The organism is Desulfatitalea tepidiphila (assembly GCF_001293685.1).
Classification (GTDB): Bacteria; Desulfobacterota; Desulfobacteria; order Desulfobacterales; family Desulfosarcinaceae; genus Desulfatitalea; species Desulfatitalea tepidiphila.
Map to the genome: position 1 here is coordinate 1 of NZ_BCAG01000003.1, position 57671 is coordinate 57671.

Here is a 57671-nt window from a genome sequence, read left to right on the forward strand (position 1 = left end):
TTCACATCCATATCGACGCCGCGCCCTTCGACGGCAGACACCTGGGTAACCTGGCCAAGATCATTTACAAGCAGGAGCCGCTAATCCTCCACGCCCTCGACATCAGCCGCGACCGGCTCAATCGCTACACCCGGCCGGTCAGCGATGAACTGATCCAGCGTATCGAACAGCATCGCCCGCGCACCAAGGACCAGCTCAACCGAATCTGGTACGGCTACCACAACCGCCAGCCCCAGCACTACGACAACAGCCGCTATCACGGGGTCAACCTGCACAACGTCTGGTACCGGGGCACGGTGGAGTTCCGCTGGTTCGAGGCGACCCTCCATGCGGGACGGATCAAGGCCTACCTGCAATTCTGCCTCGCCGTCGCCGCCAAGGCGCTCAACGGTAGGGCAGCCTCCAGCCGCAAGCGGGATTTCGATCCCCAAAGCGCCAAGTACGACTTCCGGGTCTTCCTGCTCCACCTCGGCCTGATCGGCGACGAGTTCAAGACCGCCCGCAAGCATCTGATGGCCAACATGCCCGGCGACGCAGCCTTCAAGAACGGACGCCCCAAACCGCAGGACGTCCTTCCGGACGAAACAACCACTCTCACCAACGAGGCCGGGCAAGTTCCCGGCCTCACTGTTTAAGGAGGTGCCCCATGAAGATTCTGATCCGCTCCACCACGCTGGACGGCGAACCGACCCCAGGCAGCGGGGAAACCCTGCAAGCCGCCGACTGCCTCGGAGTTGTCGAGCTGATGCGCGGCCAGACGCCGTTTACCGCCAGCCGAGCGCCCCGGGACTACATGACCGAAGTGCTTTCCGGCATCGAAGGCGGGCCGCCCCAGCCATTGCCGGAGGAAGTAGCCGCTGCGGCCGCCGAGTTTCTCACCCGTCTGGCGCGGCACGGCCTGATCGAGTTCCTGCCCGACGACAAGGCCAGCGATCCCTGGCCGGAACGCTTCCTCGAAGCCCTGGAGAAGGTGCGGCTCTCCGGGCGCACCAACATGCTCGATCACCCCGAGGTGACCCGGCTGACCGCCGAGATGGGCTACCCGGAGGTGGCCGAGTGGCTGGCTGACCACCGGCGGGAATACGCAGCCTTCGTCCTCGAAGGGACGAGACCGCTCGGCAAGAACTTCGGCGGCAAGGAGGACCCGGCTCCATGTGCGGACAAGTAGGCATCATCTTCGGCCGCAAGCGCAGACGGCCCGACGAGCGGGATTACCTGCGCGAGCTCTTCATCCGCATGCTGCTGCACAGCGAGGAGCGCGGCCCGCACGCCTCCGGTCTGGCCTGGCTCAAGACTGACGGCAGCCACCGGATCTTCAAACGGCCGATGCGGGCGCACGAGCTGGTCTACGAGAAGCCGTTCCAGGAGCTGCTCGGGCAGGTCGACAACGAGACCACCATCCTCATGGGCCACACCCGCTGGCGCACCCGGGGCAACGAGTTCAACAACCGCAACAACCATCCCATTCGGGCCGGGATCGTCATCGGCACCCACAACGGCACCATCTATAACGCCGATTATCTGTTCCGCCGTCTCGGGCTGCCGCGCTACGCCGAGGTGGACAGTGAGCTGATCTTCCGCCTGGCCGACCGCTTCGCGCCCGAAGGCCCCATCGACCAGGAGGGCTTGAAGAAGGCGCTCGCCCTTTGTCGCGGCCAGATGAGCGCCGTGCTGGCCTCGCGCCTCGACCCCGGCACCATCACCGTGCTCAAGGGCAACAAGCCGCTCTGCCTGCGCATCCACCGCCAGCACCGGGTGGTGCTCTACGCCTCGGACGACGCCTTTATCGACTTTGCCGTGGACAACGAGAAGGGATGGCGCGAGCTGGAGGTGCCGCCCATGACCATGCTCACCATCCGCCACGAGGATGTGCGGGCCATCGAAAACAGCGAATTCCGCTTCATCCCCCAGGAGCGCAAAGGGACATTGCCCGAAGGAGTGAATGCATGAACATTGGAGACACCGTAAAGCTGAACACAAACCCGGAAGACAGTCCCGAGACCATCCTCCGGCTCTTCGTCTACGGCACCCTGAAACGGGGCTACTGGAACCATCAACGCTTCTGCGCCCAGGCCCGCAGCATCGAACCGGCCGTGGTTTGGGGCAGGCTCTACCACCTCCACGCCGGTTTTCCGGCCCTCGAGGTGCCGGAAGGGCTGATCCTGGCCCGAGGCAGCGCCGATCCACTGGCCGACGCCAGCAGACGGCAGGAGATCGGCACACCGCGTTTCGGCCGCCCGACCGGAGACTGGGATCTGATCCATGGGGAGCTGGTGACCTTCACCGACCCGCAGTGCGACCTGCCGCCCATCGACCGACTGGAAGGCTTTCGGCCCGGCGGGCACAGCATGTACCAGCGGGTAATGGTGGCGGTACTGTGCGGACGCACCTTGATTCCTGCCTGGACCTACTGGATGCCGCGTGTTGAAAACGGCACCCGGCTTGACTCCGGCGTCTGGCATCGAGCGTGATAGAAAATAATCGGCTCAAATCGGTAAAGATCGTTTGACATAGCACATAGAGTCTTTGTATATTGATGGAGTTTTTTAACCTGGGAGAGGTGCGTCCAGTCTCTCCCGTTTCGCCTCTGGCGGACGTGGCAAACAACCAAAGCGCCCGTGGAGCAAGAGAATGAACGAGATGGAAGACCGCTGGTTATCAATAACCGAGATTTGCAAGTACCTCGGGGTCAGCAATGACACCGTTTACAAGTGGATCGACAAGCATGGTATGCCCGCCCACCGCATGGGTCGACTTTGGAAGTTCAAGAAGGACGAGGTCGACGAGTGGGTCAAGGCTGGCGGCGCGGCGGAACCTTCAGATGCTGGGAAGAGCCGCAACTCATAATCATAAGGATCGTTAAGTATGGCAAGATCTGATAGTAACAAAAACGGCGGTAACCTCGGTTTCGAGGCCGAAATGTTCAAAGCCGCTGACAAGCTGCGCGGCAATATGGAGCCATCCGACTACAAGCATGTCGCACTCGGGCTCATCTTTCTGAAATACATTTCGGACGCCTTCGAAGCCAAGCACAAGACCCTGCTGGCCGAAGACCCGCAGGCGGCTGAGGACAAGGACGAATACCTTGCCGACAACGTGTTTTGGGTCCCCAAGGACGCTCGCTGGTCGCATCTGCAGGCCAACGCTAAGCTGGCCACCATCGGAACCTTGATCGACGATGCGATGCGCGCCATCGAGAAGGACAATGAGTCTCTCAAGGGCGTACTACCCAAGGACTACGCCCGGCCTTCGCTCAACAAGGTGATGCTCGGCGAGTTAATCGACCTGATTTCTGGCATTGCCCTCAATGAAGAAGGGCACGCCTCCCGCGACATCCTTGGGCGTGTTTACGAGTATTTCCTTGGCCAGTTCGCGGGCGCTGAAGGCAAGCGCGGTGGCGAGTTTTACACGCCACGATCAGTTGTACGCGTCTTGGTTGAGATGCTGGAGCCCTATCAGGGCCGTATCTATGACCCTTGCTGTGGCTCGGGCGGGATGTTCGTTCAGTCCGACAAATTCGTTCAGGAGCACGGCGGCCGCATCGGCGACATCGCCATCTACGGGCAGGAGTCGAACTACGTTACGTGGCGGCTGGCCAAGATGAACCTGGCCGTGCGCGGCATCGATTCCGACATTCGGTGGAATAACGAAGGCAGCTTCCACAAGGACGAGCTGCGAGACCTCAAAGCCGATTACATCCTTGCCAATCCCCCTTTCAACATTTCTGACTGGGGTGGCGAACGTCTGAGGGAAGATGTCCGCTGGAAGTATGGAGTCCCCCCAACGGGGAACGCTAACTATGCTTGGCTGCAGCACATTGTTCACCACCTTGCTCCCAATGGCACTGCAGCAGTTGTGCTCGCGAATGGCTCGCTGACATCAAACCAAACTACCGAAGGACAGATCCGTCAAGCTATGGTTCAAGGAGATGTGGTGGCTTGCGTTTTGACCCTTCCAGTTCAGCTTTTTTACTCAACACAAATTTCAGCGAGCATCTGGGTGCTCGCCCGAAACAAGAATTTCCCGGGAGGAACAAACCGTCGCGGGGAAGTCCTCTTCATAGACACGCGTGCGCTTGGAAGCTTAGTTGATCGCACAAGGCGGGAGTTCTCGGATGCCGAGATTTCCAAGATTGCAGACGCCTTTAAGCGCTGGAAAGGTGTTGCCAATGGCGAGCCGTACTCCGACGTTCCCGGTTTTTGCCGTTCTGTAGATATTAAGACGCTTGAAGCGCATCGTTGGGCTCTAGTTCCTGGACGCTACGTCGGCTTTGATCGGAGCGAATTATCAACGACTGCCATTGGGAAATTGAAGGATGATTTTGTCGAGCTGAAAGCAGCATTGACCAAATTACCAAGCGAAGTCGAACAATCAATTACGATTTTTGAGGAGCTTTTCCATGGCTGAAGCATTCTTGGATCATCCATCGGGATGGGAGGTTATCACGCTCGAGCCAAAGAAGGGTTCAGGCTACATTGAAAGAGTTGAAAGTGGAGGGACTCCGAGCACCACGGTTGACGAGTATTGGGATGGGGATATCCCATGGCTGACCCCAAAGGAAATAACAAGAGGAAACGAGGCACTATATGTGTCAGCCACCGAGAGAAACATTACTGAACTCGGGGTGCAATCGAGCGCGGCTAAGTTGATGCCCGTGGGAACGGTGATGCTTAGTAAGCGCGCCCCTGTAGGGGCAGTGGCAATATCAACAGTACCCATGTGCACAAATCAGGGTTTTCTGAACTTTGTTTGCGGCGAAAAGCTCCTACCCACTTATCTTGCCTATTGGTTGGTGGCAAACAAAAGATACTTAGACGCAGTGGCAAACGGATCTACTTATCCGGAGCTGTACAAAGGAGACCTATTTGAATTTGAAATGGCCGTTCCGTCTGTTGAAAAGCAAAAAAAGATTCTCCGGACCATTTCGTCAGCAAAACAGCTTGCACTTTGCTTAGATGCAACGTCTCACTCTGCAATTGAAGTGGCAGATGTTCTCAAATTGCAGAATCTCCGGGATCGCATTGATCATTTTTATGGGGCACTCCTGCCAATCATACTGTCAGGCAGATTGATCGGGGAGCAGCCATGACATTGTGCCGAATAAACGCCTGTCGTAAAATTGAAGGTCATCGTGGACAACACGATATCTATCCTTCTGCTCCCTGGGCTTTCCTGACGTCAAAGGATAAGGACAAACTTAGCAAGGCAGGCTTCGCAACACCACGCGGAGGAGCGAAAGGAGCGTATCAAAATCATGTTCTTCGGAGCAACAAGGTAATCGTTCCATTCGAGCGCCTTGGACAAGCTCCCCTGGCGAGCTATCAGGATGGTTACGTTATTCGATTATTCCCTGACCAATATTTTGACGGCCCTAGTCAGGTAAAGCCAGCGTTCGGCCAACCCAACGCACCCCAAGTTGGAATTGATGCATTCGTTCTATATCGTACACACGATCAACTATCTAATTTTCCACCTTTGCCTGGCTGGAATGTCAGATCACTGTCACTGAATGGAGTGCCAGTCACAGAACGTGTTGCTGGTGCCATAGACGCAGGAGAATATGTTCTGAGAATAGCGGCTCATGGAAACAATGCCGCCCGATCAGAAGGCCCTCCACAAGGTATCTTCGCGCCTGAGTATGCCACGGCGAACACGAACTACCTTGCTAAGTGCGTTCTAGCTTGGTTGACAGCTCATACCGTCGACAGCCCTTACGTGGCAGCACAAGCGCAGCACCTTGAGGAAGTGCTTCAGGATGCCGGGCTATTTCAGCCGCGAGAATGGGAGGCAATGGGGTTGCTCAGAAGTGGGCATACGACTTGTCCGCTTTGCATGAAGCACATTCGATACTCGGAACTACACGACCAAGTTTCGTTCGCTGATGAGGCTTCACTTCTAAACGCATCTGAACAGGTTGTGAACGCAACAAGATCTACAGTTGTGAACCTCTTTCACATGGTTCCACTAACTTACTCCGATATTGAGCACATTCCGCAAAACGTTGCCTGGGGACATGCAGTCTGCAATACAAAATTGGGGCAGCGTAAATGTTACCCTTTGTTCGAGCTCATGAATGATGGGTCGAAGGTTGGGATCGTTGATGGTGAAGGTGTTATTTCTACGTTCGGATGGATTTCAAGAAACTTAGAAATAATTAGGTCGCCTGCGGGTGCAGTTTGGATTCGAATCGTTGAGGATCACTTTAGTCCGGAAGACCAAGCTGCCCTTCTTGACTTTTTTGAAGAGTACAGGGGGCACTGAGTATGGCGTTTTTGTCGGAGTCTGCCGTAGAACAAGCGTTACTAGACCAATTACGCGCTTTGAACTACAGCATCGAGCGTGAGGAGGACATCGGCCCTGATGGCCATCGCCCGGAACGCGAGAGTCACGATGAGGTCGTACTAAAGAAACGATTCGTGGATGCCGTCGCACATCTCAATCCAGGACTGCCACTGGAGGCGAGGCAGGATGCCATCCGCAAGCTGATGCAGTTCGAGTTGCCGTCACTGCTCGAAGAAAACCGCCGCATCCACAAGCTGATGACCGAAGGTGTGGACGTCGAATATTACTCCGCCGACGGCACGTTGACTGCTGGCAAGGTTTCTCTCATCGACTTTGACCGGCCAGAGCAGAATGATTGGCTGGCTGTGAGCCAGTTCGTGGTGATCAACGGCCAGAACAACCGGCGTCCCGATGTGGTCGTCTTTGTTAACGGGTTGCCGCTCGGTGTAATTGAGCTGAAGGCACCGGGAAGCGGCAATGCGACCTTGGTCGGGGCTTTCAACCAGTTGCAGACCTACAAGAAGCAGATCCCGGCGCTGTTTAATACAAACGCCCTGCTGGTGACTTCAGACGGAATTACCGCTCGGGTCGGCTCGCTGTCCGCCGATCTGGAACGCTTTATGCCTTGGCGCACGACCGACGGCACTGACGTTGCCCCGAAGGGTGCGCCGGAACTATCGACGCTGATCGAAGGTGTTTTTGAACAGCGCCGTCTTCTCGATCTGCTCTGCGATTTCACAGTGTTTGGTGAGACTGGATCGGGCTTGGCGAAGATCATCGCAGGCTACCACCAGTTTCACGCAGTTCAGCACGCGGTCAACAGCACTGTAACCGCTTCTGCACCCGAAGGCAATCAGCGGGTCGGTGTGATTTGGCACACGCAAGGCTCTGGCAAAAGTTTGCTGATGGCGTTTTACGCCGGACAACTGGTTAAACATCCAGCAATGGCCAACCCGACGTTGGTGGTGCTCACCGACCGGAACGACCTTGACGACCAGTTGTTCTCTACGTTTTCAATGTGCCGCGACCTGATCCGGCAGACGCCGGTGCAGGCCGAGAGCCGAGAAGATCTTCAGAAGGTCTTGAGCCGGGCATCGGGTGGTGTGATTTTCACAACCTTGCAGAAGTTTGGCGAGATCGCCGAGCCGCTCACCAAACGGCGCAACGTGGTGGTCATCGCAGATGAAGCGCACCGCAGCCAGTATGGTTTTAAGGCCAAGGTGGACGCAAAGACTGGTGAAATCTCTTACGGATTTGCCAAGTACATGCGGGATGCACTACCGAACGCTTCGTTCATTGGTTTTACAGGTACGCCGATTGAAGCCGATGACGTGAACACCCCCGCCGTCTTCGGAAACTACATTGATGTCTACGACATTAGTCGCGCCGTCGAGGATGGCGCAACCGTGCCAATCTACTACGAGTCGAGGCTCGCACGAATTGAGCTCGACGAGGACGAAAAGCCCAAGATCGACGCCGAAGTCAACGAACTCATGGAGGACGATCCGGAAGTCGAGCAGGAGCGTTTCAAGAAGAAGTGGTCGACGGTCGAAGCCCTGGTCGGCAGCGATAAGCGCCTTGCATTGGTGGCCGAGGACTTGGTCACCCACTTTGAAGACCGCGTGGCGGCTCTGGATGGCAAGGCAATGGTGGTGTGCATGAGCCGTCGTATCTGCGTAAAGCTGTACGACGAGATCGTGAAGCTGCGCCCAGATTGGCACAGCACGGACGACAACGCTGGTGCAGTCAAAATTGTGATGACGGGGGCGGCAAGCGACCCGCAGGATTGGCAGCAGCACATCGGCAACAAGGCACGGCGTGATTTGCTGGGCAAGCGAGCTCGGAACCCTAAAGACCCGCTCAAACTGGTGATCGTTCGGGATATGTGGCTCACCGGATTTGACGCGCCGTGCATGCACACGATGTACGTGGACAAGCCGATGCAAGGGCATGGTCTGATGCAGGCGATTGCCCGCGTAAATCGGGTGTTTCGCGACAAGCCTGCCGGGTTGATCGTGGACTACATTGGCATCGCGCAGAACCTCAAGTCTGCCCTGCAGCAATATTCAAAGAATGACCAGGAAAACACCGGCGTCGACGAAGCGCAGGCCATCGCGGTGATGATGGAGAAGTACGAGATCGTGCGTGATATGTACCACGGCTTCGACTACGCATCCGCGATGGGCGGGACGCCACAAGAGCGCTTGGCTATGATGGCCGGAGCTATCGAATGGATTCTCGATCTGCAGCAGAAGTTGGCGGCGAAAGAGAAGACCAAGGAAGGTAAGAAGGACGCCCATCGCCGCTACCAGGATGCGGTGCTGGCTCTGTCCAAAGCGTTCTCCCTCGCATCAGCATCCGACGAGGCCCGAGAAATCCGCGAAGAGGTGGGGTTCTTCCAAGCGATTCGCGCAGCGCTAGTGAAGAGCAGCACGGGGTCGGGAGTGACCCGGCAAGAGCGCGAGCTGGCTATCCAGCAGATAGTCAGCCGTGCGGTGGTTTCGACCGAGATCGTGGACATCCTCGCTGCCGCAGGCATCAAGAGCCCGGACATCTCCATCCTATCCGATGAGTTTCTGGCGGAAGTCCAACAGATGGAGCGAAAGAACCTCGCGCTGGAGGCGTTACGCAAACTGATCAACGACGGCATCCGCTCTCGCAGCAAAGCCAACGTCGTGCAAACCAAAGCATTCTCGGAGCGGCTGGAGGATGCGGTAGCGCGTTACCACGCCAACGCCATCACCACTGCCGAGGTCCTGCAGGAGCTGATCCAACTAGCTAAGGACATACGCGCTGCTCGTCAGCGAGGCGAAGAGTCCGGATTGTCCGACGAGGAGATAGCCTTCTACGACGCGCTGGCTGAGAACGAAAGCGCCGTGCAAATGATGGGTGACGACAAGCTGAAACTCATCGCCCATGAGTTGCTGGTGAGCCTGCGGGAGAACGTATCTGTGGATTGGGCACGTCGTGATTCGGCCCGCGCCCGGATGCGCGTGCTTGTGAAGCGCATCCTACGCAAGTATGGCTACCCGCCTGACTTGCAGGACGTCGCTGTACAGACCGTCTTGCAGCAGGCTGAGGCGCTGTCTTCTGAATGGACTGTACCAAAATCAAGAACTGGTGGTGCACGTGTTTAACGTCATTATCAAGAAGATTCATACAAATAGATCGTTTGCCAGCAAATCATTAGGCTGCGTAATCTTCAGGAATGGCTTTAAAACGACTGGCCAACACGTAATCAGGGCGATCCATGGACGTTAAAACGGCCGCAATTCAGGTTTTGCAACAGGCCGGAACGGCGCTGCACGCCAAGGATATCGCCGAGCAGATCATGGCTGCCGGTCTCTGGCAGTCCGGAGGTAAGACCCCAGACGCCACTGTCAGCGCCCGGCTCTACTCCGACATCAAGAGCAATGGGGACAAGTCGCCCTTTGTAAAAGTCGGCCCTCAGACCTTCGCACTTCGAGATTCCACTGAAATATCGAGCGGCGCTGCGCCGGTTCCTGCGGCCGTCGAAGAAGCCCCAAAACATCATCCGAACGCGGGTTTCTCCTTCACTGATTGCGCTCAGAAGGTGCTCGAAGAGTTCGGCGGCAAGAAGCCGATGCATTACAAGGAAATAACCGAGAAGGCCCTGCAAAAAGGCTGGCTGGTGACAGGCGGCAAAACGCCCGAGGCCACCATGTACGCCCAGGTGATCACCGAGATCAAGCGCCAGCAGAAACGCGGTGAGCGGCCCCGCTTCGTTCAGCACGGTCGTGGCTATGTGGGCCTGAGCCAATGGATGGGGCGTGGACTCGCATTCCAAATCGAGCAGCACAACCACCAGGTCCGCAAGGTCCTGCGCGAGCGCTTGCTGGCCATGAAGCCCGGTGAGTTCGAGGAGTTCATCTCTCAGTTACTGGCGGAGATGGGTTTCGAGATGGTCGAGGTGACCAAACTCAGCGGCGACGGCGGCATCGATGTCCGGGGCACCTTGGTGGTCGGTGCCGTGGTCCGCATCAAGATGGCCGTCCAGGTCAAGAAATGGAAGCTCAAGAATAATATCCAAGCTCCGGTTGTGCAGCAGGTGCGCGGCAGCCTCGGAGCACACGAGCAAGGGCTGATCATTACCACCAGCGACTTCAGTGCCGGAGCCATCAAGGAAGCGGCCCAGCCCGACAAGACTCCCATCGCCCTGATGAACGGGGAACAGCTTGTAATGCTGCTGATGGAACACGGCATCGGCGTCCATCGTTCGACGCCGGATCTGTTCGAGATCGATGAGGAGTTTGCTATGGGAGGGGATGTGAAATGAGCACGATTGACAGAGGAACGGTGGGGAACAGAATGGCCATTGAACGGATAAGCAAAATCAAAAGCCATCTGATCTTCCGTAATGGATGCACTTTAAATAAGATCAAGGCCGATATCTACGCCCTGGAGCAGGAGACCGAAGGCTTTCTGGAACAGATTGTCGGGGAGGCTGAGTGATGAAGCTGGCCCCTTATCCAGAATACAAGGATTCCGGGCAGCCGTTTTTAGGAGATATTTCGGCTCACTGGAATCTGTTCCGGAATGGCCGCCTGTTCTCTGGGAACGGGGCAAAGCGGAGGTCAAAAAATGTCGAAGCTTAATAAAGGACGGTTGCTGGCCATCGCCATAGGGGTGCTTGTTATCGGGGCCGCACTCTTTGCTTGGCAATCCTTGCAGAAAAAGGGTCTTCCCGACGGCTTCACCAGCGGCAACGGCCGCGTTGAAGCGGTGGAGATTGACATAGCCGCCAAGACGGCGGGGCGGCTCAAGGATATCCTGGTGGACGAAGGCGATTTCATCACGGCCGGACAAGTTCTGGCGAAGATGGACACCGCCGTATTGGAAGCTCAGCTGAGAGAAGGGCTGGCCCGCTTGCGCCAGGCTGAGAACTCGGTGCGGATCGCCAACAGCCAGGTCGTGCAGCGCCAAAGCGAGAAAACGGCAGCGCAGGCAGTGGTCTCGCAACGCGTGGCCGAGGCCGAGGTGGCACGGATACGGCTTGAGCGGTCGCGATCGCTGGTCGCCGACAAAGCCGTTTCCCAGCAGAAATTCGACGACGATCGAGCCGCTTTTCTCAGCGCCGAAGCTATGTTGCGCGCTGCCGAGGCTGATGTCGCAAGGGCGGCCGCGGCCATTGCCACGGCCAGATCGCAGGTGCTTGGCGCGCAAGCCGATGTGGAGGCGACCCGGGCGATGCTTGAGCGAATCCAGGCTGACCTTGATGACAGCGTGCTGAAGGCGCCGCAGAAGGGACGGGTGCAATACCGGGTGGCCCAGCCCGGCGAGGTGCTGGCCTCCGGTGGCACTGTCCTGAACATGATCGACCTCACCGATGTCTACATGACCTTCTTCCTGCCGACGAAGGCGGCCGGACGGATCGCACTGGGTACCGAAGCGCGTCTTGTGCTCGATGCCGCCCCGCAATACGTCATCCCGGCCGAGATCTCGTTCGTCGCCGACGAGGCCCAGTTCACCCCGAAAACGGTGGAAACAACGGAAGAACGCCTGAAGCTGATGTTCCGGGTCAAGGCGCGGATCGCCCCGGATCTGCTCAGAGAGCACCTCCTCCAGGTCAAGACCGGCCTGCCGGGCATGGCCTATGTGCGGCTCGACCCACGGGTGGATTGGCCGCCTGAACTGCAGACGAGGCTGCCGCAATGAGCCGGGACATACATGCACAGATCGAGGATGGCGTGAGTGCTGCCGCACCGGTTGCCCGCCTGCGGGATGTGTCCCTGCGCTACGGCAAGGTGCGTGCGCTCGACGAGGTCAGCTTCGATTTCCCTGCGGCCTGCATGGCCGGGCTGATCGGCCCGGACGGGGTCGGCAAGTCGAGCCTGCTGGCGCTGATCGCGGGCGCCCGCGCGGTCCAGACGGGGCAGGTTGAGGTGCTCGGCGGCGATATGGCCGATGCGCGCCATCGGCGCGCACTCGGCCCGCGTATCGCCTATATGCCCCAGGGTCTGGGAGGAAACCTCTATCCGACGCTCTCGGTGGCCGAAAACCTCGACTTCTTCGGACGGCTGTTCGGGCAGGATCGTAGCGAACGGACGCGCCGCATCGAGGCCCTGACCAAGGCCACCGGGCTCAGGCCGTTTCTCGCTCGCCCGGCGGGCAAGCTCTCCGGCGGCATGAAACAGAAACTCGGCCTCTGCTGTGCACTGATCCACGATCCGGATCTGCTCATCCTCGACGAGCCGACCACCGGCGTCGATCCCCTCTCGCGCCGCCAGTTCTGGGAGTTGATCGCCGGCATCCGTCGTTCCCGGCCCGGCATGAGCGTGCTGGTGGCCACGGCCTATATGGAGGAGGCGGCCCGCTTCGACTGGCTGGCGGCGATGGACGGTGGGCGGGTGCTGGCCAGCGACACGCCCGAAGGCCTGCTGCAAAGCACGGGGGCGGCTTCGCTGGAGGCGGCCTTCATCCGGCTGCTGCCGGAAGACAAGCGCCGGGATTATCGGGCGGTCGAGATTCCGCCGCGGCCGGAAGACGATGGCGATACCGCGATCGAGGCCCGGGATCTGACCATGCGCTTCGGCGAGTTCACCGCGGTCGATCATGTGAACCTGCGTGTCCCACGGGGTGAGATCTTCGGTTTTCTCGGCTCCAACGGCTGCGGCAAGACCACGACGATGAAGATGCTGACCGGTCTCCTGCCGCCGAGCGAAGGCCGGGCCTGGCTGTTCGGACACGAGGTGGACCCGCACGACCTCGCGACCCGCCGCCGCGTCGGCTACATGTCGCAGTTCTTCTCACTCTATACCGAACTGACGGTGCGACAGAACCTGACGCTGCATGCCCGGCTGTTCCACGTGCCCGCTGCCGAGATTTCAGGGCGCGTGGACGAAATGGTTGAACGCTTCGATCTGACCACAGTGATTGACAGCTTGCCGGGCCGGCTGCCCCTCGGCCACCGCCAGCGCCTGTCGCTGGCAGTCGCCATGATCCATAAGCCCGAAATGCTGATTCTCGACGAGCCCACCTCAGGTGTCGACCCGGTGGCGCGCGACACCTTCTGGCGCATGCTGGTCGAGCTCTCGCGCCGCGACGGGGTGACCATCTTTATCTCCACCCACTTCATGAACGAGGCCGAACGCTGCGACCGCATTTCGCTGATGCATGCAGGTCGGGTACTGGTGACTGACGCGCCTGCCACCCTGGCAAGCAAACATGGCGAGAACAGCCTGGAAGAGGCTTTTATCACCTATCTGAAGGATGCCGAAGCGCAGAGCGCTGGCGAGGCACGCCAACCGGACGCAAGCACTTCGCTCGATTCAGTCGAGGCCTCGCCAAGTCATGTCGAACCACAGGGCTGGCGGCGCCGATTCGACCCCCGGCGCATGATCAGCTATGCCCGGCGCGAAGGGCTGGAGCTGCGCCGTGATCCCATCCGGTTGACGTTGGCCCTGCTCGGCAGCGTCATCCTGATGTTCGTGATGGGCTATGGGATCAGCCTCGATGTGGAGAATCTCACCTTCGCGGTGCTGGATCGCGACCAGACCACCGTCAGCCGCGATTATACGCTCAACCTCGCCGGCTCCCGGTACTTCATCGAGCGGGCTCCGATTACCGGTTATGCTGATCTCGACCGGCGAATGCGCGAAGGCGACATCAGTCTGGCGATCGAGATCCCGCCGGGCTTCGCGCGCGACATCGCACGGGGCCGGCGGGTCGAGATCGGCGCCTGGATCGACGGCGCCATGCCGACACGGGGAGAGACCATCCGCGGCTATGTGCAGGGGATTCATGCCCATTGGCTGGCGACCAAGGCGCGCGAGGCTGGGCACGGCGAGGCTTTGGCGGGGCTCGTGAATATCGAGACCCGGTTCCGCTACAACCCGGATGTCAAGAGCCTGGTGGCGATGGTGCCGGCGGTGATCCCGCTGCTGCTCATGCTGATCCCCTCCATGCTCGCGGCGCTCAGCGTGGTGCGCGAGAAGGAGCTCGGCTCGATCACCAACTTCTACGTCACGCCCACCACGCGGCTCGAGTTCCTGCTCGGCAAGCAGTTACCCTATATAGTGCTGTCCTTCCTGAGCTTTCTGTTGCTCACCCTGCTCGCTGTGACCGTCTTCGGCGTGCCGCTGAAGGGCAGCTTCCTGACCCTGGCGGCGGGTGCGTTGCTCTATGTCGGCGCCGCCACGGCCGTGGGGCTGCTGATTTCCACCTTCATGCGCAGCCAGATCGCGGCGATCTTCGGCACGGCGGTACTCACCATCCTGCCGGCGGTCAACTTCTCCGGCATGATCGATCCAGTCTCATCGCTGGAAGGAGCGGGCCGGCTGATCGGCCAGATCTACCCGACCGCCCATTTCCTTACCATTGCACGCGGCACCTTCTCGAAGGCGCTCGACTTCTCCGATCTGCAGGCGGCCTTCGTCCCGCTGGCGCTGGCCGTGCCGATCCTGATCGCGCTCGCCGCCGCGCTGCTCAAGAAGCAGGAGCGATAGTCCATGCGCCCGGCCAACATCCTTCATCTCGGAATCAAGGAGTTGCGCAGCCTGATGCGCGACCCGATCATGCTGGTGCTGATCGTCTATGCCTTCACCATTTCGGTCTACACGGCGGCAACGGCCATGCCGGAGACCCTCAACAAGGCGCCGATCGCGGTCGTCAACGAGGATCGCTCACCGCTGTCGTGGCGCATCGTCAGCGCCTTTTACCCGCCTTATTTCGTGACCCCCGAAATCATCGACCACGCGGAGATGGATGCCCGCATGGATGCCGGCCTGGCCACCTTCGCCCTGGATATTCCGCTGAACTTCCAGCGCGATCTGCTCGCCGGGCGCCAACCCACGATTCAGCTCAATGTGGACGCCACACGGATGAGCCAGGCGTTCACCGGCAGTGGATATATCCAGACCATCGTGAGCGACGAGGTGCGCGCTTTCGTGCAGCGTTATCGCGAGGTGCCAGCTCTGCCGGTCGATTTGGTGCTGCGCGCGCGCTTCAATCCCCAGCTCAACAAGTCATGGTTTGGCGCCGTCATGCAGGTCATCAACAACGTGACCATGCTCTCCATCGTGCTAACCGGCGCGGCGCTGATCCGCGAGCGCGAGCACGGCACGGTCGAGCATTTGCTGGTCATGCCGGTCACGCCATTCGAGATCATGACGAGCAAGGTGTGGGCGATGGGGCTGATCGTCCTTGCCGCCACTGCCACGGCACTCACCGTCGTCGTGCAGGGCTGGCTTTCCGTACCGATCCAGGGCTCGCTCGCGCTGTTCCTGGCCGGCACGGCGCTGCATCTGTTCGCGACCACCTCGATGGGCATTTTCCTCGGCACCGTCGCCCGCTCCATGCCGCAGTTCGCCTTGTTGCTGTTGCTGGTGCTGCTTCCGCTACAAATGCTCTCCGGCGCTTCGACGCCGCGCGAGAGCATGCCGGAGGCCGTCCAGTACATCATGCTCGCCGCGCCCAACACGCATTTTGTGATGTTGGCTCAGTCGATCCTGTACCGGGGCGCTGGCCTCACGGCGGTCTGGCCGCAGTTCGTCAGCCTGGCCCTGATCGGAACGGCATTGTTTGGTTTCGCGCTTGCGCGATTTCGGAAAACCATCGAGACCATGGGATGAGCAGAATGACGGCAGCCCCGATGCTCACCATAAATCCCGGAGTGATCCACCCGGGAAGGAGAATCGCCGCCATCCTGATCGGCATGCTTTTGCTCGCGCCCACGGCGGCCTTCGCCGCCGAGAAGGCGGAGAAGGGCATCCTCAGCCTGGTCCTGGAAAACGACCTGTTCTACAATACCGACCGGAATTACACCAACGGGGTGCGTGTATCCTGGTTGTCTGCCGAAGACAAAACTCCGGAGTGGGTGTTGCGCCTGGCCGACAAGTTCCCTTTGTTCCCTGTCGGCAAAGCCGTGCGGGCGAGCTACGCGGTCGGCCAGAACATGTATACTCCGGAGGACATCACTTTGCGGGACCCCCCGCTCGATGACCGCCCTTATGGCGGCTGGCTCTATGGTTCCGTTGGCTTAATCGCCGAAACCGGGCAACGTCTTGATCAACTCGAATTGACCGTGGGCATGGTAGGCCCCGCCTCGCTTGCTGAACAGACCCAGAAGCGCGTTCATTCATTCGTGAACGCGGATGAACCGCGAGGCTGGGACACCCAACTCAAGAACGAGCCAGGGTTCATCCTGGCCTATAGCCGCAGTTGGCGTAGTTTGGTTGCGGAATCACTGCTGGGCATTCCCTTCGACCTGACTCCGCATGCGGGTGGCGCCCTGGGCAACATATTCACCTACGCCAATGCCGGCTTAATGCTGCGCTACGGCAAAAACCTGCCGCTCGACTATGGCCCTCCCCGAATCCAGCCCAGCGTGCCGGGCTCAGGCTTTTTTATTCCTCGGCACGGTTTCGGCTGGTATCTGTTTGCAGGCATTGAGGGCCGGGCCGTCGCCCGCAACATCTTTCTTGACGGCAACACCTTTCGCGACAGCCGCAACGTAGACAAAGAACCGCTGGTGGGAGACCTCCAGTTCGGTATCGCTATTACCTGGCGGAACCTGCGTTTGGGTTATACCCATGTGCTCAGGACACGGGAGTTCAAAGGCCAGGGCGACCGCCGCGATGATTTCGGGGCGCTCAGCCTTTCACTACAACTTTGATAGTGCGCGTTACGAGTAATGGATCAGTTGGTTACTTCGCTATCCTGCCTGGTCTTTTTGAAGCCCGACTGACGGGCACACCAAAGTAGGCGAAATGACCTTGCACAACAGATCGTAGCCATCTCCATCTGGCAGGGGCTGCGGAAGAAAGAGGATGCGCTGGGAAACGAGATGGAGCAGGAACTGGACGTTCGCGCCATGCCCATCCGCCGTGCGGTCTTCTGGTTGGTGGTGGGGCTGGCGCTTTTAATTGTCAGCTCCCGTGTACTGGTCTGGGGCGCGGTGGAGATCGCCCATGGATTCGGAGTCAGCGATCTGATCATCGGCCTGACCGTGGTCGCGGTCGGCACCTCGTTGCCGGAACTGGCTTCATCAATCATTGCAGCCAGGAAAGGCGAACACGATATCGCTCTCGGTAATATTCTCGGCTCCAACCTGTTCAACACCCTGGCGGTGGTGGGGATCGCCGGTACGATTCACCCGCTGGCCGTTGGGCCGGAAGTCTTCAACCGGGACATGCTGGTGATGGCCGCACTGACCCTGTCGCTATTCGTGATCGGCTATGGATTCCGGGGACCAGGACGTATCAACCGCATCGAGGGCGCGGTGCTGTTGGTCTGTTACGTGGGCTATACGGCCTACCTGATCAGCACGGTTTTTGGCGGGCAGGCATAGGTCAATTCGATTCCGTTTTGGGAACCGAACCGGCGTCCGAAAACTGGATTCGAAGTTGTTGCTGCTCGACGCCAGGTATCCGGTTTTACTGCAAACCCGTCACCCTCGTCCGGTGCCGGGAAATCAGGGGAGAAAATCGTTTCTCTGGTCGGGTTGTTGGGAAGTGGTTGTGTAAGATGACTTCGGCGTTTATTATCAAGGAGTTACGAGGAGCGCGGGCTTTGAGACTGTTTTGCGGTAGGTCGGCGTTCCCTCCACCATTTAGAAAAGACAAACCCGTCTCTCTGGGGTCATTCTCCGGGGTGACGGGTTTTCTTTTTGCCCTTATATTCAAGGCCTTTGGCGTATTTAACATCTTTCAAAACCATTCTCCGGTCACCCGATTTTCTCTATTTTCCAGCCCTTCATTCTCTGTTTGGCCCCTGATTCTCCGTTTTGTACGGACCAAGTCCGATTCGCGTCCGGAAAGCTATATCCTTGCCTAACAGGGACTTACGCGAAATTGATTTTTTGGTGGTTGTGTTAAGTCCGCGCCCGGTGTTGCAACCGGACTTATTTTTCGAACTCACCATGCACCAAACGAAAAGGAAGCAGAATCAATCCGGATTTCCTCTTCAATGAAAAATGCTGCAAAGATAATAGCGAAGGCTCATCTATAAATATCCTAAGATGGGCGTGTATGTGAAATAATTTTAGCTGGTTATCAACAATAGATTACATGCAGTCAACTTTTCTATTTACAACTCCAGTAACATAGGGCGAAACTTTGTATCAGTTGCAACAGACAAAAAGGTTCGGTTACGATATCGGATGATTAAATAAATCCATTTTAATCCGAATCGAGGTAAAGAATGGCATGTTTGTGTGAACAAATCGCCGGTAATGATATCGACCTATCGCCAATCTGCATCGGTCACCTGTGGGTATTCCAGAATCTCGCAGCAGAGGAAATTGAAGCGCTTAGCCGTGAAGCATTACGGAAAAAATCGGAAACAGGTCAATCGCTGTTTCTGCAGGGAGACCCGACCAACGAAATGTTTCTAATAAAAGGTGGGCGCGTCAAGCTTTCTAAAGTGCTCGAAGACGGCACCGAACTGACGCTGGATATCCGCAAGGCCGGTGATTTTGTCGGTGAAAACATGTTTTCGGAAGAAAGCCAATACCCAGTCAGTGCCTATTGTCTTGAAGATACCCTGACTTGTGGCTTCAGCCGAAACCAATTTGAAAAGTTGGTTTTGCAACACCCGAAGATCGGATTGCAGATTATTAAGAACCTGAGCGAAAGGATTACCTGGTTAACGAGACGCGTGGGTAGTCTGGCGGTCACGAATATTGAAGACCGGCTCTACCGCGTACTCATCACGGTCGCCAAAGAGCATGGGACGATTAGTCCGCAAGGAATCGTTATCCAGTTCCCTTTAACCCATGAGGATCTGAGCTTTTTAACCGGCGCACACCGTGTCAGTATAACCCGTGCCATGCAGGCGCTTAAGAAAGCGGGCAAAATCATCCATAAGGACAAGCGGCTCATCCTGCCTGCAATGAAAACAGCTTAGTCACCTCTCCCCGCCTTTTTTTTTGAATCATGTAACAGTTGCTACAGACATTTGCCCTTAGGACTCCTATGGTGCAGCTAAATTCAACCCCACCAGTAAGGAGCAACATTCATGAAACCCCAAATTATCGGAATTTCGGGAAGTCCCATAAAAAATAGCAACACGGATCGTTTGATCCGGTCAGTACTTGAAAGCAGCAATCTATCTTCCGAGTTTGTTAAACTCAGCAAGATTAACGTGCGTCCTTGCATCGCCTGCCTCGGGTGTAAAAAGGACAACATCTGCAAGGTTAAGGATGACTTTCCCGAATTGGCCGAAAAAGTTCGTCATGCCGGTGCTGTTGTTGTTGGCGGATATTCGCCCTATGGCGCGGTCGATGGGTTTACAAAGGCATTTCTGGAACGTCTGTTTTCATTGAGGCATCAAAACGGCCTCAACAAAGGTAAGCTGGCGGTTGTAGTGACCACGGGTATCGGGCGTGGTGCCCCCGGTCTGGAGGAGGCAAGCAATCAGATCGCCCATGCCTTGAATCTGGAGGGTATGAATGTGCTTGGACAGCTGAAGGTGACCGGCAATCCGGAATGCATGGTTTGCGGCTTCGGCCAGACCTGTCCGATGAGCGCACTGCCCTGGATTTTTGGTGATGACACCGAGGTAACTCCTGAAAAATTCAGTAATGTGGAAGATCAAACAGAAATCTGGGAAAAAGCCAAGGTGTTGGGGCAGGAGATCGCTCGCAAGCTTGGCGATCAGATGCGGATGTAAACCCCAAATAGTCTCTCATCCACATTGTAACCATTAGAGAGGAGGTGATTTTAATGCCAAAGTGTGGAATCTGTGGCGGTGACGCCCCCAAACAGCCGTGTATCACGGAGGATGGCAAATGTGATCTTTGCGGTCGCAAGGTCGTTCTCGAAGAGGAAAAGAAGAAAGAAAAAAAAGATTGATATCATCTGTTTTACCATTATGAGCATCAGAAAAATCCATTTCGTTGGAATTCAGGTGCTCATTTTTTTGAAACTCGGCGTGTGTGTCGGATCCTCACGGAATGATTTTTTTTGTATATTCAGAATTCGGAAAACAGCGATAAAATACAAATCAAGCATTCGTCCCATCAAATCCGAAAAGGGCGCGTTGCTCGCTCCACTCTTCCGAAAAGGACCGGGTCAATCTGGCCAGCGAAAGCCCGTCTCGTTCCTCTCCATTGATGATGGCTTCGACGATGTCTGGTGCCAATGTAGTCAATTTTAGAATACGCGTTACATAGGAGCCGTCGACCTCCAAACTACGAGCCAGTTCACTGATCGATTTGACCTGCCCGCTCTCGAGGATTTCTACCCAAGAAAAGGCCCGCGCCAGGGCCTGGACGATAGCCGCCTGAATTGGTTCTGCGGCGGCTGATGAATGCGGCTATCCATACTGTTCCGACGTACTGCAGAAGTGAGGAATGCCCGGTTCATTTCTCGCTTTTCGGTTTTTGGCCGACACCACTATATATTGTGGTGAGCCGTTTATTTAAAAATGGAGGAAAAATTATCTTTACATATGTGCCGGCTGTAAAATCGTAGAGTAATCACACGCAATTTGGACTTCCGAAAATCTGTAGGTACAATACCAGGCTCAAATTGAGACGCAATCAATTCAACAGACCGTTACCGTGAGATAATCACCGGCTTATTTGGAGGGCTAAATTTTCATGTAACATACAATTTAATTGTAAAATTCCACGAAAACACCCTAAACACCTTAACACCTGCTCAAAGATCACCAACAACCGATTGAATATATGCCATTTATTTCCAAAAATAGGTGTTTACCCCCTGCCTGAACACCTATAAACACCCTAAACACCGTATAAATCTATCCTTTCGCAGCAAGAAACCACGCCATTTCCACTCCATGATCCATCATATCTTCGTCTATCCATATATATAAATCATTGAACCACCCAATCCACCCCTGTTTATCAACCCAACCAAGGAGGCAAATCCATGATCAATCAACTGATCCTGATTGGTAATCTCGGGAAAGACCCAGAATCTTTTTTCGGGAGCGAAGGGAACCAAATCACATCATACCCTCTTGCATTCAAATCGGGACGCGAAAAAACCAGCTGGATCAAATGTGTCTGTTTCGACAACAACGCCGAGGTCGCTGAAAAATATCTCCATACGGGCGCCCGTGTATGTGTTGTTGGGTATCTTCAGCAAACAAAGTGGAAAACCAACGATGGCGAAAACCGAAGCAGTTTCGAGATGATTGTAAACAAGATTGAATTCATCAAGACAGACGGCAGGGGATTTGGCGACAACCCAGCCGATGATATCCCCATCTGAACCACAAGGAGGGCGATGAAAACAAGAACCGTTGAACTGATCATCGCAATAGGACTTGAGCTACTCGACTGGCTCAAAATCATACTCACGGAGAAACGGAGGAACCATGACGGCAAAAGAGATACAGAAAAGAAACCAGAAGGCGGAACAACTTAAAGTGCTGCAAAGCGATGACGGCCAATACTTCGTTGAAAGCAGCGAGGGCAAGATTTTATACAACGTGATCATCAGCGATGCCGGAGATAGCTGCACCTGCGGAGACTATGCCCGCAATGTGAAAAAGTCACCCGATTTTAAATGCAAACACATCCTTGCCGTATACAACGCCATTCCCCAAAAACAGGTCGAAGGGGCCACATTTCTGGAACGGCAAGCTCCAAAACTGGATGAACGCTGGATCACCAAGATCGAGGGAAAGGAATTTGTCAAATATCCGGGCCTGCTCGATCTGGGACATCAAAAGGGCATATCCAGCATCGAAGTAGAAATCGTTCAGATGCCCACCGGGGACAATGGACATTTTGCTGTGTGTCGGGCAACCGTGATGTCAAAGCTGGGTGAGACCTATTCGGACATCGGAGACGCAAATCCCTCCAATTGCTCAAGCAAGGTGTCCAAGCATCTGCTCAGGATGGCCAGCACCCGTGCCATTGCAAGAGCGCTGAGGTCCTATACCAATGTGGGGATGACCGCTTTGGAAGAGCTTGCTGACATCAATGAAGCCATCAACGAAGGGGGAAATCATGAGCATCCTAAAGCGCAATCCAGACCGGCGAAAAAGGCTCCTTCAAAGGCGCCGAAAAAGAGTGCAGCTGAAGATGAAAAACAAATCCAGGACGCAGCGCAAGTGGCTTCTGCCGTGGAAAACCAAAATCAACCGGAGCCTTCTTCAAACACTGCTTCAAAGAGTCCTGCCCGTGCTGGAATGAGTGAGGCACAACGCCGTGCCATATTCAATCTGTCCAGACGCCGGGGAATCAGCGTGGAAGAGATCGAGTGCATGGTTGAAGAATCCTATGGTGTCACGCTCGACAACCTAACGAGCAGCGATGCTTCGGCGTTCATCCGGCAACTGCAGACGGCTGCCTAACCTAAAGATAGCAGATCCTTAACGTATGCCATTTTAAAGGCGATAGGCAGATCCTAACTCGCGCCAACCGGATGCCTATCGCCTTCGTAATTTAAAAAAAGCGCAGCAACTGCGTTTTTAGGATGCCTATGAGGAGGAACTGATAATGGTTTTAAGTGAGCTCAGGCAAACGCCGCACCTATCGGCATCGAGCATCAATGAGTATGTGGAGTGCTCGTTGCTGTATAAATTCGGGCGCATCGATAAACTGCCCATGGAATTTAAATCCGATGCCCTTGAGTTTGGCACCTGCATTCATCGGGTGCTTGAAGAGTATTACAGCGCAAGAATGATCGGTGATCGGATGCTGTTAAAGGACGTTCATGAGTTTTTCGTTTTCAAATGGTTGGAGATTGCCAAGGGACGCACCGATATCAAATATGCCGATGGCAAGGATTACAACTCCTACCTGATGTACGGACGAGACCTTCTCACAGCATGGTACAACAAACTTCCCGATGACGATTTTACCATCCTGGCCATAGAAGAGGCATTCAGTTTCAATCTGCCGGGTATCGATATTCCCATCATCGGCGCAATGGATCTGGTCGAACAGGACAATTCCGGCACCATCATCATTACCGATTTCAAGACATCTGGTCGGGCCTATTCAAAGGATGAGGTGGACAGCAATCAACAACTGACCATGTATCAGATCGCCGCCAAGCAAAATGGATACGCCGATCATGAGATCCTGCTGCGCTTCGACACCTTGATAAAAACGAAAGTACCTCGTTGTGAACAGTATTGGACTACCCGTACAGAGCTTGATGAACGGCGCCTGATCAAAAAGGCCAGGCAGGTGTGGGATGGGATATCAAAGGAAGTGTTCGTGCCCAACGATACCAGCTGGAAGTGCAAAGGGTGCGCCTACAAACAGGCCTGTGACGCTTATCTGGAAGGAGAAGAGTATGACCAAGCGAGCCATCCATGACGTTCAATCGTTTTTAACGTTCATGCAGTCAGACGGGGACCGGGTCTATCAAATTGTGAATGTGGAGTTGTTGCTAAGACGCCATCCACCCGAGGCGGTCGTGTCATTTTTGCAGGAACTTCATAAAGATTACGGCAAGGCGCTATCCAAACTGATCCAGGAGGACAAGACCAGTTCCCAGATCAATGAGCTGGTGGCCAAGCGCTTCCGCATCAAGATGGCCATCAACACGATTCGCAACCTTGAAAAGGAGGATCAGGCAGCATGAGCGAATTAAATCCCAAACAACAAGAGGCTGCCCAGTTCAAAGAGGGTATCGCCGCTGTGATCGCAGTGCCTGGAAGCGGTAAGACACGCACCATGATGGAACGAATCGGGATCCTTGTCACTGAATACGGCATTGCTCCCGAGCATATCCTGGGGTTGACCTTTACCAGGAACGCCGCCGACGAAATGAGATCACGCCTGGTGCCGGTATTGGGAGAGATGTCGTCACGGGTCCGATTGTCCACCATCCATTCGTTTTGTCTGCATCTGCTCAAAGTCGAGGGCAAAGTCTTTGAAATCCTTTCTGGCAAAGAGCAGTTGGTGTTTATCAAAAACGTCATGAAAGGCCTTAAGGTAAAGGATTTGACTGTGGGCACCGTGCTGCGTGAAATCTCTTTGGCCAAAAACAACATCATCGATCCGGTAGAGTTTAAAGCGCTGTTTGAAGGCGACAAGACCATGATGCGCATTGCCGAGATCTATCAGGCATACGATGAAGCCAAGGAACACAAACTGCTGCTCGATTTTGATGACCTGCTGCTTGAAACCTACTTCCTGCTGCGGGATAACGATGAAGTACGAGCGAAATACCAGGGAAGCTTCCAGTCCATACTGGTCGATGAATTCCAGGACACCAACCCGGTGCAGTTCGAGTTGTTGCGGCTGTTGATTCGGGAAAATGGCAATCCTGACGCTTCGAGTTTCTGGGTGGCCGGCGATGATCATCAGGCGATCTATTCCTTCACTGGTGCATCCGTTGGCAATATCCTCAACTTTCAGTCCATGTTTCCAGGTTCCCGTCAGTTCATTCTCGACTTGAACTATCGTTCCACACCTCAGATCCTGCGTGCCTGTCAGAACCTGATCCGTCACAACGTCAAGCAGATCCACAAGGAATTAAAGACCGACAACGCCGATGGAGATGATGTCGTTGTCCTCGAAGCATCCAACGAAGAGACTGAAGCCATGGGCGTGGTCAATGAAATCGTGGATCTTATCGAGCGCCGCGGATATCAATACAGTGACGTTGCCGTATTGTATCGAGCAAACTTCCAGAGTCGCTATGTGGAAGAGGCCTTTTTGCAAAACAAGATCCCGTATCACATTCAAAGCGGCCGGACCTTTTATGATCGTTACGAGGTCAAGTGTTTGCTCGACTATCTGCGGGTGATCCATGCCCCTGACAGCGATGAAGCAGACGAGGCGCTGCTCAATATCCTCAATGTGCCGGTCCGCTATGTGAGCAACCAGGTCAAGGACCAATTAAAAGATTACTGCCGAAAGCGGGGGATTCATCTGTATGCGGGATTGAAATCCATGATCATCACGGTGCCGTTCGTCCGCAAGCTGGTTAAAGAGATGGTGGCATTCATGGATCCGTTAATAGAGCAATCAGAATCTCTGGAACCGGTGCAGGTCATACAGAAGATTCGCATCATCTGGGACTATGATCGTTTTATCGTGGACGAAGACATTCCCAGCCCCGATGACATCAAGATTTCAAACATCAACCAATTGCAATTAGCGGCTGCCCGTTATTCAAACATTGCCGCCTTTCTCGAATATGCCGACAGCTTCACGGACGAGACAGTGGGTGACGACAAGGAGGGCGTGAGTTTAATGACCGTGCATAAGGCAAAGGGATTGGAGTTTGCCGTGGTGTTCGTGATTGGTCTGGTCGAGGGACTGATGCCCAGCGGTAAAGGAAACCTTGAAGAAGAAAGGCGCATATGTTTTGTCGCCATCTCAAGGGCCATGAAACTGCTGTTTGTGTCATACCCGTTGCATTATTTGGGGCAACCAGCCAAAAAGTCCATGTTCCTGGATGAAATGCTCGGCAAGCGTGACGTCGACCTGCATCAATCCGCCGCTTAAAACCCCGCACAACCGCTACAGCACCCGTTCTCTCTATACCCCATATCGATTCACACTTTATATAAAAGGAGGTCCAATCGTGGATTTTCAGCTGATTCATTTCAGAGACGCAGACAAGATCATCGAGCAAAAGGCAATGGTCTCGGATGTGGCCATGACCATGGAATACGTCTTTACCGCCCTGCAAGGATCGCTTTATCGAAAAGAGTTGCTACGACTGGCTCTGGATGAAATGGGATGGCGTGTAAGTGGATGTCTCAACGTCATCGCCGGCCGCCGTTACCAATACAAGGGATTCAAGCACGGTGTGGCCATCGACGGGCATTTTAGCGCCTACGAATACATCCTGGAGGGCCTGATGCGACTTCAGGTCGGCTATGACAAGGGCAACATCGAAGCAGGGATCCTCATGTTGACAGCCAAACGAAGTGAAAAAAGTCCTTATGGGGATACCGTGAGCATGGTCAAAGAGGACGTGGATTCGCTTTATCCGACCATATCCATGCCCGTATCGATATGCCTGTTTGATTTGGGAGAACCTGATCTGCCCGAATAGATGGAGGTGATGACATGGCTTACCCATTTGAAAAGATGACGACCCGTAAGTTGAGAAGCAAACTGCATGAAAAATGCAAACGGGATCGTTGTCATTGTGAAAACTTTGACCGTTCAGAAGCAAACCCATTGAACATCAACTCCCGCAGATCCAATCCCACCCATTGCAAAATCGACAAGATCCAATCCAGTCGGTAACCATCACCATCAATCAATAAATTCAAATTTTCCGGAAGCCACCCGTCCGCTTACATGGATACGCACCCTGTAGAGTCGTCAGGGAAAATATAATGCGTCAGGTGGTGAAAGGCGCATCTTTCGGAAATCAACCCTTAAAGGAGAATCGTATGAAACCCAATTTGACCACCCTTGGCAAAGTGTTCGACCGCGTGGATGCAATGTCTGAAAACTGTTTCGATCAGAACATCGCCGTGCCGGACATATCGTTTGATAATCTGGACATCGTTCGCATTGCAGGTGAACCCCATCCGCTAAGACCTGTGGCGCAACGATCCATATCCAATCGTCTGGGGATCCCATACCCCTATTTGACCCGATGTCCTGCCGATGTGCAGGCGATGAATTTGAATCACTGGATCAAGCATGAGAAAAATGACCAGTTGCTGTTCCGTTTCGATGGACAGGAGGTGCGGGCAGTCTTTACCACCAAGTATATTCCCGTGGACAATTTTGAAGTGATGGAGCGCCTGGACTCTCTGGGATACAAACCGGAAACTCCGGTTCAATGTCATCTCGATACAGAGTTCATGTCATTGAGCATCCCTGATGGACAGAAAGCGTTCGACATTAATGGAGACAAATTCAAACCAGGCATATCGATATCGAATTCTGAGGTGGGTCTGGCATCACTTTCCATTGCGGCGTTTGTGTTGAGACTGGTCTGCACAAACGGTCTGGTAGCAAAGTCGGATGTCTCTGCGTCATATCGGCATGTGAGCACCAAGATCTTGAGTGAGTTTCCAATCGTGATGGACAAGGTATCGCTGGAGTTGGGTGCTCAGCGGGAACAGTTCCGGCTGTCGTTGGAATCTCGGGTTGAGAATGCCGAATTGACCCTGGCCAGCTTCAATCGTCAGTTTGCGTTAAATGGTGGTGAGAAGGACGCTGTGGAATGGGCATGGCCTCAGGAAGCGGGAGAGACCATGTTCAATGTGGTCAACACGTATACCAGAGCCGCACAGATGGAGGGATTGGCGGCCGAATCGAGTTTTCGTCTGTCGCGGGTTGGCGGGAATATATTGGGGATGTTGAACTGATGAGGGAGCTGCAGTTCGTTTTCTGAGATGTGGGATGTGGCCCGGTGGGTTTGGAGGGGACACCGGGCCAAGTTCCTATCTTCGCTGTCTTTTTGAACAGCTTCCGATTGGCAAAGACCCAAGCGAATATCGCGCCCTGCTGCCTCAAAACATTGATCTATATTTAAACAGTGTTTCCCTCGTAGCCGGAGGGAAATTTTTTGACCCTTACTCTTTAAAAATTCCAACCCAAATGCGATGATCAACATAAATTATCGATCTTGAAAATACGTCACCGACTTTTTCCCCGGTCGCTAAATTAATGGACCTCCCCAAGATAAGCTTCTGGGATTAAACTATTGTCCTGAATATTATCACAGAAAGTACCGAGGTTTTAAAAGAGCTTAAAATTAAGTAAATGCCCAACCAAATCAAAATAATTTTGAATGGGGCATTCATTTTTCATTAACAGCTCTAAAACGTCTTCCTTTTTCTTTTCACCATCCCCTTTTGAATTTGTATATTCAAGGCCGCCATAAAAATACTCAAAGCTTTCGTTATCCTTGTAAATAGAAAATTGAAGTATTGCCATCACGCGGGACACCTTTTGAATCTCATCTCTATTACGACTTCTAAGCTTAGATATTTCTTGGGCGTCGTTAGTATTAAAATAAGTTTCATTATTAATCATATCATAACAATAATCATGAATTTTATCTAAATGCATTGTAACCTTTGCTTCAACTATCTTTTGTTTTTGGGGTGTTTCAAATGAAGTCCATTCTACTTCTTTTACGAATTGATTTCCTTCGATACCATCTCCAACAGACTTCGTTCTGTCGAAATTGAGAACTCCATTCTTCACTTTATCAATTGCGCTTGTACCACAAGCAGATATGAATGAAGTTAATAGAATTAACAACATTAGTTTGGTCTTAATCGAAAACATTTTTGCCCCCTTTCACTTTTTCGCCCTTATCAAAATCAGTTTAGTTCTTTGGGATGTCTCCAATAATCGTAATATCCAACATAACAGCTTCCTTTTTCGGCAATGATGTATTTGAATATCGACATACAAAAATATTTCTTTAATCTAAATTCCGAAAAAGCATTTAGGTTTGCCTTCGGCCTTGGTATATTAATAATGACTCAACTTTCGGAAATGGATTGAGAAGACGAAAATATGGTCTATGGCACTTATTTCATGAAGAAATAAAATGAAGAGCCCTGTCTTTTGATTTATAGTTGATTTTCCATTTTTCATAATAATATCAAATAGAAAAAGCTCGAACGGGCCATATCAGCATTGCCTCCCAATCGCAAGACCCTGTTTATGTTCAAAGCAAAATCGATGACTCCTTTGGCCGTTTTTAAAATCGCAACGCTCATGCACCGATGTGGAGTGCGCAAACACCACGGCCATAGTGTTCACTCTTTGACAAAAGCCATATTCACACTGCCCTTTGTCGGTAAGAACTTCCTCCGCGGCATCGTGCTCAACAGCGAATTGCCTTTCGGCAAAGACGCCGCCTACGAATTACTCAAGGGCGAGACCTACAATTTGCGCCGTTTGCTTATCGCCCTGGGCCTGCGGCTGTTTGGTGTTTTTAACCGCCTTCCCAGCGATGAACGCGAATCGGCGTTTATCATTGATGAGCCCGTATGTCCGTTCCCGCTCCAAGTGGGTGGAGCCGCTCTCGCGTGTCTGGGATCACAGCACCGGCCGCTACTTGAAAGGCTTTCGGATGCTCACCATCTGCTGGTCGGTCAGAGAAACTCCTCTGTGCCGGCCATGAATCATGTTGCCCCTTGGCCTGGGCGTCGGGTACGCCGTTTATCGGGTGGTGAGATGGATGATTTAAGCAGGTCCCTGCCGCCCAAATTGGCATGATCCTGTGTGAGAATCCGTGTGAGAAAAAGTTTCCAAAACTGACCAAAATATGGAAAATTTACAAAAATGTAGGAAATATATATCCAATGGTTTCAATATGTTGTTATAAAATTAGGAGGTTAGGAAACTCAGAGGTCTTGCCTGAAAATCCCCGTGTCGGCAGTTCGATTCTGTCCCTCGGCACCATAAAAATCAGGGGTTTACAGCGTTAGCTGTAACCCCTGTTTTTTTCTGTGTGAGAATCCGAGCGAGACTTTTTTCTGGCCCGTTCGAAAACGGCGATGGCATCGCGTTCCATATCCCCAATGCTGTGAAGATAGATTTCAGTGGTTTTGCGATTCTCATGCCCCAGGATTCTTTGAATGGCGCCGAGTGGCACATTGCTGCCATCCATTAATGAAGCGCCGGCATGTCTTAGCGGATGAAACCTGAAATATCGCACGCCAGCTTTTTCACATAGTCGTTTCATAAGCTTTTTACGATCGTCAAATGGCCCTTCCACAAAGCAACCGTTTTTGCGGCTCCAATATCGGTGCCAAAAGACCCAAGGCTTGCTTGCATCCCGTTTGTCGTAGCGACTTTTCAAGACCTCGTAAAGCTTCTGGGTCATAGGAATCTTGCGAGGTGTCAGGTGGCCGCCTTGTTTTTTTCGAGTGTACAAAATGACGAAACGGGCATCCAGATTCACATCTTCCCAACGCAGACGGTTAATTTCACCTACCCTGGCCATAGTTTTTCGAATGGTCCATAAGTAATCCTGCGTTTCAGGGTCGTCTCGGACTGTATCTGATAATGAAAAACTGCCACTTACTCAATTGCCATCCAAAGAGCGCGTCTTAGCCCATACCTTCTGGACCGTTTATTTCAATTCGTTCAATGAAGCGTTTTAAAAGCCCTGGGAAGCATTCGATGACGAGATTATGGAGACGAACGACTGGGGTCACACCATCTATATTGATTGCTGCTTTTACGGAGAAATACAACTGTATTGGGATAACAAAGGGGTGCGGTATGTGATTAAACAAGAAGACGATAACCATGAATATTTGAAACGAGTCTTGGATCTTAAGATGGTTGAGCTTGCAGCTATAGAAAATTAAGGGCCGTTCCACGCTCATATCGAACGGCCCCTTCCATTTATAACCGTTATAAGTTAGACCCATCCAGGTCAAAAAACTCCTCAGGCACCTCACGAGTATACCACGTATGCCCACAACCGCCCCATTGGACCGTTTACGTTTGCCGGTCCTTGATACATCTGGTACATTGAGAAACGTGATGATGAAGATCAAACTTAAATATGGGGGCGATTATGATTTCAGTGGACAAGGAGAAATGTAACCGTGACGGGATCTGTATCGCTGAATGTCCGGCGCAAGTATTGGAAATTATCAAAGAGGGTGATTTCCCGACGCCCACAGTCGATTTCAATGCCATCTGTCTGAAATGCGGGCATTGCGTGGCGGTTTGCCCTACCGGTGCCTTTTCATTGGAATGGCTTTCATCAGAGGAATGTCCTCCGATAAGACGCAATCTGGATCTTACTCCCGAACAAGCAGAGCAATTCCTTCGATCGCGCCGCTCCATACGGATTTTCAAAGACGAGCCGGTCCCCCGAGAGAAACTTGAAAAGCTTATTCAGGTTGCCTGCCATGCCCCTTCTGCGAAAAACTACCAACCCTGGCACTGGATCGTTGTGGAAAATCCGGCACAAGTCGCCAAACTGGATGACATGATAGTGGATTGGATGAAATACAGAATTAAATCCGAGCCGGAGTTAGCGGAAAGGTTGAAGCTGCCTCGAATCGTGAAACTTTGGGAGGGGGGGCTGTATAAGACCTTGCGAAATGCCCCGCATCTTTTCATCGTTCACGTAGAGAGTGATTGGGCTTATGGTGTCGAGGATACCGCTTTGGCTCTGAGTTACGTTGAATTGTTCGCAGGAACCCTCGGTCTGGGCGCCACATGGTCGGGCTATTTTTATTCCGCTTACAACAACTATGCTCCTTTGGCCGAGGCGGTGCCCATTCCGGAAAACCACAAAGTGGTAGGTGCGATGATGATCGGCAAACCAAAATTCAAGTATCAACGGTTACCCAAACGTAACGAACCGCGCATTGAATGGCGTTAAGGTTCAGCTGGTATCTTACAGTATTGGAGTTCGTTTGCCCAGGTTTCCGGTTAAGATCTGAACCTGAAAAGAATTTGACATTCTTAGTTTTTTTACCGGTCAGAACTGATTACAATCCTTCTTCTGGACACTCATAGGTGTAGCCATGGAAAGTTTAAATACGAGTAGAGTGGCCATTGTCAATACAGCGGATCGCCAAACTGGTGTCGCTGCGTCGATCCGTGCGCTGGACATAAATCCGGTAAAAAACAAGAATGTGCTGATCAAGCCTAATTTCAACACTGCGGATCCAACCCCGGGATCCACGCACAACGATACCCTGGCGGCCCTCGTGGAAGAGATATGGAAGCTGGGTGCCAAAGCGGTTACACTCGGTGAGCGCAGCTATCCGCCAACCCGCGAGGTCATGGAGCAAAAAGGGGTCATTGCGCTGTTGGAAAAGCTGGATGTCCGATTGATCGATTTCGACAGCCTGGCTGAAAAAGACTGGGTCAAGATTGATTTAAAGGATTCACACTGGGAAGACGGCTTCCGGGTAGCCCGGCCAATCCTTGAAAGCGAGTGCCTTATAACTACTTGCTGTCTGAAAACCCATCAGTACGGGGGAATTTTTACCTTGTCCCTGAAAAACCATGTGGGAGTAGTCCCCACTACCCGCCATGGCTATAATTACATGCGAGAACTCCACTCATCGCCCCACCAGCGTAAGTTGATTGCAGAAATAAACGTCCCCTTCAAGCCCGCTCTGGTTGTCCTGGACGGGGTAGAAGCATTTGTGGACGGCGGACCGGCAACCGGGAAACGCGCCAATGGCAATGTTTTCGTCGCATCTACGGATCGGGTGGCAGTTGATGCCGTCGGCGTGGCGATTTTAAAATCGTTGGGAAGCAACGAATCCATAATGAAACCGAAGATATTTGAGCAGGAACAAATTGCGAGAGCATCGGAACTGGGGCTTGGCGCATCATCGCCTTCCCACATTGAGGTGATGGCCGCTGATGAGTACAGCCGTGAATACAGGGATAGGGTGGCTGCCATTTTAGACCAGGGTTGAGGCGATTGAAACCGAAGTGTCTCTTGAACCGATCACTTGTGTTTAAATAGGTGAATAAATGGAGCTTCGAGAAGCTATTGCGGAAGATCAAGCATCCGGATTACCCTCTCTTACTCTTTTGATATGACCGATGGTCTGAAGTCCCCGCTTCTCAATATCCTTTTCTATCAGGCGATCCCCAGCGGTTTAAAGGCCTGCTTTTGATTGTTCTAAAAAATTGGAGTTGAGATTGGATTGGTTTTTGCGCAGTTTACTGCGTATTTTTAATCAATAAAGGCTATGCTCACCTCAAAACTTTCTCAAAATCCTCCCGTAAAACCATCTGGTAATATTCTGTGTTATGTTGACGAACTGTTGACTAAATTCCCACCGCACAGTCTCAAAATATCCCAAGTCGTTCTTATTACGATATAAGCTACTCATCAAACTCCAACGTACCATGTTCGACGTCATCATGATTCTTGACCTTAGATTGCTCTATAGCCAAGCAATAAAAACCCAAGGGGATTCTTCAACTGTGTCTGCTTCAATTGCCTTGATGGCTTTTCATATGATAAGACTCTGAACATGCTTAGCAAAACCATAACAAATTGCCCTGGGTGCCTTCCATCGTGTTATTGTTCGAGGCTTTGAGCGAATAGTGATACTTCCTACAGCTCAGTGTTGAATGAATAAATTCATAATTCGGAGGAGACATGGCCGATCTTAACTTGGCAGATACTATCGATGTTTTGGTGAACCAAAAGGAAGCTGAGGTGATCAACATCCGCCGTGATATCCATATGCATCCGGAAGTTTCAGGAAAAGAAGAACGAACTTCGGGTATTGTGGCCGAGTATCTCGAAAAACACGACATCGAGGTACAGCGTTGCAAAAATAGTTTCGGAGTCGTTGGCAGGTTGAAAGGAAGCAAACCTGGACCAATCATCGCTTTGAGAGCCGACATGGATGCTCTACCAATACGGGAAAAAACAGGGTTGCCATATGCATCCAAAATTGATGGCCAAATGCATGCCTGCGGTCATGATGTTCATACGGCAGTTCTGATGGGTACCGCATCGGTGCTGTCCACCGTGAGAGATAAGCTTAATGGTACCGCAATTTTTCTGTTTCAACCATCGGAAGAATTTTTTCCTGGAGGCGCTCTGGGACTAATTGAGGAAGGCGGTATCGACAATCCCAAACCCAATGCCATTTTTGCCCTACACACTAGTCCGATCCCCCTTGGGAAAATCGCCATTTCCCCCGGACCGGTGATTGGCTCGGTCAGCTCACTGAGTTTACGTATTTTTGGCCGTGGCGGCCATTTTTCGGCACCTCACTTGGCAGTGGATCCTATTCTGGTTTCATCGAATGTGGTCGTTGCCTTAAGTTCCATGGTGCCGCGCCGAGTGAACCCTATGGAAAATGCTGTGCTTACATTCGGTATGATCGAGGGGGGAACCAGGGATAACATAATCGGTGACATGGTGGTTCTTAGAGGGAACATCGGATCTTTGAACGAATCGCTTTGTGTGAAACTGATGGAGGATCTGGAAAAGACAGTCAAAGGTATTACTGAAGGTATGGGAGCAACCTATAAACTAAGGTATATTCATGGCTATCCGACGGTCCGCAACGATCCGCATCAAACGACCTATGTCCGGGATGTTGCAACGCGGGTGATCGGAGAGTCCAACGTTGTCCCATGTACACCCTCACTTGGTGGCGAAGACATGTCATACTTTCTAAATAAAATTCCGGGCGCCTTTTTTTTCCTTGGAGTACACGATCCTGATAGCGACCAGCCGCCCGTCATTAACCATGATCCAGCTTTCGCACCTGACGAACGGGCCATTGCCATCGGCATGAGACTGATGTCCCGTTTGGTAACAGATGCTGCTGACTAGCCTTGCGATGTATGTCGATTGCACGGTGAGAGAGTAGACACCGATCAACTCAAGACCGCTTATCAAATACTTTCGGCAATCATAAAATAGTCGGCCTGTCTAAGTAGGGCTTCCTGAACAAATCACACAGCTCCGTGGAAGGCCGGATATCTGGTTACTGTTCGACAAAATGAACCGATTCCAAGTCTATGGATCGGATTGTGCTCTTTGAAAAACAGACACAAAAAGATGGCAGCCAGCCACTTCTCGAGGTTCATTACCAGGAAGCACAGCGCAATGGCCGTCTCGCTTGTCGACGATAGCTTCATCATTATCCGATTGATCCCATATCGTCGCTTGGCCTGGCCGAACTTGCCTTCGATCGGGATTCGCTCCCGCTCATCCTGGCGGGCCAAAGCAATCTCGGCCTTCAAACGCGCTGCATTTTCCGGTGTCATATTCGGTGGTCGGCCCAGCCGAGGACCCGAAAGGCGTATGCCATGCTTTCTGTAATATCGCAGATTTTCCCTGGTTCGATAAATGCGGTCGGCGTGCACCGATTCCGGATATACGCCAAATCGCCGCTTGTAAGCCTCGACTTGGGCCTGTAGATCCTGGCATTCATTGAAGTTGTCCCAGCTGGTGCGGTCAACGAAGGCAAATCCGCCTGCCATGCTCACCGACAGCTTGGCCCCGAACTCGGTATCGCTTCCAGCCTTGCCGCGTTTGATCGGTCGCACATGCGGCTGGCTGATGCTCACGATTCGATCATCGACCCCGCGGCTGCGCTGATCGTACATCAACTGCTGCTGGCGGTATACTTCGCCGATCACCAGAAGATCACGATACTGCTTTTTGCTCAATACCGTCAGGTTCACAAACCTGGACAGCTTGCCGATGCTTTTAAGGTTGCGCCGCAAATATCCCAGCTGGCTCCTAAGTGCCTTGCGCAGTTTGCCGGCGCTGACCTTCTTGCTCTTGGCCACGGCCAGATAGGCCTTGCGCGCCTTGATCCGCTAGGTTCTGGGTTTCTTGTGACCCTTGCCACGGCTTTGATGCAACACATCGATGATCTTTTCGGTCTTTTCCCGGGCTGCATTGAGAAGCTTCAGATCCGTTGGGTAGGTGATATCGGCCGGTGCACAAGTGGCATCCATGAGCAGTTTGCCCTTTTTGGAGGGCTTTTCATTGCTCCGGCCACCACCCGAAGGCTTATCGTTGCCATCTTTGCCTGATTTTGTGACCGCTTTTTCGACTATGACTTCATTGATGCGGTGAAGAACATCGGCAGGAAAGCGTTTTCGAAAATGCACTTACATCGTCGGATGGAAGGGCGCTTTATCGAAAAATTCCTTCAGACCGCAAAACAGTTACAGATAGGGGTTTTCCCGGATCTGCTCGACGCATTCTTCATCTGAAAGTCCAAGGCGCTCTTTGATGATCAATGCCGCCAGGGCCATTCGCACCGAAAATGCCGGCGGTCCCTGGCCCTTTTAGGACAGTGTGGCGCAGTACTCGTCTTCGAACTGATGCCACGGAATCATTTTGGCGAGCCGGACCCAACGATTGTCGGAAGATAATTGGCCCGAAAAGGGTAGATCAAAACCTTCGAATTCGAGCTGCTTTTCTGAGTGTCTGTACATGATTTCCGGGTCGGCAGGTGCAAGGTTATTTTTGAAAATGACCGAAATGGCTTGCATTTACGACGACTTGAATATCACATTATACAAAACATATCAATTGGTTAATTGTTATTCAGGAGACTCTACTTATTCACCCATGTCCGGGGCGCACGACGGGTCGTGTGGTTGTTCGGCATGGACAATTTCATTCATGGAAAGTATAGAAAAAGAACGTTTTATTATTGAAGGTAATGAAGATCTACGAGAAGGGCGGCATGATCCGAAAGGCCATGGCGGTCAACCCCTACTGCAGCCCCATCGCCCACCACGTTTTATGGCAGGATCTGTTCCGGCAGCAAGCCTACCTGCATGCCCACGAGGAGCCCCCGAACTTCGGAAGTCGCAGTTTGTTCTGGACGCCTCTGATAAACGCGGCCACCCTGAGACAAATGGGAAGCATCGAAGAAGCAAAATTCGCCGCGGCCAGGCTTTTGGCGCTCAAACCCGATTTCAAACCCCGCGGCCGTATTCTCATCGGCCGCTGCATCAAGTTCGACGAGATCGCCCTCCCCTTTATCGAGGGATTAAACAAGGTGGGGGGTGCAGTGGATTGAGCGGCACCGTATCGTGGAAGGGCGGAATCCCTTGTCGTGATGCAACAAGACACCGTGGATCAACCGTTTCCGGCAGCGCCGCTGGCTCCCTCGAGGTCGTGGGGGAGAGCATGCGTCACGGCGGTCGCCTGCCGGCCCCCTTGCCCGGACAAAGCCCTGAGGGGCCGAACGATCCCCTTCCGTTGCCAGACACGACGGGTCAGCCATTCACTTCCTTGCTGATACGGATCGCGTGCTTGCGCATGCGGCCCCGCAAGGTGGACGGATGCATGCCCAGAAGTTCTGCGGCGCCGCCCTGCCCTGCGATCCGGCCGTTGGTCAACGAAAGGGCTTGCCGGATATGACGTGCAATCAATTCATCCATCTTCAGGAAACGATCCGGCACATTGCAGCTTTCGTCGTGCGGGGGTTGCTCCAATGGTGCGACCAGGTCCCTGAACGACAGCGGCCTGCCTTGACTGATGATCAGCGCCCGCTCGATAATGTTCTGCAGTTCCCGAACATTTCCCGGCCACGCGTAGGCCTGCAGGTGCGCGACCGCTTCCGGCGAAAGAACGGCATCATACGAGAGATTCATCTCCCTTGATTTCTGCTTAACGAAGTATTCGGCCAGGGCCGGAATATCTTCTTTGCGTTCTCGAAGGGGGGGGATCGCTATCGGGATGATGTTGATTCGAAACCAGAGATCCATTCGGAACTGCTTTTTCTTGACCATTTCCGCCAGGTTGCGGTTGGTGGCGGCGATTATCCGCACATCAACGGTCAACGTGCGGCTTCCGCCGACCCTCTGGAACTCCTTGCTTTGAAGCACCCGAAGCAGCCTCACCTGGGCCTGCGCGGTCAGCTCGCCGATTTCATCGAGAAAAACGGTCCCGCCATCGGCCTGCTCGAAATAGCCGCGCTTCAGGCTGTAGGCGCCGGTGAAGGAGCCTTTTTCATGGCCGAACAATTCGCTGTCGACCAGACCTTCCGGAATGGCGCCGCAGTTGACGCTGACGATGGGTTTGCCCGCCCGTTTCGATCGCTGGTGGATCTCCTTGGCAATCACTTCCTTGCCCACGCCGGTTTCGCCAACGAGCAGCACGGGACTGTCCAATGCGGCGACCTGTTTGACCCTGGTGATGACATTTCGCAGCCCTGTATCAAGCCCCACGACACCCCTGCCGCTCAAGTCGCCCAGGCGTCGCTTCAGGTCCCGGTTTTCAAGGGTCAGCCGTGATGTCAAACTGGACATTTCAAGCTGGTTCAGGATGTGGGATATGGCCCTGGCCAGGGGATCGTAAAGCGCTTTGAACAGTTCATGGTGCGTATCATCGTAGCGGTCAAAGCCGGTGGCCACCAGACCGAGCGCCGCATATCGCGACGAATCCAGTTGCTTGATTGCGGTAATGGAGGATATCGGCTCTGTGATCTCGAAATAGGCATTGATATCCCTGCCCAGGTTCGTGACGCCGACATCATGCCATCTTACAATCTTCTCTTTTATGAGGTGCTCGATTTCTGCACGCCCCTTTTTGGAGAGCTTGACCGTTTCATCCACATGCATGGTCTGCGCTTCCGTGATCAGGGCCAGATAGCGCAGTTTTTGACCGGCGGAATCGGCCACAGCCAGGTTCATCCATTCCAAAGGAAAGTATTCCTGCAGAATACCGTATAGTGTCTGAGCGGAAACCATCGGATCCATGCGCGCGGTGATCTCGCGGCATCGGTTCTGGATGGATGTGTCGTCTTTTCCTGCCATGCGCTCCCTCCTCGCACACCTAGCCGGCGTCATATTTGACGTTAATGCCAAATTACACCTCATTGTTTGGTCAAATATGAATCAAAAAGTCAATGCCATTCAGAAAATCACGACAAGTCGCTGTAATCTTTACAGCTTCAATTTTGGCCCCGAATTTGCGTTTTATCGATGGCATCATCCGGAAACGCAGGCAAGGCAAACCAATTCGTATCGGTGAGTCCACGGCCCGGGCATCAATCGATACATTGTCGAAAAGGAGAGGCAGCATGGCAAAGCAGGAAATCAAGGCCGACCTCGGCTGGAAAGAGGTGGAACCGATGTTTCGGCCCAGCGGTGTCCACATGGGGGTTATGCAGTGCGACGCCGAATTGTGCAGCCGGTGCGGGCTCTGTATCCAAAACTGCCCGTTCAAAGCGTGGGAGACGGGCGACGACGATGTGCCGCGCCTGAAAAAAGACTATGCCTGCTTCAGTTGCTACAACTGCATGGTGGCCTGTCCCACCGGGGCCATTTCCATCGTCGAACCCTACGTTGTGGACAAGGGGAGCTTTTTTGAAACCGCGGACGGCCCCCTGCCGCCCAAAATGCCCCTTGACCCGAAAGACGCCGAGGGGCAGCCGGATGCGTGGACCGACGTTGAGCGTCATATTTTCGAGCGCCGCAGCGTGCGCAACTTCAAAGCCAAACCGGTCCCGGATCATCTGATCCGAAGAATCCTGGAGGCCGGCCGGTACGCCCCCAGCGCCGGCAACTGCCAGCCGTGGAAGTTTATCGTCATCACCGACCCGCAGTTCATCGCCGCCATCAACGAGGCCACGCATCAGATCATCGAGACGGCCTATTCGGCCTATATGGACGAAGAGGGCGTAAAAAGCCTCGTGCAGCGGTACGCGCAGGATCCGAAGCCGGGGTCCTATGATCCCCGGATCGTTTTGGGCGGATATGGGTCCATCGCCAAAGGAGCGATGCCCGCTTTTCTGAATGCACCGGCATTGATTCTGATTGTCTGCGACGAGCGCTCCATCAGCACACCCGAGATCCATGCGGGCATCTGCGGGCAGAACATGAATCTCGCGGCCAAAGCCCTCGGGCTCGGGTTCTGCTGGATCGGCTGGAGCCGGGTGGTCGAGATGGTTCCCACGTTCAAAGAAAAACTGGGCCTTCACTATCCCTGGAAGATTATCACCGGCGCCGTGTTGGGCTATCCACGATTCACGCAGGAGGGCGTGGTTCCTCGCGAATTCAGGCCGGTCACTTGGTTCCGGGCAGGGGCGCAAGGCCCTGAGATCGAACGCGGTTAACGGCTGCCGACAAGGAGGAGCAATGCCCACAGCGACGCAATTCGGATATTTTCATGATCTGATCGAACATCAGGCGAACACCATCGGCGACAAGCCCTACATCCTGTATGAAGAGCGCCGCATCAGCTTCGCCGAATTCCACCAGGCCGGCTGCCGCGCGGCCAACGGGCTTTTACGGCTGGGCGCCGAACCCGGAGACGGGATCGCCGTCCTGATGGGAAACTGCCCCGAGTACCTTGCCCTGTTTTACGGCATCCCCCGCGCAGGCTTGTACAGCGTGCCCGTCAACGTGTCATTGAAGGGCGACGGGCTGAAGTTCATTCTCAGCCACTCGGAAGCCAGGTATCTGGTCATCGACGACACCCTCTATCCTCACTATGCGAAGCTCGAGCGCCCGGTGGGCGCCATCGAAAAAGTCTTCGTGCGGCGCACATCGGATCAGCCGCTTCCGGAAGGCACCCAGGATCTGCGCGTGCTTTTCGATGCCTCCGCCCAAAGGCCCGACCACGGGATCGACCCGCAGGCGATCTCCCACCTGATGTACACCTCCGGCACCACGGGCTTTCCGAAAGGGGTCGTCAAACGGATGGGGGCGGAGAAGCTGGACGGTATGTTCAAGCTGGCCGGCATGCTCTATCGGCCGGATGACGTGCTGTACACCGCGCTGCCGCTGTTTCATGCCAATGCGCTGAGCCTGACGGCGGGTCTGGCCATGGCCGCCGGCCTGCCGTTCGGCCTGGAAAAACGCTTTTCCGCCTCCGGCTTCTGGAATTCCATCCGCCATTTCGGCGCCACGACCTTCAATGCGCTGGGCGCCATGGTGCCCATTCTGATGAAGCAGCCGCCAAAGCCCGATGACGGCGACAATCCCGCCCGGATGGTCTTTACGGCCGCTTGTCCTGCCAACCTCTGGCGGCCGTTCGAAGAGCGCTTCAACGTCAGGATATGGGAAGGCTACGGGGCCGTGGACGGCGGGGGATTGATGATGTTCAATCTGGGCGATGCACCGCCGGGATCCATCGGCCGAATCATCACCGGACAGGCGCACAAGCTGGTGGATGATGAGGGCAAGGCGGTGGCCACCGGGCAGGTCGGGGAATTGATCGCCAATGTCAAGGCGGGAACACGGGGCGTGGAGTATTTCAAGAACCCGGAAGCCTCCAGGAAAAAGGTCCGCGATGGATGGGTGTACACCGGCGACTATTTCTACGCGGACAAGGAAGGCAATCTTTACTTTGTGGACCGCAAGAGCGACTGCATGCGGCGGCGCGGCGAGAACATCTCCTCATGGGAAGTGGAGAATGTCGTCGAAAAACACCCCCACGTGGCCGAATGCGCGGCTTTCGGCGTTCCTTCGGAACTCGGGGAAGATGATGTCATGATCTGGGTGAAGCCGCAAGCAGGAGCGCAAATCGATCTCAGGGACCTCATGCAGCACTGCGCGGACAACATGGCCTATTTCATGGTGCCCCGCTATGTCGATGTGGTGGATGAGATCCCGCGCACCGAAACCCTGCGCGCCATTAAAAAGCCCATGAAGCAGCGCGGGGTCACGGCGCGGACGTGGGACAGGGAAAAGCATATGCCTGACCTGAAACTCAAATAACCAGCACCTTCTTTAAAACGGCGAGGATGACCATGAGCGACAACGTCTACATCATTGGCGTGGGGATGATCAAATTCGGCAAGCATCTGAACAGAGATGTCAAGGACCTCACGGGAGAGGCCCTGCGCGAGGTGGTCCGGGACGCGGATGTTTCCATGGAAGAGATCGAAGCGGCCTGGTTTTCGAACTGCATGTGGGGCATGTACGCGTTTCAACACTGCATACGAGGGCAGGTGGCGCTTTCGCCGCACGGCCTCGACACGATCTCCATTGTCAATGTCGAAAATGCCTGCGCCAGCGGCAGTACCGCGCTGCACTCGGCCTGGACCGCCATCAAGGCCGGCTTGTACGACTGCACCCTGGCCATCGGGGTGGAGAAACTCTACGACGAAGACCGTCAAAAGGCGATGGGCAGTTTTTCAGCCGGCACGGATGTGGAAGAGACCGCACGCCTTATAGAACAAATCAAAAGCGAGCAAAAGCGGGAAGCACGGGCGGAAAAAGAGGGCGCGGGAAACGCCGGCGGACGCTCGGTGTTCATGGATTTCTATGCCAGGAGCGCCCGCCTGCATATGGCGAAGTACGGCACCACCCAGCGCCAGCTGGCCGTCATCGCCGCCAAGGCGCACAACAACTCCACGCTGAACCCTCTGGCGCAGTATACTTTCCCCATGACAGTGGAACAGGTCATGGCGGACCGCGAGGTGGTCTTCCCCCTGACCCGGGCCATGTGTGCACCCATCGGGGACGGGGCGGCGGCGGCCATCCTGTGCAGTGAGCGTTACGTGAAAAAGCACGGCAGCGGCCGGGCGGTCAGGATTCGGGCGTCGGTCATGCAGTCCGGAACAAGGAGCGGTTCGTCGGATGTGATCGCGCGGGCATCGAAGGCGGCCTATGAAGCGGCGGGATTGGGGCCGAAGGACATCGACGTGGCTGAGGTTCACGACGCCACGGCATTTGGCGAGCTCTATCAGTATGAACAACTGGGCTTCTGTCCCGAAGGCGAAGGTGGCCCCTTTGCAGAAAGCGGTGCCACCTCCCTCGGCGGAAAAATACCCGTCAATACCAGCGGCGGGCTCATCTCTCGGGGCCACCCCATCGGGGCTTCCGGTCTGGCCATGGCCTATGAGCTGACCAGCCAGCTGCGCGGCGAGGCCGGCAGCCGGCAGGTGGAGCATGCCCGCATTGCCATGGTCGAAAACGGCGGCGGCACGCTGGGCGACGGTGAGGCCGCTGTGGCCATGCACATCTTCGAGAAAGGGAGGTGATCGAAATGAAAGCATTTCAGTTCAAAGCGTGGCAGCAGCCGGCGGAAATGGTGGAGGTTCCGGTTCCCGAGCCGGGGCCGGGGGAGGTGCTGATCCGCATCGGTGGTGCCGGTGTCTGCCATTCCGATCTGCACCTCATGCACCACTGGTCGCCGGAAGCACTTCCCCAGCTGGCGGACTGGCGGCTGCCGTTCACGTTGGGCCACGAAAACGCCGGCTGGATCGAAAAGGGCGATGGGCATGAATTCGAACCGGGCACGCCGGTGGTGGTTGCCCCCACGTGGAACTGCGGCACCTGCCGCGCTTGCCGTATGGGAGACACCAATGCGTGTGGCGCCAGTCGCGAAAGACGCGGACGGTCCGGCGGGCTTGGAAGGGATGGCGGGTTTGCCGAGTACATGGTCGCACCATCCCACTGCCTGGTCCGTTTGAAGGATATCGAACCGTGGCAGGCGGCCGCTCTGACGGACGCCGGGCTCAGCGCCTACCATGCCGTCAAGCGCTGTCTGCCGGTGCTCTCCCCCGATGTGGCGGTGGCCGTCATCGGCATCGGCGGCCTCGGCCAGATGGCCGTCCAGTTCTTGAGAGAACTCAGCGGCGCAACAATCATTGCCGTAGACCAGGATGAAAAGGCGTTGGCCCGGGCAGCCGACATCGGGGCCCACCTGTGCCTGCTTTCCCGGGAAAATACCGCCGGGGAGATAGTGGCGGCCACGGAGCAGATCGGCGCCATGGCCGTCATCGACTTCGTGGGCGTGGATGCCACCATGGCCATGGCCGCAGCGGCGACCCGCAGAAACGGCCGCATTGTCATCGTCGGGCTGGGCAGAGGAACCTTTCCATTCCGGTTCGGTGCGCTGCCCTATGGCTGCGCCATGGTCACCACCATGGGCGGGACGATCCAGGAGCTCGCCGAAGTAGTGGCCCTGGCCGAATCGGGGCGGGTGCGGCCCCATCTTGAAAAGTACAAACTCGACCAGGCCGCTGAAGTATACGACAAGCTGAACAACAACGAGATCATCGGAAGAGCGGTCCTGATTCCTTAGTGCAACAACGATTGAACGATATGGAGGAAAACCATGGCGTATTTAGAATTGGACACCACCTTGAGCAAAGAACTGAAGGCCATAAAAAAGGAAGTCTCCAGATTCGCCAGGGAAGTGATGCGCCCGGCCGGAATTCAGCTGGACAAGCTTCAGGACCCGAGCGATGTGATCGCCGAAGATTCCGTTTTATGGAGCGTTCTGAGAATTTTCAGAGAACTTCAATTGCATGCCCTGAGCATTCCCAAAGAACTGGGCGGTCTGGCCGATGGCACCCCCGATCACAAGGCCACCGGTGTCTTATATGAAGAATTGGGATACGGCGATGCAGGACTGGCCATCAGCGTGGGCTCTTCCAGTCCTTTCCGCCTGGCGGCCATGTCTCCGGAACCCGAACTTCAGCAACTGGCCAGAGACTACGCCAATGATATCGAAGCAAAACTGATCGGCTGCTGGGCCATCACCGAACCGGCCCACGGATCGGACTGGGTGATGAGCGCCCGCTCCGAATTCGACAACCCGTGTTGCGCGGCGGATCTCAGGGCCGAGCGCAAAGGCGACGAGTACATTCTGAACGGCCAGAAAGCGGCCTGGGTCTCCAACGGCTCCATCGCGACCCATGCTACCCTCCACGTGAGCATCGATCCTTCCAAGGGCATGCAGGGCAACGGACTGGCCGTGGTGCCGCTGGATCTTCCAGGCGTCAAGCGCGGAAAACCGCTGGACAAGATCGGGCAGCGCCCTCTGAACCAGGGGGAGCTCTTCTTCGAAGAGGTGAAGATTCCCAAAGCGTTCATGGTTATCGAGGACGGCCGGCAGATGCAGGTGGCGATGAAAAACATTTTAACCCATGCGAACGCCGGTATGGGGCAATTGTTTGTGGGATTGGCCCAGGCGGCCTTCGATGAAGCCCTGAATTATGCCAAACAGCGCATCCAGGGCGGTGTGGCGATCTTCGAGCACAAGAACATCAAGCTGCAGCTGTTCGAGATGTTCACGAAAGTGGAAGCGGCCCGGGCGTATGCCAGGCGCATGGCCGCCTACAATGCGCTGAACCCGCCGGGATCGGCCCGTCACGCCATCGCCGCCAAGGTGCTCTCCACCCGGACCGCCTTTGAAGTGGCCAGTGGCGCCATCACCATATTCGGCGGAAACGGCCTGGCCAGGGAATACCCCATAGAAAAAATGTTCAGGGACGCCAGGGCGTCCATGATCGAGGATGGCGAAAACACCCTCTTGTCGCTGATGGGGGCGGCGGACCTGTAGGCACAACGGCCACCTGTGGCATTTCCCGGCGTATCCGCCGGAAACAATTCTGGAGGAATATCCATGGAAACAAGACTGATCCCCACCTCTGCCGAGGAGATTACGAACGAATGGCTGACCGGCGCCTTGACGAGATCCGGCGTGCTGAAAGACAATGCCGTCCGAATTTCGAACCACAACGTTATCGGGCAAGGGCAGGGCTACATGGGCACACTGGTGCGACTGACCCTTGAGTACGAGAACCCTGATGGTGGGTTGCCGATAACCATGATCGCCAAAATTCCGACCAAAGAGGCGAAAAACAAAATGATCATGGAGGCATTCTGGAACTATGAAAGGGAAGTACGATTGTATGATGAAATCCTTAACCGGATTCCTCTCAGGACACCGTGCTGCTACTTTTCGGACCTGGATCCGGGGCCCGGCGAAAAGCGGATGAACACCGTTTACAGCAACTATGGGAAGTTCCCCAAGGGCCTGCTGGCCTTCTACTTCCTTTATGTCGGAATACGGAACCTCAGGCTGAAAAGACGTTATATTCTTCTGTTCGAGGATCTCGGGCATTTCGAGCAGATTCCCCACGTCGACGGCTGCTCATACGAAGACGCGAAAATGATCATGAACTCGTTGGGTACTGCTCACGCCGCGCTTTGGGAAAGCCCCCTGCTCAAAAAATACTGGCTCAAGGATCATGCCGATTTTTCCAATATGATGGGGTTTATTTCCAGTCGATGGGAGCCCATCATAAAAAAAGTGTTTCCGGAAAAGGTCAGTGAAAAAGAAAAAGAGGTCTTCAGATGGTTGAAAATGAACAACAAAAAGCTCGACGCGTACACCAGGGCCCGCCCCCACACGCTGCTTCACTCGGATTTCAGGTTGGACAACATCTTTTTCGATCGCGAGAAAAATGATATCACCATCATCGACTGGCAGGCCTCCTGCCCGGGCATGGGGCTGTTCGATCCCTGCTTTTTCTTTCTCAACAATTGCACCCGGCCCATCGATCCGCAGCAGGCCGAAGAGCTGGTCGCGATTTACCACCAAGGACTGGTGAACGGCGGGGTGACCGATTACGGTATGGATGAATGCATGTCCGATTACACATTCGGGCTGCTCCTTGCCGTGCGTTACTGGTTGATCGTGATCGGGGGCGTTGAGGTGGAGAAGGATTCCAATGCCCGGCAATTGCTCGGGGTACTGCTGGATCGCATGAAGCCGCTGATCGAGTCGATAGAATTGCCGTCTCTTTAGCGTCCGGCGCTGAACAGAGGGCGCATCACAAAGGAGGTTCACCGGCATGGAGCTGATCTTGATCCGACATGGGTTGCCGCGGCGCGTGGAAAAACAAGACGGATCGGCTGCCGATCCCGAATTGAGCGTGGAAGGGGTCGCGCAGGCCGAAAGGCTGGCACGCTGGATGAAAACCGAACACCTGGATGCCATTTACAGCAGTCCGATGATGCGGGCCAGAATGACGGCCGCCCCGCTGGCGGATCTCCAACGCCTGGATATCCTCATCGAACCGGATGTCGCGGAAATCGACGAGCACGCCTCCACCTACATCCCACTGGAGGAATTGAAGGAAAAAGAGCCTGAAAAATGGAATGAGCTGCTGAAAATCGGGGCTGAAGCGTATTTCGACGGTATCCAGGATCTGGAAACCTTCCGCCGCAAAGTGGTGGGCGGCATCCAACGGATCATTGCCGGGAACAAGGGCAAGAAAGCGGCCGTCGTATGCCACGGCGGCATCATCAACATCTGGGCAGCCCATATCCTCGGGATGGACAAGCGCCTGTTTTTCAAGCCGGAATATACGAGCGTCAACCGATTCATGGCATCCGGTTCGGGCATCCATACCCTCATCAGCCTCAACGAGACCGGCCATTTGCGTAATCCCACACAAATGGGTGCGGCAGGCGTCGAGTACTGAAGCTTGGCCCCCTTCGAATGTCGCCTTCAAGGCCCAGCCTTGTAGGGGAATTGCGATCGCCCCTTTTGGCGAGAACGCCGGTCCAACTGCGGATGGCGTAAAACCAGTTTCTTCCCGCCGAAGACCCTGCCGACGGCCGAACCTGGCTTCGGCACCATCTATTTCGGAGCCTGCTGTATCAACGGTAGGCATTCGTATTTGTAGCGTATATCGTCTGGTTTAACCAAAGCCGTTAGTTGCACACCTCACTTTCCACACCCTTTTGAGCATCGTTTTTATGATTTTTTAAAACCTCTACGGAGAAGTAAAAGCAACGGGGTCCATCCCCAAGGCTGTAAGATATTATAGTCGATCTTGAAAAAGCCCGTATTCAATATGCGGGAATTAACAACGGCGTTCTTTGACAACCAAATAGCCAGTAAAAAATAAGGCGCAAAAGGGCGGCTGCTCATTTGAGCAGCTTGGCAAAGTTCATCCCAGCGGCGCTCAGGATGGCGTTGATCCGATCCCCTACAGGTCTTCTACCAGTTCTTGTGCGATGCGCTTGAAAACTCCCAATTCAACCCATCGCTGGGACCACCTATGGCAGGTCTGGTTGGGAGGATACCGCTGGGGCAAGTATCTCGTCCGGCCGAAGTTCAGCTTCATTTCGCTGGCCATCCTGATGAACGCCGACAAATACAATTCCTTGACAAAGCAGCAGCTGGAATGGATCCAATCCGCGGCTATAAAGAGTGAAAAGGACGCCATGGCGTTTTTCAGAGTTAAGCACGAAGAGGAAGTCAAAGAACTGCAGTCGCTGGGGATGGAAATCGTTCAGATGCCCGAAGCCGATGCCGTGCGTATCGACAAGCTCATGAGCGACACCATGTGGGCCGTGGCTGAGAAAAAATCAGGCGAACCTTAAAAAATTAGCCCTCGAAAAAGGTATGACCAAATGATCGACAGAGTTCTGAACGGCATTACGAAGGGCAGTTTTTATCTGGGCGGGCTGGCTTTTGCACTCATCATCGTCGGCTATGTTATGGAAGTGGTGCTGCGGTATTTTTTCAACGCGCCCACTTCCTTTACCAGCGATTTCACCCAATGGTTTTTCGCGGCGATGGTCATGCTGTGCATTCCCGAGGTAACCCGAATAAAGGGGCATGTCATCATCAGCTTCTTTCTTGAAAAAATGTCGGCCGGTCATCGAAGCATGGTGGAACGGACATTGTCCCTGGCCGGCTTTTTGATTTGCATGACTGCCGCATGGATCTGTTTTTCCGAAACCATGCGGCAGTACAACACCGGTATCCAGACCGAGTGGAACTTCCCGATTCCCAAATGGTGGATATCGGCGGTTATCCCCTATGGGATCGGGTTGGCCGGCCTGCATTTTTTTCGCATCGCATTGAAACGATAGATCTTTCGGATAGGAGTTTTTATGGACTGGGTAGGGAGTTTGAGCGGTGCGGTCGTCATCATGCTGGGCCTTTTTTTCATCGGGCTGCCCGTGTTTCTAACCTTTCTGGTCATCAACATCATTGGCGTCTTCATGCTCATGGGGACCTCGGGCTTCGGTATGTTTGCCAACAGCATCTACCAGAGCGTGACCCAGACCTCCTTGGCTGCCGTTCCGCTTTTCATCATCATGGGAGAAATTCTTTTCAGGTCCGGAACCATTGATATCCTCATCGACTCGGTTGACAAACTCGTGGGTTCGGTCAAGGGGCGTGGATACTATCTGATTACGGTTCTCTCCACCCTTTTTGGTGCCTTGTGCGGTTCACCTGTGGCAGTGGCGGCCCTGCTGGGGCGTACGGTCATGCCCGGCATGACCGGCCGGGGTTACAATGTCCGCTTCACCGCCGGGGCCATCCTGGGCGGCGCCACCTTGGCAGCGATCATTCCGCCGAGTCTGTTGGTGGTCGTTCTGGGTTCCCTAGTAGACGTATCCAAACCCGGGTTGCTCATCGCCGGGATCGTTCCAGGCATGCTTCTGGCCGGACTCATGGCCGGTTTTATCTTCCTGAGTATGCGGATTCACCCTGAATTGGAGCCGGTTGCCGCAGGGACAAACCTGCAAGAGGTGACAGGCAGGGGTCAATTGATGGCAGTAATCCGCATTGTGCCTTTCTCCCTGGTCATCTTTTTTGTGATGGGGTGGATCATGCTGGGAGTGGCCACTCCTTCTGAGTCCGCCGCAACAGGCGTGGTCGGGGCGGTTATTGTTGCCCCAATTTACCGCAAGCTGTCACTGAAAATGCTCATGGAATCCGTTCTTTCAACCGTTGCCATTACCGCCATGCTCATGGCCATTCTGCTCAGTTCCCAGCTTTTCGACCAGCTTCTGGCCTTTACCGGCGCCACGTCCGGGTTGATGAAAGCCGTAAGCGGGCTGTCCCTTTCTTCTGGAGCCATGTTTTTGCTTCTCATGGCAGGTCCCTTTTTCCTGTGCATGTTCATCGACCTGTTTGCCATCATGCTGGTGGCCATACCCATCTACCTGCCGTTGATAAAAATATACGGTTATGAACCAACCTGGTTCTGGATGCTGTTTGTCATCAACCTGGTCCTGGGCAGCATGACCCCGCCGTTTGGATATACGCTCTTTTCACTGAAGGGAGCGGCACCGGCAGTTTCCTTAGAAGATATCTATGTCGGCGCCTGGCCCATGATGTTTGTCTTTTTGGTCGGTATGGCCATAATGTTTTTCTTTCCATCTCTTGTTTCTTTCTTGCCGGGTGTCTTCAATTGACCATAAGGTGCCTTGCTGAAAAAGAAATGGCGACAGCATGATCAGCGTATCGTCATCTAAACGGAAGGGCATATCGGAGAAAAAGCAGGAAATTCAAAACGGAACCGTCACGATATGAAATAGGGTTAAAAACACTTGGAAAAATAACCGGTGTTCCAAATACGAAAGTTGCCGAAAACCTGAAGCACACTGTTCCCGAGTTGGCGAATTGGATCATTGAATTGGCCTATGGGGAAGTTTTATCGAGAGACAAACTGGATTTAAAAACAAGACAGATAGCCACTGTCGCCGTATTGACGGCAATGGGTACGGCGCCTCTTCAGCTCAAGGCCCACATTGGTGGCGCCTTGAATGTGGGGTGCACACAAGAGGAAATTGTCGAAGTTATTGTTCAAATGGCAGTTTACGCCGGTTTTCCTGCCGCCTTGAATGGAATCAGTGCTGCAAAAGAAGTTTTTCAAAACAGAGAAGAAAGCTGAAAGGGCGTTGGGGGAATTTCCCCTGATGGCGATTTCGAACAATACAACCCGGGCATTTGAAGGATATGACGTGCCAAAATTATTCGTTGCAGGGGCCGCCGGCTACAACGGTGGAAGAATGGTTGAATCCCGGTGCGGTCAAGATTGGGTATAGCCCTCCTTCGGCACGGATATCGAATCGCCTGAAAGAAAAATGGAAGTTGTAATTATTGCGTCCGGGTCATTCTCGATGATTTGTTCAATATCTTCAGAAAAGAGAAAATCGACACCGTCGTGTAAACAGTCTACATTCTGCCTCAGATCTTTCAACCGTTTTTCTACTGACGGGACTTGCAAGGAGAACAAATCCATCGCTGCTTCGATGCAGTTCGCCTTTGACACCTTCACCGTGCAATCGACATACAGCGCAAGGCTAGTCAGCAGCATCTGTTACCAAACGGGACATCAGTCTCATGCCGATGGCAATGGCCCGTTCGTCAGGTGCGAAAGCTGGATCATGGTTAATGACGGGCGGCTGGTCGCTATCAGGATCGTGTACTCCAAGGAAAAAAAAGGCGCCCGGAATTTTATTTAGAAAGTATGACATGTCTTCGCCACCAAGTGAGGGTGTACATGGGACAACGTTGGACTCTCCGATCACCCGCGTTGCAACATCCCGGACATAGGTCGTTTGATGCGGATCGTTGCGGACCGTCGGATAGCCATGAATATACCTTAGTTTATAGGTTGCTCCCATACCTTCAGTAATACCTTTGACTGTCTTTTCCAGATCCTCCATCAGTTTCACACAAAGCGATTCGTTCAAAGATCCGATGTTCCCTCTAAGAACCACCATGTCACCGATTATGTTATCCCTGGTTCCCCCCTCGATCATACCGAATGTAAGCACAGCATTTTCCATAGGGTTCACTCGGCGCGGCACCATGGAACTTAAGGCAACGACCACATTCGATGAAACCAGAATAGGATCCACTGCCAAGTGAGGTGCCGAAAAATGGCCGCCACGGCCAAAAATACGTAAACTCAGTGAGCTGACCGAGCCAATCACCGGTCCGGGGGAAATGGCGATTTTCCCAAGGGGGATCGGACTAGTGTGTAGGGCAAAAATGGCATTGGGTTTGGGATTGTCGATACCGCCTTCCTCAATTAGTCCCAGAGCGCCTCCAGGAAAAAATTCTTCCGATGGTTGAAACAGAAAAATTGCGGTACCATTAAGCTTATCTCTCACGGTGGACAGCACCGATGCGGTACCCATCAGAACTGCCGTATGAACATCATGACCGCAGGCATGCATTTGGCCATCAATTTTGGATGCATATGGCAACCCTGTTTTTTCCCGTATTGGTAGAGCATCCATGTCGGCTCTCAAAGCGATGATTGGTCCAGGTTTGCTTCCTTTCAACCTGCCAACGACTCCGAAACTATTTTTGCAACGCTGTACCTCGATGCCGTGTTTTTCGAGATACTCGGCCACAATACCCGAAGTTCGTTCTTCTTTTCCTGAAACTTCCGGATGCATATGGATATCACGGCGGATGTTGATCACCTCAGCTTCCTTTTGGTTCACCAACACATCGATAGTATCTGCCAAGTTAAGATCGGCCATGTCTCCTCCGAATTATGAATTTAGGTTCATCCGACTAAAGCGTACTTGGACTCATGGAACCCAAATATTCTCAGCTTGAAAAATTCCGTATCCCGAAACCAATAGGCCTGCTTCTGAAGTGTTTTTATCTTGTTGTTGGTGCCCTCCAATGGGCCGGTGGATATGGGATGATCATAGTAGGACAACAGGCCGAATTTAGGGGAAGCCATGGTGTTGGCCACCTTGATCAACATCGCCACTTTGGAGGATCTGGCCTTTTGTACGGTAGACTATTCTTTAGTTTTTAATTCTGTAATGAAGCAACCACCACCGCCACTGCCGCCGCCGTTATCACTCTTATCTTCATCCGGAGGCTCTATAGGTTCAACTGGGAAACCTTCGTCAACTTCGCCATCGCAGTCGTCGTCGATGTCATTATCAATTTCCGCAGCGCCTGGGTAGATCATTGGGTTTTCGTCATTGCAATCCGTATTGTCTAAAACATAGCCAGTCGGCACCGTACAAGACGACATCGAATCGTCGTTATTCCCAAAGCCATCGCCATCAGCATCTCGGTAAAAGATAGTTTCAGCAGTAATGTATGCTTCTTTGGTTTTACTATCCGTTCCTGCAATACCTGAAACAGTCAGAGAAACGTCGAACATTCCCGGTATGGCATAGATATGTTGTGGATTTTCCTCAGAACTTGTGTTGCCGTCTCCGAAATCCCAATGCCAATCCGTGATATCCCCTGAAGATTCATTTGTAAAATTTACAGTCAAAGGAATATTTCCAATTGTGGGGATAGCAGAAAAATCCGATGATATGTAAGGAAAATAAACACGGTTCCCAACGCCATATCCGCGATTAGGATCCAAATGAAAAAGAACCCAGGGTGAAATTGGATCTCTGAAAGATGTTTCGTCCGGCGTAAGTTCACTCCAGACGGCATCATGAAATAGCAAGCTGTCTTCAAAGCCGAGTTCATCGATTTCAGGGTAAGGCTCATCCCCGAATGTTTCAAAAATGGGTCCCCAAAAAGCACATGTGTTTTCTTGCAGACTGCAATCGAGCTTATTCAAACGGGACTCGTGCTCGTAAATAAGGTCCCAGTTCTCATTGCAAAAATTCCAGAGCAAAACTTCGTGCCGCCATAAGGGCGGATCTCCGCCGTCGAGCTTAATGGTGTTGTTCGCATATTGAATAATTTTTTGATAATGCCCTCCCTTGTCGATAATTGGGCCGATATTGCATTCGAATTCCTCGAAAGGTACGGTCCATTGCCATTTCGGAGTAGGGCTCCCATCTGGACAAGGAAAATCAGATGTACAAGACCAATCGAAAATTCCAAGATGTCCCACTTCATGCCAGGATGCATACATTCCGACGACTTCTATGCTGTCGTCCGTGTGATTTGTTGCGGTTGTATATAACCAATTCATAGAACCTGCTGGGTTTATTCCATCAGGATAGACGAACATTTTTGTGTGCAGCTCCGCATGATCCAATGCTTGAAGACTGCCATTGTTATAGGTAATACCGGTCCCTGTACCTCCGGGTATTGGTAGATCCTCCTCGATCAATGATCTCCCCCCCCTTGCTTTGTAAGACATCAAGAGTTGGTTGATTTCATTGATTCTATTTTTTATTTCGTGGCACTTTTCGGTATAGGGGTTAAAGGAAGAACCTGGTGGGCAAGAATTTGCTATAGAATCCTGTAAGTTGACCAATATGTTCAATACCAGGTAGAAAAAGATAATCGACAAAAAAAGCCGTGACGGTTTAGTATTTTTAAAATTCGCCATTTTATCAACTACTTTCAGTGGTGATTCATTCTGCGGCTTTCATTTTTTATAATCCATCCGGTTAATAGGCTCCTGAACTCAAGAGGGCCGAAGTTGGCAGGTTTGAAAAAAGTCGGAAATTTTCATTTTCCGTCATCCTGGCGGAAGCCGAGATCCAGCGCGGGCAAAATGAATACCGGTTTCAAAAAGTCCGCATATTTCGCTATGACCATTTTTGGTTCTATGTGCAATTGTATTATTTCAATATGTTATAGCGATTTGACTTGCTACCATTTTGAAGCCATAAGCATCAAAAACAGCATAAAAGAAGGTACATCCATGCGCAAGATTGAATTTGCTAACCAATTAGAAATATATATTTCAATAGAAAACGAAATATCGACACCTCAAAATGGCGTCATCTGTTTGCCTTAGATATTTTTGCCATGTTGGTAGCCCGGGTTCGACAGTCATAGGCATAAAATTGCTTCTAAAATTCAATAACTGCCTGTTTTTTCATGTTCGGGTTCCAGTTTGAACTCAGAATGCATAGGCACACGAAAATTCATATTAAGCTTGACTTAACTGTAATTACATGCTTTTAGAATAGGCATGTATCTGCGAACCATAAAGCGCAAAAACAAAGACGGCTCGGTCGTAGAATATGTCCAGCTGGCCAACAACGTCTGGAACAAGGATAAGGGCTTTGCCCAAGCGCAAGTCATTCACTCCTTCGGCCGCAGCGACCAACTTGACGTTGAGGCTTTAAAGCGCCTGATAAAAAGCGCCAGCCGCTTTCTCGACCCGCAAGATGCCATCCGTCTCGAACGTCAAAGCAGCGATCTAAAATTCATCAGCAGCCGGCCTGCCGGTGGTGCCCATCTATTGAAGGGCCTGTGGCAAAGGCTCAATATCGACGATTGCTTGAAAAAGGCCCTGGATCAGCGATCCTTTACCGCTCCGGTGGCCGATGCCCTGTTTGCTATGGTGGCCAACCGGGCGCTTGCGCCGTCATCAAAGCTGGCCATCGAACAGTGGGCGGCCGAACAGGTATATCTTGGCGACCATCCAGCGCTGCAGGTCCAGCACTTTTACCGTGCCATGGATTTTTTGCTCGAGCACGGCGAAGCCATACAAAAAGAAGTATTTTGGTCCACGGCCAATCTGCTCAACCTGACCGTCGATCTGATTTTTTTCGATACCACCAACACCTATTTCGAGATCGATGAGCCGGGGCCTTCGGATTTGAAGGCCTACGGCAAATCCAAGCAAAGGCGCGATGATCTGCCCCAGGTAACCATCGGTCTTGCGGTCACCCGCGAGGGCATTCCAGTGCGCTGCTGGGTGCTGCCGGGCAATCAGCACGACAGCCAATGCGTCGATCAGGTACAAAAAGACCTGAACAGCTGGAACCTGGGCCGGGTAGTCTGGGTGATGGACCGCGGCATGAGCAGCGAGGAAAATCAGCGCATTCTGCAGCGTGGCTGCGGCCAGTACATACTGGGTGAAAAGCTCAGCGGCAATCATCTCAATGAAGCGGCGCTGGCCACACCGGGACGCTTTAAAGTCGTTTCCGACAATCTTCACATCAAAGAAGTCTTTGCCGGTGAAGGCACCGGCCGGCGCCGCTATGTGATTGCCTACAATCCGCAGCAGGCAGAGCTTGACCGCATCAATCGAGAGCAGATCCTCGAACGCTTGTCTTGTGAGCTGGAAGTTCTCAATCGCAAGAATAAAACCAAGGCTCAATGCAAGTTGATGCTGCACCGCTCCATGGGCCGTTATGTCAAAGAGCTAAAAAGCGGCAAGCTCAAAATCGATAAAGCCAAAGTTGCCCAAGACGAAAAGCTTGACGGCAAGTATCTGCTGTCCACAAGCGATCAGCATTTGTCAGCCGAAGATATCGCCTTGGGCTACAAACAGCTGCTGGAAGTTGAACAGGCTTTTAGAACACTGAAAAGCACCTTGTGCCTGAGGCCGGTATATCACTCCAAAGACGATCGCATCCGTTCCCATGTTCTTATCTGCTGGCTGGCGCTTTTGCTGATCCGCATCGCCGAAGTGGAAACCGAGCAGACCTGGCCCAGGATCCGTAGGCAAATGCAGCAGCTAAATTTAATCGAATTTTTTGACAATAATGGGCGTATTCTACAGCACACCGAACTGACCGCCAATCAACGCAACATATTGAATAAGCTTAAAATAAAACCTCCCAAACGGGTCCTGAAAGTCGATTTGGCCTCATAATTTCATAGGCACTACGCTGAATTTCATTCGGTCTGTATCTGACTGATATTTTGCCGTTTTCCCGTTTTCGTGTAACTATGACTGTCGAACCCGGGGGTAGGTTTGACCTACCTTCAACCGTCCAAAAGTCTCATATTGCCAAGAACCAGCAGTAGCTTAGCTTCTATCCATTATATAGTGAACCGAGCAAGGCACTAAGTGGTTGAGTGTTTTGTTTCGAACGAAAGGGTCGCGACAGGGTCAATAGAAACGACGATCTGGCAGTGTAACTGTGTCCGCGCGTATTGCGTTGCTCTTTACTTATCGTATTGTTTACTCTGATGTACTGCCAACAAGACCGTATCTTCAACTTAGTTCTGGGCAGGGTAAATTTTGACTTCTCTATTCTTTGTGTGTGGCATTTTACGACTTATGCCATGGCCTGATGGTTAAGCGGCAAGGCAACCAGATGGAGTTGACATGAAAATCTTCAACAGACAGGTTGAAACAGGCCGCAGCGTGAAAAACTGTGGAAAGCATCGAATGGCTGCATTGATCCTCGTTGCCAGCTTCCTGTTCTCCGGCTGTAGATCCCATACAATAAACACCTTACCAGAACCCTTGCAGACCGGAGGCGCCGCTTATAGCATTCCATCGCCATCTTCAAAACCAGACAATCAAAATTGGTGGGCATCGTTCAAGGATGCCAAGCTCGATGAACTCATCGATGAAGCACTGAATCGCAATTTCGATGTCATGCGGGGCTTGGCCAGACTCGATCAGGCCGATGCACTCACCCGCCAGGCCAGGGCATCACGCCTGCCTCAGGTGGACTTCGAGGCCAGCATGCTGAGGGATTGGGCAGATGGTGAAACACGCAATCGCTTGGATCGAATCGGCGGCGCGCTGGCCTGGGAAGTGGATGTATTCAATCGGTTGGGGTCCGCAGAAATGGCACGTCAAAGTGAACGCGCAGCACGTGCTGAAGACCTTGAGACAATACGTCTCAGTCTGTCCGCCGAAGTAACCGCTGCTTATGTTGATGCTGTCGGACAACGCACCCAACTTCTTCTATTAAAAGAGCAGATTGAGGTTGACCGGGAGTTGCTGGAACTCACCGAGATTCGTTTTGAAGCGGGCCTGACGGCATCGGTGGACGTGCTGCAGCAAAGCAGCGTTCTGGCCGAGACGGAAAGCCTGGTGCCCCCCACCGAAGCATTGCTGCGCGTTGCGGAAAACCGCTTGGATGTGTTGATGGGACAGGCACCGGATGCCGTGGATCGGGTAGACGACAACGATCGGTTCGTTTCAATTGAAGACCTGCCGTTTATCGGTGTCCCCTCCGATCTCTTGCTCAACCGCCCGGACTTGAGGGCCTTGAAAAATGAGCTGATCGCCGCTGATGCTGAAATTGGGCAGGCCATTGCCGACCGACTGCCGCGGATCACGCTTGACGGATCCGTCTTTTACGGCTCCGGATCGGACTTCACCGGACCCGCAGGCATACTATTGGGATCGATCATACAACCCCTTTTGGATTGGGGGGCCCGCAAGGCCGAAGTCGAACGCAGCCGGGCGCTGTATGTCGAGCGGCTGGCGGTATTTTCCCAGGCGTATTTGCAGGCGATCGAAGATGTTGAAAACGCGCTTTACAAGGAACGCAAACAGCGCGAGTTTCTGGATCGCCTGGAGCGTCGTCGTCGTTTTCTGGAACGCACCGTCGAAGAGACCAGAGATCGATATACCAATGGCCTGACAGATTTTTTGCCGGTCCTGGATGCACTCAAAGAGTTGCAGCGGATCGAGCGCACCATCGTTACACAACAGCGGGAGTTGCTGGCTTTTCATATTCAGCTCCAACGTGCGCTGGGTGGGCAGCTGAAAGTCCCCGGAAATGGAGATCAGATTCAATGAACATCAAAATAAATTCAAAAATTATGGTGTGGGTGGCCTTGGCGGTAATACCAGCTTTTTTTGTGGTCGCACAGACAAGTGCTCAGCAGGCCGTGCCCGTGATCGTCAAGGCG

The 57671-nt window shown here is 53.5% G+C and carries 50 protein-coding genes and 2 pseudogenes (1 of these 52 running past the window's edge); 44 read left to right on the forward strand and 8 right to left on the reverse strand.

Annotation, left to right across the window (positions count from 1 at the left end; all coding sequences use genetic code 11):
- The 25 genes from DFT_RS04685 to DFT_RS04805 form a co-directional block, all read left to right on the forward strand.
- Positions 1-635: amidoligase family protein (locus tag DFT_RS04685; protein ID WP_054030101.1), on the forward strand; the 635-nt coding region annotated here is incomplete at its 5' end.
- Between the two features lie 11 nt (positions 636-646).
- A complete protein-coding gene (locus DFT_RS04690; protein ID WP_054030102.1) occupies positions 647-1168 on the forward strand; it encodes a DUF5049 domain-containing protein in 522 nt (173 codons plus the stop codon).
- Complete coding sequence (locus tag DFT_RS04695) at positions 1153-1950, forward strand: glucosamine 6-phosphate synthetase (protein WP_054030103.1); 798 nt, start codon at positions 1153-1155, stop codon at positions 1948-1950. The genes DFT_RS04690 and DFT_RS04695 overlap by 16 nt, the downstream gene beginning before the upstream one ends.
- Positions 1947-2471: a gamma-glutamylcyclotransferase family protein gene (locus DFT_RS04700; protein WP_054030104.1), complete on the forward strand. Its 525-nt coding sequence runs from the start codon at positions 1947-1949 to the stop codon at positions 2469-2471. Before DFT_RS04695 ends, DFT_RS04700 begins: the two co-directional genes overlap by 4 nt.
- A 169-nt stretch (positions 2472-2640) precedes the next feature.
- Positions 2641-2847, forward strand: coding sequence for a helix-turn-helix domain-containing protein (locus DFT_RS04705; RefSeq protein WP_305791185.1), 207 nt, complete (start codon positions 2641-2643; stop codon positions 2845-2847).
- A gap of 18 nt (positions 2848-2865) precedes the next feature.
- Positions 2866-4407: a type I restriction-modification system subunit M gene (locus tag DFT_RS04710; RefSeq protein WP_054030106.1), complete on the forward strand. Its 1542-nt coding sequence runs from the start codon at positions 2866-2868 to the stop codon at positions 4405-4407.
- The gene (locus DFT_RS04715; protein WP_054030107.1) at positions 4400-5089 is read left to right on the forward strand and encodes a restriction endonuclease subunit S; all 690 of its coding nucleotides are present in this window, start codon (positions 4400-4402) and stop codon (positions 5087-5089) included. The genes DFT_RS04710 and DFT_RS04715 overlap by 8 nt, the downstream gene beginning before the upstream one ends.
- Complete coding sequence (locus DFT_RS24815; protein ID WP_076750390.1) at positions 5086-6261, forward strand: BstXI family restriction endonuclease; 1176 nt, start codon at positions 5086-5088, stop codon at positions 6259-6261. The genes DFT_RS04715 and DFT_RS24815 overlap by 4 nt, the downstream gene beginning before the upstream one ends.
- A gap of 2 nt (positions 6262-6263) precedes the next feature.
- Positions 6264-9419, forward strand: coding sequence for a type I restriction endonuclease subunit R (locus tag DFT_RS04725; protein WP_054030109.1), 3156 nt, complete (start codon positions 6264-6266; stop codon positions 9417-9419).
- A 113-nt stretch (positions 9420-9532) separates the two neighbouring features.
- Positions 9533-10579, forward strand: a complete 1047-nt coding sequence (locus DFT_RS04730; protein ID WP_028577484.1) for an HTH domain-containing protein — start codon at positions 9533-9535, stop codon at positions 10577-10579.
- Positions 10576-10755, forward strand: coding sequence for a hypothetical protein (locus DFT_RS26440; protein ID WP_028577483.1), 180 nt, complete (start codon positions 10576-10578; stop codon positions 10753-10755). Before DFT_RS04730 ends, DFT_RS26440 begins: the two co-directional genes overlap by 4 nt.
- A 129-nt stretch (positions 10756-10884) precedes the next feature.
- Entirely contained in the window at positions 10885-11958 is a 1074-nt protein-coding gene (locus DFT_RS04735) for an HlyD family secretion protein (RefSeq protein ID WP_054030110.1), read from the forward strand.
- A complete protein-coding gene (gene rbbA, locus DFT_RS04740; RefSeq protein ID WP_028577481.1) occupies positions 11955-14747 on the forward strand; it encodes a ribosome-associated ATPase/putative transporter RbbA in 2793 nt (930 codons plus the stop codon). The genes DFT_RS04735 and rbbA overlap by 4 nt, the downstream gene beginning before the upstream one ends.
- Before the next feature lie 3 nt (positions 14748-14750).
- Positions 14751-15872, forward strand: coding sequence for an ABC transporter permease (locus DFT_RS04745; RefSeq protein ID WP_028577480.1), 1122 nt, complete (start codon positions 14751-14753; stop codon positions 15870-15872).
- A 5-nt stretch (positions 15873-15877) separates the two neighbouring features.
- A complete protein-coding gene (locus DFT_RS04750; protein WP_200907020.1) occupies positions 15878-16915 on the forward strand; it encodes a lipid A deacylase LpxR family protein in 1038 nt (345 codons plus the stop codon).
- A 171-nt stretch (positions 16916-17086) separates the two neighbouring features.
- The gene (locus DFT_RS04755; protein WP_200907021.1) at positions 17087-17590 is read left to right on the forward strand and encodes a sodium:calcium antiporter; all 504 of its coding nucleotides are present in this window, start codon (positions 17087-17089) and stop codon (positions 17588-17590) included.
- 851 nt (positions 17591-18441) lie between these two features.
- Positions 18442-19146 carry a Crp/Fnr family transcriptional regulator gene (locus DFT_RS04760; protein ID WP_054030111.1) on the forward strand — a complete coding sequence of 235 codons (705 nt, stop codon included), beginning with the start codon at positions 18442-18444 and terminating at the stop codon, positions 19144-19146.
- Between the two features lie 111 nt (positions 19147-19257).
- Entirely contained in the window at positions 19258-19911 is a 654-nt protein-coding gene (locus tag DFT_RS04765; protein WP_054030112.1) for a flavodoxin family protein, read from the forward strand.
- 1226 nt (positions 19912-21137) lie between these two features.
- Complete coding sequence (locus DFT_RS04770) at positions 21138-21482, forward strand: single-stranded DNA-binding protein (protein WP_054030113.1); 345 nt, start codon at positions 21138-21140, stop codon at positions 21480-21482.
- A 106-nt stretch (positions 21483-21588) separates the two neighbouring features.
- Entirely contained in the window at positions 21589-22572 is a 984-nt protein-coding gene (locus tag DFT_RS04775) for an SWIM zinc finger family protein (RefSeq protein WP_054030114.1), read from the forward strand.
- A 145-nt stretch (positions 22573-22717) separates the two neighbouring features.
- Positions 22718-23545, forward strand: coding sequence for a RecB family exonuclease (locus DFT_RS04780; protein WP_054030115.1), 828 nt, complete (start codon positions 22718-22720; stop codon positions 23543-23545).
- Complete coding sequence (locus tag DFT_RS04785; RefSeq protein WP_054030116.1) at positions 23523-23813, forward strand: hypothetical protein; 291 nt, start codon at positions 23523-23525, stop codon at positions 23811-23813. The genes DFT_RS04780 and DFT_RS04785 overlap by 23 nt, the downstream gene beginning before the upstream one ends.
- Positions 23810-25687 (forward strand): ATP-dependent helicase, encoded by a 1878-nt coding sequence (locus DFT_RS04790; protein WP_054030117.1) that lies wholly within the window; start codon positions 23810-23812, stop codon positions 25685-25687. The genes DFT_RS04785 and DFT_RS04790 overlap by 4 nt, the downstream gene beginning before the upstream one ends.
- A 79-nt stretch (positions 25688-25766) precedes the next feature.
- On the forward strand, positions 25767-26243 hold the full coding sequence (locus DFT_RS04795) for a hypothetical protein (protein ID WP_054030118.1): 477 nt from the start codon (positions 25767-25769) through the stop codon (positions 26241-26243).
- Positions 26244-26589: 346 nt separating this feature from the next.
- Positions 26590-27519 (forward strand): DUF932 domain-containing protein, encoded by a 930-nt coding sequence (locus tag DFT_RS04805; protein ID WP_054030120.1) that lies wholly within the window; start codon positions 26590-26592, stop codon positions 27517-27519.
- 373 nt (positions 27520-27892) lie between these two features.
- Here the strand turns inward: DFT_RS04805 and DFT_RS04810 are convergent, their stop codons facing one another.
- Positions 27893-28447: a hypothetical protein gene (locus DFT_RS04810; protein WP_054030121.1), complete on the reverse strand. Its 555-nt coding sequence runs from the start codon at positions 28445-28447 to the stop codon at positions 27893-27895.
- A gap of 384 nt (positions 28448-28831) precedes the next feature.
- Between DFT_RS04810 and DFT_RS04815 the strand changes: the two genes are divergently transcribed.
- Positions 28832-29389, forward strand: coding sequence for a hypothetical protein (locus DFT_RS04815; protein ID WP_152971861.1), 558 nt, complete (start codon positions 28832-28834; stop codon positions 29387-29389).
- Between the two features lie 208 nt (positions 29390-29597).
- On the opposite strand, the gene DFT_RS04820 is transcribed toward DFT_RS04815, so the two are convergent.
- A complete protein-coding gene (locus DFT_RS04820; RefSeq protein WP_076750392.1) occupies positions 29598-30119 on the reverse strand; it encodes a tyrosine-type recombinase/integrase in 522 nt (173 codons plus the stop codon).
- Positions 30120-30701: 582 nt separating this feature from the next.
- On the opposite strand from DFT_RS04820, the gene DFT_RS04830 reads away from it, so the two are divergent.
- From DFT_RS04830 to DFT_RS04840, 3 genes are all read left to right on the forward strand, one after another.
- Positions 30702-31520, forward strand: coding sequence for a nitroreductase family protein (locus tag DFT_RS04830; protein WP_054030124.1), 819 nt, complete (start codon positions 30702-30704; stop codon positions 31518-31520).
- 145 nt (positions 31521-31665) lie between these two features.
- Positions 31666-32574 carry a DUF362 domain-containing protein gene (locus tag DFT_RS04835; RefSeq protein ID WP_054030125.1) on the forward strand — a complete coding sequence of 303 codons (909 nt, stop codon included), beginning with the start codon at positions 31666-31668 and terminating at the stop codon, positions 32572-32574.
- A 695-nt stretch (positions 32575-33269) separates the two neighbouring features.
- On the forward strand, positions 33270-34463 hold the full coding sequence (locus tag DFT_RS04840; RefSeq protein ID WP_054030126.1) for a M20 metallopeptidase family protein: 1194 nt from the start codon (positions 33270-33272) through the stop codon (positions 34461-34463).
- Between the two features lie 122 nt (positions 34464-34585).
- Here the strand turns inward: DFT_RS04840 and DFT_RS04845 are convergent.
- Positions 34586-36085: pseudogene (locus DFT_RS04845) on the reverse strand (IS5 family transposase).
- 230 nt (positions 36086-36315) lie between these two features.
- Between DFT_RS04845 and DFT_RS04850 the strand changes: the two are divergent.
- On the forward strand, positions 36316-36678 hold the full coding sequence (locus DFT_RS04850; protein WP_054030127.1) for a hypothetical protein: 363 nt from the start codon (positions 36316-36318) through the stop codon (positions 36676-36678).
- A 199-nt stretch (positions 36679-36877) separates the two neighbouring features.
- Here DFT_RS04850 and DFT_RS04855 read toward each other — a convergent pair whose 3' ends face one another.
- Entirely contained in the window at positions 36878-38419 is a 1542-nt protein-coding gene (locus DFT_RS04855; protein ID WP_054030128.1) for a sigma-54 interaction domain-containing protein, read from the reverse strand.
- A gap of 266 nt (positions 38420-38685) precedes the next feature.
- Here DFT_RS04855 and DFT_RS25415 point away from each other — a divergent pair, with 266 nt between their 5' ends.
- The 11 genes from DFT_RS25415 to DFT_RS04910 all read left to right on the forward strand — a co-directional run bounded on the left by DFT_RS25415 (position 38686) and on the right by DFT_RS04910 (position 50049).
- Positions 38686-39720: a nitroreductase family protein gene (locus DFT_RS25415; RefSeq protein ID WP_054030129.1), complete on the forward strand. Its 1035-nt coding sequence runs from the start codon at positions 38686-38688 to the stop codon at positions 39718-39720.
- A gap of 22 nt (positions 39721-39742) precedes the next feature.
- The gene (locus DFT_RS04865) at positions 39743-41326 is read left to right on the forward strand and encodes an AMP-binding protein (RefSeq protein ID WP_054030130.1); all 1584 of its coding nucleotides are present in this window, start codon (positions 39743-39745) and stop codon (positions 41324-41326) included.
- A gap of 32 nt (positions 41327-41358) precedes the next feature.
- Positions 41359-42594: a thiolase family protein gene (locus DFT_RS04870; protein WP_054030131.1), complete on the forward strand. Its 1236-nt coding sequence runs from the start codon at positions 41359-41361 to the stop codon at positions 42592-42594.
- Between the two features lie 5 nt (positions 42595-42599).
- The gene (locus DFT_RS04875; protein ID WP_054030132.1) at positions 42600-43640 is read left to right on the forward strand and encodes an NAD(P)-dependent alcohol dehydrogenase; all 1041 of its coding nucleotides are present in this window, start codon (positions 42600-42602) and stop codon (positions 43638-43640) included.
- A 33-nt stretch (positions 43641-43673) separates the two neighbouring features.
- A complete protein-coding gene (locus DFT_RS04880) occupies positions 43674-44903 on the forward strand; it encodes an acyl-CoA dehydrogenase family protein (protein WP_054030133.1) in 1230 nt (409 codons plus the stop codon).
- A gap of 63 nt (positions 44904-44966) precedes the next feature.
- The gene (locus tag DFT_RS04885; protein WP_054030134.1) at positions 44967-46154 is read left to right on the forward strand and encodes a phosphotransferase; all 1188 of its coding nucleotides are present in this window, start codon (positions 44967-44969) and stop codon (positions 46152-46154) included.
- Positions 46155-46200: 46 nt separating this feature from the next.
- Positions 46201-46833, forward strand: coding sequence for a histidine phosphatase family protein (locus DFT_RS04890; protein ID WP_054030135.1), 633 nt, complete (start codon positions 46201-46203; stop codon positions 46831-46833).
- Positions 46834-47377: 544 nt separating this feature from the next.
- Positions 47378-47740 carry a type 2 periplasmic-binding domain-containing protein gene (locus DFT_RS25690; protein ID WP_076750396.1) on the forward strand — a complete coding sequence of 121 codons (363 nt, stop codon included), beginning with the start codon at positions 47378-47380 and terminating at the stop codon, positions 47738-47740.
- A gap of 30 nt (positions 47741-47770) precedes the next feature.
- Positions 47771-48235 carry a TRAP transporter small permease gene (locus tag DFT_RS04900; protein WP_054030137.1) on the forward strand — a complete coding sequence of 155 codons (465 nt, stop codon included), beginning with the start codon at positions 47771-47773 and terminating at the stop codon, positions 48233-48235.
- A 21-nt stretch (positions 48236-48256) separates the two neighbouring features.
- Positions 48257-49570: a TRAP transporter large permease gene (locus tag DFT_RS04905; RefSeq protein ID WP_054030138.1), complete on the forward strand. Its 1314-nt coding sequence runs from the start codon at positions 48257-48259 to the stop codon at positions 49568-49570.
- A 200-nt stretch (positions 49571-49770) separates the two neighbouring features.
- The gene (locus DFT_RS04910; protein WP_268750664.1) at positions 49771-50049 is read left to right on the forward strand and encodes a carboxymuconolactone decarboxylase family protein; all 279 of its coding nucleotides are present in this window, start codon (positions 49771-49773) and stop codon (positions 50047-50049) included.
- Between the two features lie 138 nt (positions 50050-50187).
- On the opposite strand, the gene DFT_RS04915 is transcribed toward DFT_RS04910, so the two are convergent.
- From DFT_RS04915 to DFT_RS04930, 4 genes and pseudogenes are all read right to left on the reverse strand, one after another.
- On the reverse strand, positions 50188-50475 hold the full coding sequence (locus DFT_RS04915; protein WP_054030140.1) for a hypothetical protein: 288 nt from the start codon (positions 50473-50475) through the stop codon (positions 50188-50190).
- The gene (locus DFT_RS04920) at positions 50462-51655 is read right to left on the reverse strand and encodes a M20 metallopeptidase family protein (RefSeq protein ID WP_054030141.1); all 1194 of its coding nucleotides are present in this window, start codon (positions 51653-51655) and stop codon (positions 50462-50464) included. Before DFT_RS04920 ends, DFT_RS04915 begins: the two co-directional genes overlap by 14 nt.
- A gap of 26 nt (positions 51656-51681) precedes the next feature.
- Positions 51682-51906: pseudogene (locus DFT_RS04925) on the reverse strand (transposase); the annotation flags it as partial.
- Between the two features lie 18 nt (positions 51907-51924).
- Positions 51925-53439, reverse strand: a complete 1515-nt coding sequence (locus DFT_RS04930; protein ID WP_054030143.1) for a PKD domain-containing protein — start codon at positions 53437-53439, stop codon at positions 51925-51927.
- Positions 53440-54030: 591 nt separating this feature from the next.
- Between DFT_RS04930 and DFT_RS04935 the strand changes: the two genes are divergently transcribed.
- The 3 genes from DFT_RS04935 to DFT_RS04945 all read left to right on the forward strand — a co-directional run.
- Positions 54031-55665, forward strand: a complete 1635-nt coding sequence (locus tag DFT_RS04935; protein ID WP_054030144.1) for an IS1634 family transposase — start codon at positions 54031-54033, stop codon at positions 55663-55665.
- A 459-nt stretch (positions 55666-56124) separates the two neighbouring features.
- Positions 56125-57558: an efflux transporter outer membrane subunit gene (locus DFT_RS04940; RefSeq protein ID WP_054030145.1), complete on the forward strand. Its 1434-nt coding sequence runs from the start codon at positions 56125-56127 to the stop codon at positions 57556-57558.
- Positions 57555-57671, forward strand: partial view of an efflux RND transporter periplasmic adaptor subunit gene (locus DFT_RS04945; protein WP_152971863.1) — the 5' end (the start) only. Its footprint extends 984 nt past the window's final position; only the first 117 of its 1101 coding nucleotides appear in the window; its start codon is at positions 57555-57557; its stop codon lies off the right edge, out of view. The genes DFT_RS04940 and DFT_RS04945 overlap by 4 nt, the downstream gene beginning before the upstream one ends.

Coding starts and splice junctions, on each gene's coding strand:
- DFT_RS04690 (WP_054030102.1), top strand. CDS start 647: ATGAAGATTCTGATCCGCTCCACCACGCTGGACGGCGAACCGACCCCA.
- DFT_RS04695 (WP_054030103.1), top strand. CDS start 1,153: ATGTGCGGACAAGTAGGCATCATCTTCGGCCGCAAGCGCAGACGGCCC.
- DFT_RS04700 (WP_054030104.1), top strand. CDS start 1,947: ATGAACATTGGAGACACCGTAAAGCTGAACACAAACCCGGAAGACAGT.
- DFT_RS04705 (WP_305791185.1), top strand. CDS start 2,641: ATGGAAGACCGCTGGTTATCAATAACCGAGATTTGCAAGTACCTCGGG.
- DFT_RS04710 (WP_054030106.1), top strand. CDS start 2,866: ATGGCAAGATCTGATAGTAACAAAAACGGCGGTAACCTCGGTTTCGAG.
- DFT_RS04715 (WP_054030107.1), top strand. CDS start 4,400: ATGGCTGAAGCATTCTTGGATCATCCATCGGGATGGGAGGTTATCACG.
- DFT_RS24815 (WP_076750390.1), top strand. CDS start 5,086: ATGACATTGTGCCGAATAAACGCCTGTCGTAAAATTGAAGGTCATCGT.
- DFT_RS04725 (WP_054030109.1), top strand. CDS start 6,264: ATGGCGTTTTTGTCGGAGTCTGCCGTAGAACAAGCGTTACTAGACCAA.
- DFT_RS04730 (WP_028577484.1), top strand. CDS start 9,533: ATGGACGTTAAAACGGCCGCAATTCAGGTTTTGCAACAGGCCGGAACG.
- DFT_RS26440 (WP_028577483.1), top strand. CDS start 10,576: ATGAGCACGATTGACAGAGGAACGGTGGGGAACAGAATGGCCATTGAA.
- DFT_RS04735 (WP_054030110.1), top strand. CDS start 10,885: ATGTCGAAGCTTAATAAAGGACGGTTGCTGGCCATCGCCATAGGGGTG.
- rbbA (WP_028577481.1), top strand. CDS start 11,955: ATGAGCCGGGACATACATGCACAGATCGAGGATGGCGTGAGTGCTGCC.
- DFT_RS04745 (WP_028577480.1), top strand. CDS start 14,751: ATGCGCCCGGCCAACATCCTTCATCTCGGAATCAAGGAGTTGCGCAGC.
- DFT_RS04750 (WP_200907020.1), top strand. CDS start 15,878: ATGACGGCAGCCCCGATGCTCACCATAAATCCCGGAGTGATCCACCCG.
- DFT_RS04755 (WP_200907021.1), top strand. CDS start 17,087: ATGGAGCAGGAACTGGACGTTCGCGCCATGCCCATCCGCCGTGCGGTC.
- DFT_RS04760 (WP_054030111.1), top strand. CDS start 18,442: ATGGCATGTTTGTGTGAACAAATCGCCGGTAATGATATCGACCTATCG.
- DFT_RS04765 (WP_054030112.1), top strand. CDS start 19,258: ATGAAACCCCAAATTATCGGAATTTCGGGAAGTCCCATAAAAAATAGC.
- DFT_RS04770 (WP_054030113.1), top strand. CDS start 21,138: ATGATCAATCAACTGATCCTGATTGGTAATCTCGGGAAAGACCCAGAA.
- DFT_RS04775 (WP_054030114.1), top strand. CDS start 21,589: ATGACGGCAAAAGAGATACAGAAAAGAAACCAGAAGGCGGAACAACTT.
- DFT_RS04780 (WP_054030115.1), top strand. CDS start 22,718: ATGGTTTTAAGTGAGCTCAGGCAAACGCCGCACCTATCGGCATCGAGC.
- DFT_RS04785 (WP_054030116.1), top strand. CDS start 23,523: ATGACCAAGCGAGCCATCCATGACGTTCAATCGTTTTTAACGTTCATG.
- DFT_RS04790 (WP_054030117.1), top strand. CDS start 23,810: ATGAGCGAATTAAATCCCAAACAACAAGAGGCTGCCCAGTTCAAAGAG.
- DFT_RS04805 (WP_054030120.1), top strand. CDS start 26,590: ATGAAACCCAATTTGACCACCCTTGGCAAAGTGTTCGACCGCGTGGAT.
- DFT_RS04810 (WP_054030121.1), bottom strand. CDS start 28,447: ATGTTTTCGATTAAGACCAAACTAATGTTGTTAATTCTATTAACTTCA.
- DFT_RS04815 (WP_152971861.1), top strand. CDS start 28,832: ATGTTCAAAGCAAAATCGATGACTCCTTTGGCCGTTTTTAAAATCGCA.
- DFT_RS04820 (WP_076750392.1), bottom strand. CDS start 30,119: ATGGCCAGGGTAGGTGAAATTAACCGTCTGCGTTGGGAAGATGTGAAT.
- DFT_RS04830 (WP_054030124.1), top strand. CDS start 30,702: ATGATTTCAGTGGACAAGGAGAAATGTAACCGTGACGGGATCTGTATC.
- DFT_RS04835 (WP_054030125.1), top strand. CDS start 31,666: ATGGAAAGTTTAAATACGAGTAGAGTGGCCATTGTCAATACAGCGGAT.
- DFT_RS04840 (WP_054030126.1), top strand. CDS start 33,270: ATGGCCGATCTTAACTTGGCAGATACTATCGATGTTTTGGTGAACCAA.
- DFT_RS04850 (WP_054030127.1), top strand. CDS start 36,316: ATGAAGATCTACGAGAAGGGCGGCATGATCCGAAAGGCCATGGCGGTC.
- DFT_RS04855 (WP_054030128.1), bottom strand. CDS start 38,419: ATGGCAGGAAAAGACGACACATCCATCCAGAACCGATGCCGCGAGATC.
- DFT_RS25415 (WP_054030129.1), top strand. CDS start 38,686: ATGGCAAAGCAGGAAATCAAGGCCGACCTCGGCTGGAAAGAGGTGGAA.
- DFT_RS04865 (WP_054030130.1), top strand. CDS start 39,743: ATGCCCACAGCGACGCAATTCGGATATTTTCATGATCTGATCGAACAT.
- DFT_RS04870 (WP_054030131.1), top strand. CDS start 41,359: ATGAGCGACAACGTCTACATCATTGGCGTGGGGATGATCAAATTCGGC.
- DFT_RS04875 (WP_054030132.1), top strand. CDS start 42,600: ATGAAAGCATTTCAGTTCAAAGCGTGGCAGCAGCCGGCGGAAATGGTG.
- DFT_RS04880 (WP_054030133.1), top strand. CDS start 43,674: ATGGCGTATTTAGAATTGGACACCACCTTGAGCAAAGAACTGAAGGCC.
- DFT_RS04885 (WP_054030134.1), top strand. CDS start 44,967: ATGGAAACAAGACTGATCCCCACCTCTGCCGAGGAGATTACGAACGAA.
- DFT_RS04890 (WP_054030135.1), top strand. CDS start 46,201: ATGGAGCTGATCTTGATCCGACATGGGTTGCCGCGGCGCGTGGAAAAA.
- DFT_RS04900 (WP_054030137.1), top strand. CDS start 47,771: ATGATCGACAGAGTTCTGAACGGCATTACGAAGGGCAGTTTTTATCTG.
- DFT_RS04905 (WP_054030138.1), top strand. CDS start 48,257: ATGGACTGGGTAGGGAGTTTGAGCGGTGCGGTCGTCATCATGCTGGGC.
- DFT_RS04915 (WP_054030140.1), bottom strand. CDS start 50,475: ATGCTGCTGACTAGCCTTGCGCTGTATGTCGATTGCACGGTGAAGGTG.
- DFT_RS04920 (WP_054030141.1), bottom strand. CDS start 51,655: ATGGCCGATCTTAACTTGGCAGATACTATCGATGTGTTGGTGAACCAA.
- DFT_RS04930 (WP_054030143.1), bottom strand. CDS start 53,439: ATGGCGAATTTTAAAAATACTAAACCGTCACGGCTTTTTTTGTCGATT.
- DFT_RS04935 (WP_054030144.1), top strand. CDS start 54,031: ATGTATCTGCGAACCATAAAGCGCAAAAACAAAGACGGCTCGGTCGTA.
- DFT_RS04940 (WP_054030145.1), top strand. CDS start 56,125: ATGAAAATCTTCAACAGACAGGTTGAAACAGGCCGCAGCGTGAAAAAC.